At 67.4% G+C, this 41,604-nt stretch carries 40 protein-coding genes (1 of these 40 running past the window's edge); 16 read left to right on the forward strand and 24 right to left on the reverse strand.

Going from position 1 to position 41,604, the window contains the following annotated elements; translation table 11 throughout:
* The 3 genes in view from ACWIGM_RS13925 to ACWIGM_RS13935 are tightly spaced (at most 10 nt apart) and all read left to right on the forward strand, a layout consistent with a single transcriptional unit that may run on beyond the window.
* On the forward strand, positions 1 to 216 hold the final stretch of the coding sequence (locus ACWIGM_RS13925; protein ID WP_454026514.1) for a circularly permuted type 2 ATP-grasp protein. The gene continues 2,307 nt to the left of window position 1, outside the view; 216 of the gene's 2,523 nt are visible here — the last part of the coding sequence; the start codon falls outside the window, past its left edge; the stop codon is at positions 214 to 216.
* Positions 217 to 226: 10 nt separating this feature from the next.
* Positions 227 to 1,108, forward strand: coding sequence for a transglutaminase family protein (locus ACWIGM_RS13930; RefSeq protein ID WP_454026515.1), 882 nt, complete (start codon positions 227 to 229; stop codon positions 1,106 to 1,108).
* Positions 1,105 to 1,812: an HAD family hydrolase gene (locus ACWIGM_RS13935; protein ID WP_454026516.1), complete on the forward strand. Its 708-nt coding sequence runs from the start codon at positions 1,105 to 1,107 to the stop codon at positions 1,810 to 1,812. Before ACWIGM_RS13930 ends, ACWIGM_RS13935 begins: the two co-directional genes overlap by 4 nt.
* 73 nt (positions 1,813 to 1,885) lie before the next feature.
* Here ACWIGM_RS13935 and ACWIGM_RS13940 read toward each other — a convergent pair whose 3' ends face one another.
* The gene (locus tag ACWIGM_RS13940; protein ID WP_454026517.1) at positions 1,886 to 3,331 is read right to left on the reverse strand and encodes an aldehyde dehydrogenase family protein; all 1,446 of its coding nucleotides are present in this window, start codon (positions 3,329 to 3,331) and stop codon (positions 1,886 to 1,888) included.
* Positions 3,332 to 3,571: 240 nt separating this feature from the next.
* Between ACWIGM_RS13940 and ACWIGM_RS13945 the strand changes: the two genes are divergently transcribed.
* Positions 3,572 to 4,378 carry a GAF domain-containing protein gene (locus ACWIGM_RS13945; RefSeq protein ID WP_454026518.1) on the forward strand — a complete coding sequence of 269 codons (807 nt, stop codon included), beginning with the start codon at positions 3,572 to 3,574 and terminating at the stop codon, positions 4,376 to 4,378.
* Between the two features lie 128 nt (positions 4,379 to 4,506).
* Positions 4,507 to 5,967 carry a GGDEF domain-containing protein gene (locus ACWIGM_RS13950; protein WP_454026519.1) on the forward strand — a complete coding sequence of 487 codons (1,461 nt, stop codon included), beginning with the start codon at positions 4,507 to 4,509 and terminating at the stop codon, positions 5,965 to 5,967.
* Between the two features lie 14 nt (positions 5,968 to 5,981).
* Here the strand turns inward: ACWIGM_RS13950 and ACWIGM_RS13955 are convergent, their stop codons facing one another.
* The 4 genes from ACWIGM_RS13955 to ACWIGM_RS13970 form a co-directional block, all read right to left on the reverse strand.
* Complete coding sequence (locus tag ACWIGM_RS13955; RefSeq protein WP_454026520.1) at positions 5,982 to 6,671, reverse strand: phosphatase PAP2 family protein; 690 nt, start codon at positions 6,669 to 6,671, stop codon at positions 5,982 to 5,984.
* 8 nt (positions 6,672 to 6,679) lie between these two features.
* Positions 6,680 to 7,675 carry a diacylglycerol/lipid kinase family protein gene (locus tag ACWIGM_RS13960; protein ID WP_454026521.1) on the reverse strand — a complete coding sequence of 332 codons (996 nt, stop codon included), beginning with the start codon at positions 7,673 to 7,675 and terminating at the stop codon, positions 6,680 to 6,682.
* Between the two features lies 1 nt (position 7,676).
* On the reverse strand, positions 7,677 to 8,573 hold the full coding sequence (locus ACWIGM_RS13965) for a transglutaminase-like domain-containing protein (protein ID WP_454026522.1): 897 nt from the start codon (positions 8,571 to 8,573) through the stop codon (positions 7,677 to 7,679).
* Positions 8,574 to 8,803: 230 nt separating this feature from the next.
* Entirely contained in the window at positions 8,804 to 9,175 is a 372-nt protein-coding gene (locus tag ACWIGM_RS13970) for a PRC-barrel domain-containing protein (RefSeq protein WP_454026523.1), read from the reverse strand.
* 370 nt (positions 9,176 to 9,545) lie between these two features.
* Here ACWIGM_RS13970 and ACWIGM_RS13975 point away from each other — a divergent pair, with 370 nt between their 5' ends.
* Positions 9,546 to 9,812, forward strand: a complete 267-nt coding sequence (locus ACWIGM_RS13975) for a glycine zipper domain-containing protein (RefSeq protein WP_454026524.1) — start codon at positions 9,546 to 9,548, stop codon at positions 9,810 to 9,812.
* A 77-nt stretch (positions 9,813 to 9,889) separates the two neighbouring features.
* Here ACWIGM_RS13975 and hutC read toward each other — a convergent pair whose 3' ends face one another.
* Together hutC and ACWIGM_RS13985 are read right to left on the reverse strand one after the other, a co-directional pair.
* Positions 9,890 to 10,639 (reverse strand): histidine utilization repressor, encoded by a 750-nt coding sequence (gene hutC, locus ACWIGM_RS13980; protein WP_454026525.1) that lies wholly within the window; start codon positions 10,637 to 10,639, stop codon positions 9,890 to 9,892.
* A 12-nt stretch (positions 10,640 to 10,651) separates the two neighbouring features.
* The gene (locus ACWIGM_RS13985) at positions 10,652 to 12,043 is read right to left on the reverse strand and encodes a formimidoylglutamate deiminase (protein WP_454026526.1); all 1,392 of its coding nucleotides are present in this window, start codon (positions 12,041 to 12,043) and stop codon (positions 10,652 to 10,654) included.
* 134 nt (positions 12,044 to 12,177) lie between these two features.
* Between ACWIGM_RS13985 and hutI the strand changes: the two genes are divergently transcribed.
* From hutI to ACWIGM_RS14010, 5 genes are all read left to right on the forward strand, one after another.
* A complete protein-coding gene (gene hutI / locus ACWIGM_RS13990) occupies positions 12,178 to 13,344 on the forward strand; it encodes an imidazolonepropionase (RefSeq protein ID WP_454026527.1) in 1,167 nt (388 codons plus the stop codon).
* Positions 13,341 to 14,867, forward strand: a complete 1,527-nt coding sequence (hutH, locus tag ACWIGM_RS13995) for a histidine ammonia-lyase (protein WP_454026528.1) — start codon at positions 13,341 to 13,343, stop codon at positions 14,865 to 14,867. Before hutI ends, hutH begins: the two co-directional genes overlap by 4 nt.
* Positions 14,864 to 15,673, forward strand: coding sequence for an N-formylglutamate deformylase (gene hutG / locus ACWIGM_RS14000; RefSeq protein ID WP_454026529.1), 810 nt, complete (start codon positions 14,864 to 14,866; stop codon positions 15,671 to 15,673). Before hutH ends, hutG begins: the two co-directional genes overlap by 4 nt.
* The gene (gene hutU / locus ACWIGM_RS14005; protein ID WP_454026530.1) at positions 15,670 to 17,337 is read left to right on the forward strand and encodes a urocanate hydratase; all 1,668 of its coding nucleotides are present in this window, start codon (positions 15,670 to 15,672) and stop codon (positions 17,335 to 17,337) included. Before hutG ends, hutU begins: the two co-directional genes overlap by 4 nt.
* A 163-nt stretch (positions 17,338 to 17,500) precedes the next feature.
* Positions 17,501 to 18,079 carry a HutD/Ves family protein gene (locus ACWIGM_RS14010; RefSeq protein WP_454026531.1) on the forward strand — a complete coding sequence of 193 codons (579 nt, stop codon included), beginning with the start codon at positions 17,501 to 17,503 and terminating at the stop codon, positions 18,077 to 18,079.
* 142 nt (positions 18,080 to 18,221) lie between these two features.
* Here the strand turns inward: ACWIGM_RS14010 and ACWIGM_RS14015 are convergent, their stop codons facing one another.
* Complete coding sequence (locus ACWIGM_RS14015) at positions 18,222 to 19,298, reverse strand: citrate synthase/methylcitrate synthase (RefSeq protein WP_454026532.1); 1,077 nt, start codon at positions 19,296 to 19,298, stop codon at positions 18,222 to 18,224.
* Between the two features lie 97 nt (positions 19,299 to 19,395).
* Here ACWIGM_RS14015 and ACWIGM_RS14020 point away from each other — a divergent pair, with 97 nt between their 5' ends.
* Positions 19,396 to 20,535, forward strand: a complete 1,140-nt coding sequence (locus ACWIGM_RS14020) for a citrate/2-methylcitrate synthase (protein WP_454026533.1) — start codon at positions 19,396 to 19,398, stop codon at positions 20,533 to 20,535.
* A gap of 27 nt (positions 20,536 to 20,562) precedes the next feature.
* On the opposite strand, the gene ACWIGM_RS14025 is transcribed toward ACWIGM_RS14020, so the two are convergent.
* The 6 genes from ACWIGM_RS14025 to ACWIGM_RS14050 all read right to left on the reverse strand — a co-directional run bounded on the left by ACWIGM_RS14025 (position 20,563) and on the right by ACWIGM_RS14050 (position 27,584).
* Positions 20,563 to 22,026 (reverse strand): argininosuccinate lyase, encoded by a 1,464-nt coding sequence (locus tag ACWIGM_RS14025; RefSeq protein WP_454026534.1) that lies wholly within the window; start codon positions 22,024 to 22,026, stop codon positions 20,563 to 20,565.
* A gap of 110 nt (positions 22,027 to 22,136) precedes the next feature.
* A complete protein-coding gene (locus ACWIGM_RS14030) occupies positions 22,137 to 23,360 on the reverse strand; it encodes a class I SAM-dependent methyltransferase (RefSeq protein WP_454026535.1) in 1,224 nt (407 codons plus the stop codon).
* Between the two features lie 274 nt (positions 23,361 to 23,634).
* The gene (locus tag ACWIGM_RS14035) at positions 23,635 to 25,041 is read right to left on the reverse strand and encodes a TRAP transporter large permease (protein ID WP_454026536.1); all 1,407 of its coding nucleotides are present in this window, start codon (positions 25,039 to 25,041) and stop codon (positions 23,635 to 23,637) included.
* Positions 25,042 to 25,044: 3 nt separating this feature from the next.
* Entirely contained in the window at positions 25,045 to 25,623 is a 579-nt protein-coding gene (locus ACWIGM_RS14040; RefSeq protein ID WP_454026537.1) for a TRAP transporter small permease, read from the reverse strand.
* Between the two features lie 193 nt (positions 25,624 to 25,816).
* Positions 25,817 to 26,788, reverse strand: coding sequence for a sialic acid TRAP transporter substrate-binding protein SiaP (locus ACWIGM_RS14045; protein ID WP_454026538.1), 972 nt, complete (start codon positions 26,786 to 26,788; stop codon positions 25,817 to 25,819).
* Positions 26,789 to 26,831: 43 nt separating this feature from the next.
* Positions 26,832 to 27,584 (reverse strand): FadR/GntR family transcriptional regulator, encoded by a 753-nt coding sequence (locus ACWIGM_RS14050; protein WP_454026539.1) that lies wholly within the window; start codon positions 27,582 to 27,584, stop codon positions 26,832 to 26,834.
* Positions 27,585 to 27,896: 312 nt separating this feature from the next.
* On the opposite strand from ACWIGM_RS14050, the gene mntP reads away from it, so the two are divergent.
* Complete coding sequence (mntP, locus tag ACWIGM_RS14055; protein WP_454026540.1) at positions 27,897 to 28,469, forward strand: manganese efflux pump MntP; 573 nt, start codon at positions 27,897 to 27,899, stop codon at positions 28,467 to 28,469.
* 24 nt (positions 28,470 to 28,493) lie between these two features.
* Here mntP and ACWIGM_RS14060 read toward each other — a convergent pair whose 3' ends face one another.
* From ACWIGM_RS14060 to ACWIGM_RS14075, 4 genes are read right to left on the reverse strand one after another with little or no spacing between them, the layout of a single operon-like run.
* On the reverse strand, positions 28,494 to 29,279 hold the full coding sequence (locus ACWIGM_RS14060) for an ABC transporter ATP-binding protein (protein ID WP_454026541.1): 786 nt from the start codon (positions 29,277 to 29,279) through the stop codon (positions 28,494 to 28,496).
* Positions 29,276 to 30,049: an ABC transporter permease gene (locus ACWIGM_RS14065; protein ID WP_454026542.1), complete on the reverse strand. Its 774-nt coding sequence runs from the start codon at positions 30,047 to 30,049 to the stop codon at positions 29,276 to 29,278. The genes ACWIGM_RS14060 and ACWIGM_RS14065 overlap by 4 nt, the downstream gene beginning before the upstream one ends.
* Entirely contained in the window at positions 30,046 to 30,567 is a 522-nt protein-coding gene (locus tag ACWIGM_RS14070) for a mismatch-specific DNA-glycosylase (protein ID WP_454026543.1), read from the reverse strand. Before ACWIGM_RS14070 ends, ACWIGM_RS14065 begins: the two co-directional genes overlap by 4 nt.
* Positions 30,564 to 31,502: an ABC transporter substrate-binding protein gene (locus ACWIGM_RS14075; RefSeq protein ID WP_454026997.1), complete on the reverse strand. Its 939-nt coding sequence runs from the start codon at positions 31,500 to 31,502 to the stop codon at positions 30,564 to 30,566. The genes ACWIGM_RS14070 and ACWIGM_RS14075 overlap by 4 nt, the downstream gene beginning before the upstream one ends.
* 266 nt (positions 31,503 to 31,768) lie before the next feature.
* Here ACWIGM_RS14075 and ACWIGM_RS14080 point away from each other — a divergent pair, with 266 nt between their 5' ends.
* Together ACWIGM_RS14080 and msrA are read left to right on the forward strand one after the other, a co-directional pair.
* On the forward strand, positions 31,769 to 33,325 hold the full coding sequence (locus ACWIGM_RS14080; protein ID WP_454026544.1) for an acetolactate synthase large subunit: 1,557 nt from the start codon (positions 31,769 to 31,771) through the stop codon (positions 33,323 to 33,325).
* A 76-nt stretch (positions 33,326 to 33,401) separates the two neighbouring features.
* The gene (msrA, locus tag ACWIGM_RS14085) at positions 33,402 to 33,908 is read left to right on the forward strand and encodes a peptide-methionine (S)-S-oxide reductase MsrA (protein WP_454026545.1); all 507 of its coding nucleotides are present in this window, start codon (positions 33,402 to 33,404) and stop codon (positions 33,906 to 33,908) included.
* Positions 33,909 to 33,962: 54 nt separating this feature from the next.
* On the opposite strand, the gene ACWIGM_RS14090 is transcribed toward msrA, so the two are convergent.
* The 6 genes from ACWIGM_RS14090 to ACWIGM_RS14115 all read right to left on the reverse strand — a co-directional run bounded on the left by ACWIGM_RS14090 (position 33,963) and on the right by ACWIGM_RS14115 (position 40,042).
* Positions 33,963 to 34,355, reverse strand: coding sequence for a VOC family protein (locus ACWIGM_RS14090; protein WP_454026546.1), 393 nt, complete (start codon positions 34,353 to 34,355; stop codon positions 33,963 to 33,965).
* A 5-nt stretch (positions 34,356 to 34,360) separates the two neighbouring features.
* Positions 34,361 to 35,404, reverse strand: a complete 1,044-nt coding sequence (locus tag ACWIGM_RS14095) for a histone deacetylase family protein (protein ID WP_454026547.1) — start codon at positions 35,402 to 35,404, stop codon at positions 34,361 to 34,363.
* Positions 35,405 to 35,469: 65 nt separating this feature from the next.
* Positions 35,470 to 37,788: a putative bifunctional diguanylate cyclase/phosphodiesterase gene (locus tag ACWIGM_RS14100; RefSeq protein ID WP_454026548.1), complete on the reverse strand. Its 2,319-nt coding sequence runs from the start codon at positions 37,786 to 37,788 to the stop codon at positions 35,470 to 35,472.
* Between the two features lie 48 nt (positions 37,789 to 37,836).
* Complete coding sequence (locus tag ACWIGM_RS14105) at positions 37,837 to 38,457, reverse strand: TetR/AcrR family transcriptional regulator (RefSeq protein ID WP_454026549.1); 621 nt, start codon at positions 38,455 to 38,457, stop codon at positions 37,837 to 37,839.
* A complete protein-coding gene (locus tag ACWIGM_RS14110; RefSeq protein ID WP_454026550.1) occupies positions 38,454 to 39,629 on the reverse strand; it encodes an acyl-CoA dehydrogenase family protein in 1,176 nt (391 codons plus the stop codon). The genes ACWIGM_RS14105 and ACWIGM_RS14110 overlap by 4 nt, the downstream gene beginning before the upstream one ends.
* 149 nt (positions 39,630 to 39,778) lie before the next feature.
* Positions 39,779 to 40,042 (reverse strand): hypothetical protein, encoded by a 264-nt coding sequence (locus ACWIGM_RS14115; protein ID WP_454026551.1) that lies wholly within the window; start codon positions 40,040 to 40,042, stop codon positions 39,779 to 39,781.
* 256 nt (positions 40,043 to 40,298) lie between these two features.
* Here ACWIGM_RS14115 and ACWIGM_RS14120 point away from each other — a divergent pair, with 256 nt between their 5' ends.
* The gene (locus tag ACWIGM_RS14120) at positions 40,299 to 41,474 is read left to right on the forward strand and encodes a hypothetical protein (protein WP_454026552.1); all 1,176 of its coding nucleotides are present in this window, start codon (positions 40,299 to 40,301) and stop codon (positions 41,472 to 41,474) included.
* The last annotated feature ends 130 nt before the right edge of the window (positions 41,475 to 41,604 follow it).

Below are 41,604 nucleotides of genomic sequence, written 5' to 3' on the forward strand. Positions count from 1 at the left end.
TTGCCCGCGCTCAACGATGACGGCATGCTGGAGGAGCCGCGCCGGCTCGCGCTCAAGCTCGCCGCCGAAAGCCGCACCGCCGAGGCCGGCCGGCTCGACCGCACCGGCATCCTGTTCTTCGAGCAATTGCTGATGGGGCTCTCCAACGCAGTGGCCGAGCGCTATTTCCTGCAGAACTCCAGGCCGGAAGGTTCGCGGATGACGCGACTCGCGTAAGGGAGTCCGCGTGATCTACGCCATTCGCCATCTCACGGCTTACGCCTATAGCCGCCCGGTGCCGTTCGCACGCTGCATCCTGCGCGTGCTGCCGCGCGACGGGGTGGGCCAGCGCGTGCTGACGAGCGCGCTGGCCGTGACGCCGCGCGGCGCGGAGCGGCGGGACGGGATCTGCTTCTTCGGCAACCGCACGACCGCGCTGACCATCGCCAAGCCGCACCGCGAACTCAGAATCGAGATGACCTCGCGGGTCGAGGTGGTGCGGGCTGCCGCCCCTTTCCCTGCGATCACCCGAAACTGGGAACAGGTCGCCGAGCTCGCGCTTGCGGCGCAGAGCCTGTCTGCGGATTCCCCGGCGCAATATCTCTATCCCAGTCGGCTGGCGCCGACCGTGGCAGAGATCACCGACTATGCCCGCAGGAGCTTTCCGGCGAAACGGCCGGTCTTCGAGGCCGCCTGCGAGCTGATGGGCCGCATCCGTAAGGAGTTTCGCTACGACCCGGAAGCGACCGAGGTCGCGACGCCGATCCGCGAGGCTTTCGCCGCCCGGCACGGCGTCTGCCAGGACTTCGCCCACATCATGATCGCCGGCCTCAGGGGCCTCGGCCTACCGGCCGCCTATGTCAGCGGCTATCTGCGCACCATTCCGCCGCCGGGCCAGGCGAGGCTCGAAGGTGCGGACGCGACCCATGCCTGGGTGATGCTCTGGTGCGGGCCGGAGACCGGCTGGATCGGCCTCGACCCGACCAATGACCTGATCGTCGCCGACGACCACATCATCACCGCCAGGGGGCGCGATTATGCCGACGTCTCGCCGCTCGACGGCGTGCTGGTCGGGCCCGGCAGCCAGAAGCTGGACGTCAAGGTCGACGTCATCCCGGTGACCTCGTGACCCGACCCGCAATAAGCGGCATCCTGTTCGACAAGGACGGCACGCTGATCGACTACCAGGCGAGCTGGGCCCCGACCAATCTCAGCGCCGGTCGGCTCGCGGCCAGGGGCGACGCCGATCTGGCGGCGCGGCTTTTGACCGTGGCCGGCGTCGATCCGGCGACCGGCTATGCAACCTCCGACGGACTGCTCGCCTCCGGCAATACCGAGGATGTGGCGCAGGCCTGGATCGAAGTCGGCAGCCCGTTCGGCATGGCCGAATTGACCGACCGGCTGGATACCCTCTTTCGGTCCGCCGTCGTCGCGGCCGTGCCGGTCTGCGATCTGTCCGCCCTGTTCGCCAGCCTCACCGGCCGCGGGCTCGTCCTCGGCATCGCCTCCAGCGACAGCGAAGCGGCGGTGGCGGCGACGGCAGAACGCTTCGGCCTCGAACCACATCTGGCTTTCCTGTGCGGCTATGATTCCGGCCATGGCGCCAAGCCCGGGCGTGGCATGGTCGACGGCTTCTGCGCCGCGACCGACCTGCCGACGGACGCCGTCGCCGTCGTCGGCGACTCCACCCATGACATGCACATGGCCGCGGCAGCAGGCGCAGGCTATCGCATCGCCGTGCTAACCGGCGCCGGCAGCGCCGAAACTCTGCGCCCGCTCAGCCATCTCCTGCTGCCGAGCATCGCGACGCTGGAGCAGGCGCTGTTCGCCTGAGCGGGATAGCCAAGCAGATGTGAAAAGGGCCGCGCTTGCGGCGCGGCCCTCACTGTCTGCCTGAAGGCTCGTCTCAGGCGAGCGTGTAGGCGGTCTTCACCGTGGTGTAGAACTCGCGGGCATAGGCGCCCTGCTCGCGCGGGCCGTAGCTCGAGCCCTTACGGCCACCGAAGGGCACATGGTAGTCGACGCCCGCCGTGGCGAGGTTGACCATCACCATGCCGGCCTCGGCATTGCGCTTGAAGTGCGTCGCATGCTTCAGCGAGGTCGTGCAGATGCCAGAGGACAGGCCGAACTCGGTGTCGTTGGCGACGGCGAGCGCCTCCTCGTAATCCTTGACGCGGACGACGTTGGCGACCGGGCCGAAGACCTCTTCGCGCGAGATGCGCATGGCATTGGTGGTCTCGGTGAACAGCGCCGGCTGCAAATAGAAGCCGGGGGTCTCGCGGTTGAGCAGTTCGCCGCCCCAGGCGAGCTTGCCGCCCTCGTCACGGGCGATCTGGATGTATTTCAGGTTCTGGTCGAGCTGGCTCTGGTCGACGACCGGGCCGATCGTGGTGCCGGCCTTGAGCGCGTCGTCGACGGTGACGCCCTTCAGCCGCTCGATCGCCGCCTCGACGAAGCGGTCATGGATGCCGGCCTGGACGATCAGGCGCGAGGAGGCCGTGCAACGCTGGCCGGTCGAGAAGAACGCTCCCTGGACCGCAGCCTCGACCGCGGTCTTGAGGTCGGCGTCATCGAGCACGACGAGCGGGTTCTTGCCGCCCATCTCGAGCTGGACCTTCTTCATAGGGTTGCCGGCGATGCAGGCGGCGGCGACCTTGCGGCCGGTCGAGACCGAGCCGGTGAAGCTGATCGCGTGCACATCCTTGTGCTCGAGCAGGGCCTGGCCGACGACCGAGCCGCGGCCCATCACTAGGTTGAGCACGCCCTTGGGCAGGCCGGCGCGCTGGATGATGTCGACCAGCGCCCAGGCTGAGCCGGGGACGAGATCGGCCGGCTTGATCACGACGCAATTGCCGTAGGCCAAAGCAGGAGCGATCTTCCAGGCCGGGATCGCGATCGGAAAGTTCCAGGGCGTGATCATGCCGATGATGCCGACCGGCTCGCGCGTGACCTCGACGCCGACGCCGGGGCGCACGGAGGGAATGCTCTCGCCGCCCAGGCGCAGGCACTCACCGGCGAAGAAGGCGAAGATCTGGCCGGCTCTTGTCGCCTCGCCGATGCCCTCCGGCAGGGTCTTGCCCTCTTCACGCGAGAGCAGGCGGCCGAGCTCGTCCTTGCGGGCGAGGATCTCGTCGGAAGCCTTCTTCAGGACCTCGTAGCGCTCCTGCGGGGTGGTGCGGCTCCAGGCCGGGAAGGCGGCCTTGGCGGCGGCGACGGCGTTGTTCAGATCCTCGACCGAGCCTTGCGAATACTCGCCGACGACGTCGTTGGTGTTGGAGGGGTTGATGTTGCGCGAAGCGTTCTGCGAGCCGGCCCATTCGCCGGCGATCAGGTTCTTGAAGGGAGCATTCATCGCAAAGCCTCTTGCTTGACCAAACTTGCCTAACCGAAAGAGGAGCCGGTCTTAACCGGTTTAGGTCGCCAAGGCCATGCGGCCGGCCCGGTGAGGGCTATGCGCGCCCCGCCTTGGGCGCATGCGCCGCGCTGGAAGGCCACATGCCGATCCGCCGCAGCAACGCGGGACGATCGCAAAGAGCGGGTTTGATCCGAGCGCTTTTGCCGAATTGTAAGCTTTGCTGTGTGAAATGCCCGCGTGCAGACACCGCCGCCTTATCGCTCTCCGGGCTTCGATACGATGCGCGAACAGGCGCGTCTCGATGCGCTCGCGCGCTATGACGTGCTCGACACGCCGCCGGATGAGACCTTCGATCGCCTGACCCGACTGGCCAAGCACATTTTCGGCGTGTCGATGTCGACCATCACCTTCATCGACGGCCACCGCCAATGGTTCAAGTCACAGCAGGGGATGGCGACCTGCGAAACCGACCGGGCGCCGGCATTCTGCAACGTCGCCATCGAGCAGCCCATGCCGCTGGTCGTGTCCGACGCAACCGCGGACGAGCGTTTTCTCGATAATCCTTTCGTCGTCGGCGAGCCTCATGTTCGCTTCTACGCAGGCATGCCGTTGCGCGCGCCCGGCGGTCACGCGATCGGCACCTTGTGCGTCATAGATCCGAGGCCGCGGGACTTCAGCCCGCAGGACCAGGAAATCCTGACCGACCTCGGCGCCCTGGCAATGGAAGTCCTGGAATTCAGGCGTCGTTCGCTTTCACCGGGGAACGGAGACGCGGCGGGCGAAGCCGGCCAACCGGGCTTGGCAAGGGAGTTCGCCAATGGCCGGAGCGTGCTGAAGGCCGGGCGCATCGTCTTCAACAACAGCCGCGCGATCGTCAAATGCACGGTGCGGCAACTCTCGCCGGACACTGCAGTGGTGCACGTCATCAGCACGGCGAAGATCCCGGACAGGATCGCGCTGATGATCGACGCGGATGCGAGCTCCAGGCTCTGCTCGGTGAGCTCCCGGGCAGAGCAGCATCTCGCGCTCGCCTTCGAGAGCTGAGGCTTGGCCAGCGACCGGGTGCACCCTGCGGCAGGAAGCCGGCAGCGGGCCTTGGAGAGGCGGTTCAGCGCAGTTTATCGCCGCTATTTCAGCTTGCTTTCACCTTTGTCTGGTTTGGTCGAGCGGCAATGAAGCTTGCTCGCAACGTGTTCTCCAAGAATAGCCGCAACCAGGAGCAGGCAACCTCCGCCCGTCCGCTCCCCTGGCGCGCAGCGATGCTGGTCGCGGGCATCGTGTTCGCTGCCGCGCTGTTCGGCCACCTCACCCGGCCGCTCGGCTTTCTCTCCACTTTCTGGCCGGCCAATGCCCTGTTGATGGGCGTGATGGTGCGCAATCCCGGCTGGGCCGGACCACTCGGCTGGACAGGCGCTGCGATAGGGTATCTCGCCGCCGATTTCGCCATGGGCGGCGCCCCCGGCATCACGCTCTGGCTGACAGCGGGCAACCTGACCACCGCCAGCGTCGGATATCTGCTGTTCCAGCGCGTCGCCGGAACGGATCGCCGGCTCGAACGGCCGCAATCCCTGCTGTTCCTGCTGCTGGTCGCCCTTGCCGCCGCAGCTTCAGCCGCCATCGTCGGCAGCGGCTGCCTCGTCGTCTATTTCGGCCAGCCGCCGATGCAGGCCTTCGAGTTCTTCCTGACCAGCGAGTTCTCCAGCAATCTCGTCGTCCTGCCGATGGTCCTGACGGCGCCGCCACTTGCCGAACTGGCACGACGGCTGCGTACGCACGCAGCGCCAGGCAGATGGCGGCCGAAGGCGGTCCTTCCCAGTGTCGCCTTGCTGGCTTCGATGTTCGTCGCCACCACGATCGGCGGCTCCAGCGCGATCGCGATCCCGGTCCCTGCGATCCTCTGGTGCGCGCTGAGCTACGGCGTCTTCCCGACCGCGGTGCTGACCTTCGGGCTCGGGCTCTGGCAATGCACGGTGCTGCTCGCCAGGCTGACGCCGGGCACCGCCGAATATGCGGCCGCCCTCACCTCGCATCGCTTCGGCGTCGCCCTGTTCTCGCTCGGGCCGATCATGGTGGCGACGATCAACGCCGCCCGCTCGCGCCTGCTGAGCGAACTCGACCTTGCCGCCAACCAGGACGTCCTGACCCGGACCCTGTCGCGCCGCGCCTTCCTGGCGCGCAGCGAGGCCGTGCTGGCGGCGAGCTTTGCCACGAACCAGCCGGTGGCCTTGCTGATGCTCGATGTCGACCGGTTCAAGCTGATCAACGACAAATACGGCCACGCGATCGGAGACGAAGTGCTCATCGCCCTGGCGGAGAGCGTCTCGAACATGCTGCGGCGAACCGACCTGTTCGGGCGGATCGGCGGCGAGGAGTTCGCCATCCTCCTGCCAGGATTGACGCAGCCCGAGGTGGTCACGCTGGCCGAACGGATGCGCGATGGCTGCGCCCGGCTGCGCATCCCGGTCGACGGCGGCGCGCCGCTCGCGCTCACGGTCAGCATCGGGCTCGTCTGGGGGACGATGGGGCCGGACTGCTCACTGCAGAAGCTGCTGAAGCAGGCGGACGATGCCCTCTACCGGGCCAAGCGGACGGGCCGCGATCGCGTCATCGAGATGATGCTGCGCGCGGCCTGAGCAGGCGGCCGGGCTCAGCCGGGCGTTGCCGAGCCGGTGATCCGCTCCTGCCGCACCTCCGTCCTGGCTGCGAGCCGGCCGATCAGGAAGGTCGCGAGGCTCGACCAGGCGACTCCGAGGCACCAGCCGCCGAGCACGTCGCTCGGCCAGTGCACGCCGAGATAGATCCGGCTGAGGCCGATCGCGATCATCAGGATCCAGGCGACCCACAGGCAGAGCCGGGCGATGTCGGCACGGCGCGAGGCGATGCCGACGAAGCTGGCGATGTTGAGCAACACTACCGCCGCCAGGAAGGCGTGACCGCTCGGGAAGCTCGCGGTGAAGGTCAGCGCGGCATGCTCGACGATATCGGGCCGCTCGCGGCCGAAGGCGAGCTTCAGCAGCGTGCTCGCCGCAGTCGCGGCCAGGACGCTGGCCAGCAGGCCGACCGCCAGCGGACGGTGGCCGCAGAGCCGCAAGGTCAGGGCCGCGATCACGGTCGCGATCCCCAATCCGATGAAGCTGCCCAGCGCGGTCAGGTCGCGCATCATCTCGCGGAACCAGGCCGGGCCGAGCGGAACGGAGGGGTTTGCCGGGTCGCGAAACAGCATCACCAGGGCGCTGTCGATCGCGGAACTGCCGTCGGAGACGACATAAAAGGCCAGGCCCAGAAACGCGAAGATCGCCGCGACAGGCAGGAGAAAGCGCGGCTGGAGGAGGAACATCGAACGCCTCATGAAGGGAACTGGTACTCGGCTGGATAAGGCAGGGGTTCGATCTGGAGCTCGGCTGGCCGGGCGGCGATCACGCGCAGCGCGCCCGGGAGCAGACGGTAGGTGAACGGGCTGGCGCGGCGCTCGACCTCGCCATCGAAGGTGACATGGCCGCGGCGCTTGTCGCGGCGGATGATCGTCACGGCCGTGCCGGTCAGCGAAACGAGGTTGTGCGAGTTGCGCCAGCCGCCAGTCAGCATCGAGAAGGCGGCCTTGCAGCGCGACAGCAGGCCACCGGTGTCGAGGATGTGGACCTCGAACTCGCCGCCGTCGAGACGGCTGCGGCGCCATTCGGCTCCGTCAAACTGGTTGACGGTGACGAGGACCGCATCGGCCTCGACCTGGCGGCGCTCGCCGGCGATCTCCATCTCGATCCTGATCGAGCGGGTGAACAGGATCGCGCGGGTCGCGGCGAAGAGAAAGGCGATCAGCCTGCTGAAGGGAAAGCGCCGGCGCGCATATTCGCGCTGGCGCGCCATCAGGCTGAAGAAGCCCATGCCCGAGATCGAATGGAACAGCCGGCCGTTGACGCTGCCGATATCCATCGCCACCGGTTCGCCCTCGCAGATCGCCGCGATCTGCTGCTCCGGTGTGCCGATGAGACCGAGGTCACGGCCGAGCACGTTGACCGTGCCGAGCGGCAGCACGGCGACGGTGCGCTTGCACTCCACCAGGATCGGCAGGGCTCCGTTGATGCTGCCGTCGCCGCCGGCGATGACCGGAATCGTCGCTTCGTCGGCCACCGCGATTCGCAGGCGCTCCTGCAATCGGCGCGGCGGCACGAGTTCGACCTCGGCCCGGCAGCCAGCGGCCTCGAATGCCGCTGCGATGCGCCGCGAGAAGGCGCCGGCTCCCGCCTCCAGCACGGCGCCGGCCCGCGCATTGGCGATGACGCGGAAGCAGCGCGGCTGCGTGTCCGCCTCGAGCTCGGGCAACGGGTCCGACAAGTTCGCCATGTCAGGCGGCGATATGGGCGTCCCTCTTGTCGGGAACAAGGCGGGTCGTGGCCGGCGCGAATTGAGCCTGCTCGTCCTCGACCTCTTCGGTGATGACGTCGAAACGCTGCAGCCAGTGCGGGCCGAAGGAGGTCAGCATAGGCACATCGGCGGCGTCCCGGCCACGGGCGATGACGATGCGGCCGATGCGGCGCCGGTTGTGGCGAGCGTCGAATGCGTGCCAGCGCCCGCCGAGCCAGACTTCGAACCAGGCATTGAAATCCATCGGCGCCGGATCGGGCGGGACGCCGATGTCGCCGAGATAGCCGTTGCAGTACCGCGCCGGAATGTTGAGGCAGCGGCAGAGAGCGATCGCGAGATGGGCGAAGTCCCGGCAGACGCCGATGCGTTCGTTGAAGGTCTCCGCAGCGGTTCGCGTGTTGCGCGCGAAGGCGTAGCCGAAACTGACGTGATTGTGGACGAACTGGGTCACGGCCTGAACGCGGGCCCAGCCCGGCCTGACCTGGCCGAACAGGCTCCAGGCATTGTCCGCCAGCCGATCGGTCTCGCAATAGCGGCTGCCGAGCAGATAGGGCAGCACCGCATCCGGCAACTCCGCCGGCATGTCTTCGCTGGCCGAGAAATCGGCGCCGTCGGGCTCGCCATCATCAAGGATGAGCCCCTCGCAAGCGAGCGTGACGCCACCCGCGGGCGCAGTGAAGCGGCGGCAGATATTGCCGAACGCATCGAGATGCTGGCTCAGCGCGATCGGCCTGCCAGAGCCGCGCAACGGAGACACACGCATCTCGTCCGGGCGGATCAGATCGTGCCGGCGCGACGGGTGGACGTCGAGCAGCGTGAGCAAGGCGGTCGGCTGCTCGCAAACGAGCTCGATCCGGTAGCCATAGCGGATATGCATGATGACCTCGACGCTGCGCTATGGGAGCTGGCCCGCCGCGGCGGACGCCCCCGGCCGGCATTCAACGACGCACGGCATCGGCCGAAGTTCCCTGCCCGCCGCGTGCTTTCACACATAAAAAAGGTGCGGGCCTTTCGGCCCGCACCACGCAATCACGACGATCCGGCTGGGGGGATAGCGACCGTCGCGAGTTGCGCCTTTGTGTGGAACGCCGGCCCTGCGGCGCGCTCTCACATCATCCAGTACGGCATCGTGCCGTAGTAATCGTGGACGCGCTTGCCGTACTCCTTGTCGTGCCAGTCCGGCTCGCCATCGGCGCCGTACATCGGGGCCGCCTCCAGCTTCTCGCGGGTCAGGGGCACCACATAGCCGCCCTTCTCGACATCATAGTCGAGCATGCTCCACGGGATCGGATGATATTTCTCGCCCAAACCGAGAAAGCCGCCGAAGGACATGATCGCGTAGGCGACCTTGCCGGTCGCCTTGTCGAGCATCACGTCGTAGATCGAGCCGAGATGCTCGCCGGTGGTGTTGTAGACCTCGGTACCGGCGACGCGCGCTCCGGCGATCAACGGATTGGCAGCGTGAGAGGCTGCGGTCATCGTAGCGCTCATCGGTCCCTCCATGAATAGTCATCGGGCCGACATGCCAGCCGGCTCGTCCCATCAACCCGACGGATGCATCCGGGTTCCCTGCGCGACAGACAAAAAATGCATTGCCGGGAAAGGTCCGCGGAAGGCTTCCCCGAGCGTCCGGAGGCGTGACAGGAAGCCCGGCCGGCCGGGCTGCGGAACAAATGCCGGCCAGCCCGGTTTGAGGGTGGATCGAGCGTGCGGCTCCAGCCGGCGCGATCCGGGCGGCGAGCGAGCGTCAATCAGGCGCTGCCGGGCATCATACCCGCGGCACACCAGGACATCGCGCTTTGCATGTCTCGTCGCACAGCCGTCGGCCCTCAAGGGAAGGAAACGTCCGATGCTCAGGAAGCTTCTATTGGTAACCGCCGCAGTGGCCGCGCTCGGCGCCTGTACCCCCCGCGAGGAACGGACCGCGACCGGTGCGTTGATCGGCGCCGGTGCGGGCGCCCTGATCGGCGGCGCCGCGACGGGTCGTGCCGGCGGAGCCCTGGCGGGCGCCGCGATCGGCGGAGCCGGCGGCGCGATCATCGGCAATGCGACCTCGCCGGATCAGATCTGCTACGGCCGTGACGAGTGGGGCCGGCGCGTTCGCTACGCCTGCTGAGAGCCCGGCACCGAGACGAAGCAAGCCAGGGAGTTCCCTGGCTTGCTTTGCTGCGTTCGCAATGACGGTCGCAGCGCTCAGACCGCCCCGTAGGGCCCGAACCTGCCGACGAAGCGGTGGCGCCCTCCCGGGTAGAGCAGCCGCACCGCCGTGATCGGCTCGGCCTGGTTCCAGGTCCGGCGCTCGACCAGCAGGCAAGGCTCGCCCGCATCGATCTTCAAAAGTTCCGCCTCCTGCGGCTCGGCCGCCACGGCGCTGATCGCGTGTTCGGCCTGCGTCCACAGGCTGTTCTGCAGCAGCCAGTCACCCGGCGGCGTCTCGGCGAAGCTTTCGTCGGCGACCTGCGGGATGGTCGCGATATGGATCACCCGGTCTTCCAGCACATGCGGCGCACCATCGGCGAAATGCAGCAAGGTGAGATGCGCGACATTGGCCGAGCGGCCGAGTTCGAAGCGGGCGGCGAGCTCGCGCGGCGCCTTGCCGTCGCTCCGTTGCAGGATGCGATAGCTGTAGGCCTGCCCGAGTTCGCGCACCTCCTGCGGGATCGAGAGAATGTCGAGCATGGCATGGCTCGCCGGCGGGCTCGCCACGATCGTGCCAGAGCGACGTCGGCGCGTGATCAGCCCTTCGCGGGCAAGCTGCGCCAGCGCCCGGTGGACGGTCATGCGCGAGGCGCCGAGCCGCTCCATCAAGGCATGCTCGGCCGGCACTGCCGTCCCCGGCGGCCAGGTGCCTGCCAGGATCAGATCGCGGATGGCGCGACGGATCTGGTCGTAGAGCGGCCCGGCTCCGTCCAGCGTCACGGCGTCGATCTGAGTGGCTGACATGGCTCCCTGTCTTCAGGCGAGGAGGTTGCGGATCACCTGGCCATAGCGGGCAGCGATGCGGGCGCGGTCAATGTGCCGGCCGCCGCTGACCACAGGCTTTCCACCGACGATCACCTCCCCGACCGGCAAGGCCGGCGCCGCGAAGATCGCGCTGTCGAGCGCGAAGTCGCCGCCCTTGCCGACGATCGCGGGATGCTCGGCATCGAGGGTGACGAAGTCGGCGCGGCGGCCGACGGCGATCGCGCCGATGTCGCGACCACAGGCCTGTGCACCGCCGGCGCAGGCATCCTGCCAGAGCCGTAAACCAGCAGAGACGCCGGGCTGCGCCCAGAGCGCGCGGCGCCGATCACGCAGGCGCTGCGAATATTCGAGCAGGCGCAGTTCGCCGCCGGCGCCGATCTCGACATTGGAATCGCTGCCGACGCCGATGCGCCCGCCCTTTTCGCGATAGCGCACGCCATCGAAGATGCCGTCGCCGAGATTGGCCTCGGTGATCGGGCAGAGACCCGCGACCGCACCGGAGAGCGCCATCGCATCGCGCTCGGCGTCGCTGAGATGGGTGGCGTGTATCAGGCACCAGCGCTCGTTCACCGCGGTGTTCTGCATCAGGAGCTCGACCGGGCGGCGGCCGGTGATGGCGAGGCTGTCCTCGACCTCGCGGGTCTGCTCAGCGACATGGATGTGCAAGGGCACGCGCGGCCGAAGCTCCGCGACCCAGTCGAGGTCTTCGAGCGCCACCGCGCGTAGCGAATGCGGCGCCATGCCGACGCGGGCATCGGGAAGGCCGGCGACCGCGTTCTCGCTGCCTTCGATCAGGAGCGCATAGGCATCACGATCGTTCAGGAAGCGGCGCTGGCCGGGTGCGGCCGGCGCCTTGCCGAAATTGCCATAGCGATAGAGCACCGGCAGCAGGGTCAGCCCGATGCCGGTCTCGTCAGCCGCCGCCGCGATCGCCCCGCCCATGGCGGCGATGTCGGCATAGGCGCGGCCGTCCTTGTCGTGATGGAGATAGTGGAACTCGGCGAGCGCCGTGAAGCCGCCCTCCAGCATCTCGACCATGGCCTGCGCCGCGATCGCCTGGACGTCGTCGGGGCTGAGCCGGTCGAGGAAGCGATACATCACCTCGCGCCAGGTCCAGAAGGAATCCTCGGAGGCGCCGCGGCGCTCGGCCAGGCCCGCCATGCCGCGCTGGAAGGTGTGGCTGTGCAGATTGGGCAGGCCGGGGAGCGCCAACCCTGCGAGCTTCGTCGCGCCGGCGGGCGCCGCCTGCCCCACCGCGACCGACATGATCGTTCCATGATCGAGCGTCAGCGTGACGTTCTCGGCGAAGCCGTCGGGCAGCAGCGCCTGGGCGAGATGGAGTGTCGTGTGTCCGGTCACGCGGTCGTCCCTTTTTATTTGCATATGCAAATCGAGCTTGCTATTTGCATATGCAATTGTCTACCATAATCGGAAAGCAAACGAAGTCGAGAGGAGGCGACGTGGCGGCGACCCCTTCCCCCAGCCACCGAGTGTGGACCAATGCCCGGCTCGCGACCATGGCTGCCGATACGGGCACGCCCTATGGCGCGATCGAGGACGGCGTCGTCGTCGCCCGCAACGGCCGCATCGTCTTCGCCGGCCCGAGCAGCGAAGTCTCCAGCGTCGGCCAGGCCGAGGTGATCGATTGCGAGGGCCGCTGGATCACGCCCGGGCTGGTCGATTGCCATACCCATCTCGTCTATGGCGGCGACCGCGCCCATGAGTTCGAATTGCGCCTGAAGGGCGCGAGCTATGAGGAGATCGCCCGCGCCGGCGGCGGCATCGTCTCATCAGTCAAGGCGACGCGCGCGGCGAGCGAGGACGAGCTTTTCGCCAGCGCCGACAAGCGCTTGGCCGCACTGATCGCCGAGGGGGTGACCACCGTCGAGATCAAGTCGGGCTATGGGCTCGACGTCGACAGCGAGACCAAGGTTCTGGCCGTCGCCCGCCGGCTCGGCCGCGAGCGCCCGGTCGGTGTGCAGACCAGCTTCCTCGGTGCCCATGCCGTGCCGGCCGAGTTCAAGGGCCGGCAGAGCGACTATGTCGATCTCGTCTGCGGCCCGATGCTCGATGCCATCGCCGAGCAGAAGCTGGCAGACGCCGTCGACGTGTTCTGCGAGGGCATCGCCTTCTCGCCCGACGAGACCGCCCGCGTCTTCACCGCGGCCAAGGCGAAGGGCCTGGCCGTCAAGATCCATGCCGAGCAGCTCTCCAATCTCGGCGGCGCGGCGCTGGCGGCCGGCTTCGGCGCGCTCTCGGCCGACCATCTCGAACATCTCGACGAGGCTGGCGTGATCGCCATGGCCAGGGCCGGCACGGTCGCCGTCGTCCTGCCCGGTGCCTTCTACTTCCTGCGCGAGACAGTGAAGCCGCCGATCGAGCTGCTGCGCCAGCATGGCGTGCCGATCGCGCTCGCCACCGACGCCAATCCCGGCACCTCGCCGCTGACCTCGCCGCTTTTGACCATGAACATGGGCTGCACCCTGTTCCGGCTGACGCCGGAGGAGGCGCTGGCCGGAATGACCCGCAACGCGGCGCTCGCCCTCGGACTTCAGGACGAGGTCGGCACGCTGGAGGCCGGCAAGGCCTGCGATCTCGCGATCTGGGAGATCGAGCGCCCGGCCGAGCTCGCCTACCGCATCGGCTTCAACCCGCTTCACACCCGCATCCGGAACGGACAATGACCACGCTCTCGCTCACCCCCGGCAAGGCCCGCCTCGCCGACTGGCGCCATGTCATCGACGGCGCCACCGTCGCCCTCGCTGATACCGGCGCGATCGCCGGTGCCCAGGCGATCGTCGACGAGATCGTCGCCGCCGGCACCGTGACCTATGGCGTCAATACCGGCTTCGGCAAGCTCGCCAGCGTCCGCATCGCCGACAACGATCTCGCCACCCTCCAGCGCAACCTCATCCTCTCGCATGCGGTCGGCACCGGCCCGGCTTTGCCGGACGAAGTCGTCGCGCTGATCCTCGCGATGAAGGCGGCGAGCCTGGCGCGCGGCGCCTCGGGCGTGCGCCCGGTCGTCGTCGAGGCGCTGGTCGGCGCGCTCAAGGCCGGCGCCCTGCCGGTCGTCCCGGCCAAGGGCTCGGTCGGTGCGTCCGGCGACCTTGCTCCGCTTGCCCACCTGACCGCCGCGTTGATGGGCGTCGGCGAAATCAGGCTGAAAGGCGAAGTGCTGCCGGCCGCCGAGGCGCTGAAGCGCATCGGCCAGGCGCCGCTGGCGCTCGGCGCCAAGGAAGGCCTCGCGCTGATCAATGGCACGCAGGTCTCGGCCTCGCTGGCGCTAGCCGGCCTCGCCAGCGTCGCCCGTGTCTTCGATGCGGCGCTGATCGCCGGTGCGCTCTCGGTCGATGCGCTGAAGGGCTCCGATACGCCGTTCGATCCGCGCATCCAGCAGCTGCGCGGCCAGCCCGGCCAGATCAAGGTCGCGGCCCTGCTGCTCGATCTCATCGCCAAGAGTGAGATCCGCGAGAGCCACCGCTTCGGTGACAGCAAGGTCCAGGATCCCTATTCGCTGCGCTGCCAGCCGCAGGTGATGGGCGCGGTGCGCGACCTTCTCGGCAACGCCGCCGCGACGCTCGCGATCGAGGCCAATGCCGTCACCGACAACCCGCTGGTGCTCGGCCCCGGCGAGATCGTCTCGGGCGGCAATTTCCACGCCGAGCCGGTCGCCTTCGCCGCCGACATGCTGGCGATGGCCACCTGCGAGATCGGCAACCTTTCCGAGCGCCGGATCGCGCTGCTGGTCGATCCGGTGATGAGCGGCCTGCCGCCCTTCCTCGCCCGCGATGCCGGCCTCAACTCCGGCTTCATGATCGCGCAGGTGACCGCCGCTGCGCTGGCCTCCGAGAACAAGCAGCGGGCCTATCCCGCTTCGGTCGACACCATCCCGACCTCGGCCAACCAGGAAGACCATGTCTCGATGGCGACGCATGGCGCCTTCCGCCTGATCGAGATGGCCAAGAACGCGGCGAGCATCATCGCGGTCGAACTGATGGCCGCGGCCGAGGCGATCGAGCATCACCGCCCGCTCAAGACCTCGCCGCGGTTGGAGCCGGTGCTGGCGCTGATCCGCGAGAGGATCGCGCCGTTGACCGAGGACCGCTATCTCGCGCCGGACCTCGCCGCCGCGACGGAACTCGTGCTCTCGGGCGCGCTCGGCCAGGCGGCTGGCGTCGACAGCTTCGCGGAACTCTCGGCATGAGCGCCGACGTCGTCTCCGTCACGCGCGGCTCCTCGCCGTTGGTCCTGTCGATGCCGCATCCCGGCACCCGCCTGCCGGCCGAGGTCGCGGCGCAGCTCAATGCGCGCGGCAAGCTGGTCGAGGACACCGACTGGCATATGCGCCAGCTCTACGGCTTCGCCGAGCGCTTCCAGCCGACCATCGTCGAGGCCGGGCTCTCGCGCTTCGTCATCGACCTCAACCGCGACCCGGCCGGCGTCTCACTTTATCCGGGCCAGGCGACGACCGAGCTGGTGCCGACGACCACCTTCGACGGCGCGCCGATCTGGAATACGCCCCCCGACGAGGCCGAGATCACCCACCGGCGCGAGGCTTACTTCCAGCCCTATCACGCAGCGCTCGCCGCCGAGATCGCACATGCCAAGGCGCAGCACGGCTTCTGCCTGCTCTGGGACTGCCACTCGATCAAGTCGGTGATCCCGCGCCTCTTCCCGGGCACCCTGCCGACGCTGAACCTCGGCACGAATTCCGGCGCCAGCGCCGCGCCCGCTGTCGAAGCCGCAGCGACCGCCGCAATGGCCGGCAGCGCCTTCACCCAGGTGGTCAACGGCCGCTTCAAGGGCGGCTGGATCACCCGCCACTACGGCCAACCGGCCGACCATGTGCACGCGCTCCAGATGGAGATCGCGCTCTCCGCCTATCTCGACGACGAGGCCGCGCCCTGGACTTTCGCTCCGGGCAAGGCCGCCAGCCTGCAAGCCACCCTCTCCGCCATGATCGAGGCCGCGCTCGCCGCCGCCACCCAGCTTGAACGGACGAAGCCATGACCCGCCTGGACAACACCCGCGTCATCCGCCCCGCCACCGGCACCGAGCTCAGCGCCAAGAGCTGGCTGACCGAAGCGCCGCTGCGCATGCTGATGAACAACCTGCACCCGGACGTCGCCGAGAACCCGCAGGAGCTCGTGGTCTATGGCGGCATCGGTCGCGCCGCCCGCTCCTGGGAGGATTTCGACCGCATCGTCGCGGCCCTGCGCCAGCTCGAGGCCGACGAGACCCTGCTCGTCCAGTCCGGCAAGCCGGTCGGCGTGTTCCGCACGCACAAGGATGCGCCGCGCGTCCTGATCGCCAATTCCAACCTCGTGCCGCACTGGGCGAACTGGGACCATTTCAACGAGCTCGATAAGAAGGGGCTCGCCATGTACGGCCAGATGACGGCCGGCTCCTGGATCTATATCGGCACGCAAGGCATCGTGCAGGGCACCTACGAGACCTTCGTCGAAGCCGGGCGCCAGCACTATGGCGGCAGCCTCAAGGGCAAATGGGTGTTGACCGGCGGCCTCGGCGGCATGGGCGGCGCCCAGCCTCTCGCCGCGGTGATGGCCGGCGCCTCCTGCCTCGCCGTCGAGTGCAACCCGGACTCGATCGATTTCCGCCTGCGCACCCGCTATCTCGACGAGAAGGCCGAGACGCTCGACGAGGCGCTGGCGATGATCGAGCGCTGGACGAAGAACGGCGAGGCGAAGTCGGTCGGCCTGCTCGGCAACTGCGCCGAGATCCTGCCCGAGATGGTCCGCCGCGGCATCCGCCCCGACATGGTCACCGACCAGACCTCGGCGCATGACCCGGTCAACGGCTACCTGCCGAAGGGCTGGACCATGGGCCAGTGGCGGCAGGCGCGCGAAGCCAATCCGAAGTCCGTCGAGAAGGCCGCCCGCGCCTCGATGCGCGAGCATGTCGAGGCGATGATCGCCTTCCAGGACATGGGCATCCCGACCTTCGACTACGGCAACAACATCCGCCAGATCGCCAAGGACGAGGGGTTGGAGAACGCCTTCGCCTTCCCGGGCTTCGTGCCGGCCTATATCCGCCCGCTGTTCTGCCGCGGCATCGGCCCGTTCCGCTGGGCCGCCCTCTCGGGCGACCCGGAGGACATCTACAAGACCGACGCCAAGGTGAAGGAGCTGCTGCCCGACAACAAGCACCTGCACAACTGGCTCGACATGGCGCGCGAGCGCATCGCGTTCCAGGGCGTGCCGGCGCGGATCTGCTGGGTCGGCCTCGGCGACCGCCACCGGCTCGGCCTCGCCTTCAACGAGATGGTCAGGAACGGCGAGCTCAAGGCGCCGGTCGTGATCGGCCGCGACCATCTCGATTCCGGCTCGGTCGCCTCGCCGAACCGCGAGACGGAAGCCATGAAGGACGGCTCTGACGCGGTCTCCGACTGGCCGCTGCTCAACGCCCTGCTCAACACCGCGTCCGGCGCGACCTGGGTCTCGCTGCATCATGGCGGCGGCGTCGGCATGGGCTTCTCGCAGCATTCGGGCGTGGTGATCTGCGCCGACGGCACCGATGACGCCGCCGCCCGCCTGTCGCGCGTGCTCTGGAACGACCCCGCCACCGGCGTGATGCGCCATGCCGATGCCGGCTACGACATCGCGCTCGACTGCGCCCGGGAGAAGGGGCTCAACCTGCCCGGCATCCTGGGCTAACCCCACATGTCATTCCGGGGCTCCGCGTGAGCGGAGAACCCGGAACCCACGACTGGGCGAACATTGCCCAGACACGGCGTCGTACCCCGTCGTGGGTTCCGGGTTCGCCCTTCGGGCGCCCCGGAATGACAAGGGTGGCCGCTTGAATTCGAAGGACCGTTCCATGCGCATCATCCGCGCCGCCGACTGCCTGGTCATGCCGTGGAAGAACGGCGGCGGGACGACGACCGAGATCGCGGTGGCGCCCGAAGGCGCCTCGCTGAACGATTTCGACTGGCGGATCAGCATGGCCCATGTCGGGCAAGACGGGCCGTTCTCGTCCTTCCCCGGCATCGACCGGACGCTGTCGGTGCTGACCGGGGCCGGGATCACGCTGGCCTTCGGCGATGGCGAGCGGGTCAAGCTCGATCGCACCAGCGCCCCCTACCCCTTCGCCGCCGACCGGGCGGTCGATGGCCTGCTGACCAGCGGGCCGATCGACGATCTCAACGTGATGAGCCGGCGCGGCCGCTGGCAGCACCGGGTCAAGCGCCTCTCCGGCGCGGGCCCGCTCAGTGCGAACGAAGGCCTGCTGGTGCTGGTCGCCCGCAGGGGCCACTGGCTAGTGAACGGCACAGCACTTCCCGCCGGTGACAGCGCGATCCTCGACGCGCCGGGGCATGTCGAGCTTACGGTGAACGGTGATGCGGCCGAACTTTATGCGGTTTGGTTGACGATGGAGCCGCGGGGAACCCTCTCCTGAAAGGAGAGGGTAGGGTGAGGTGTTCGGGAGAGATATCGCGAGCCTCAACCCAACCGCGGCCAACGCTCGTACAACTGGTCGAGCCGCCTACACCTCACCCCTACCCCTCTCCTTACAGGAGAGGGGATCCCGCGCGTGACACTCAAGCCGCCTGCCGCGGCTGCGGGCCGACATAGACCGATTGCGGCCGGATCAGGCGGCCGGTCTCGATCTGCTCGCGGGCATGGGCGAGCCAGCCGGTGGTGCGGCCTAGCGCGAAGACGCAGGTGAAGGCCTCGGGCGGGAAGCCGAGTGCCTCCAGCAGCAGCGCCGTATAGAACTCGACATTGGTCTCGAGCGAACGGCCAGGCTTGCGCTCGCGCAGGATGGCGAGCGCCGCCTGCTCGACCGCCTCGGCATGGCGCAGGCGCCCGGCATCAGCGCCGAGCTTGGCGATCGCCTGCTTCAGCGCATCGGCGCGCGGATCGCGGACGCGATAGATGCGATGGCCGAAGCCCATCAGCCGCTCGCCGCGATCCAGCGCATCTTCGAGCCAGGCGCGGGCATTGGCCGGCTCGCCGATCGCATCGAGCATCTCGATCACCGGCCCGGGCGCACCGCCATGAAGCGGCCCCTTGAGCGCGCTGATCCCGGCAAGCACGGCCGAGACCAGCCCGGCCCGGGTCGAGGCGACGACGCGCGCGGCGAAGGTCGAGGCATTGAGGCCGTGATCGGCGACGGTGACGAGATAGGTGTCGAGCGCCGCGGCCTGGGCCGCGCTCGGCGCTTCGCCGCGCAGCATGCGCAGCGTGTCGGCCGCCTGCGACAGCGCCGGATCGGGCGCGATCGGGGCAAGGCCACGCCCCTTGCGGACGGCGGCGGCAGTGAAGACAGCCGGCGCGGCGAGCAGGTGCAGCGCGGTCTCGGATCCCTCGCCATCGGCGATTTGTCCTGTCCAGGCGCGAATGGCCTCGACCGGTCCGAGATCGGCCGAAAGCGCGGTGCGCTCGACGATGCCGAAGAGATTGGCGCGGGCCTTGCCAAGCGCCACTGAGAGCTCGCGGCCCTGCGGCAGGCCGGGCAGCAAGCCGTCGAACATCAACCCCGCCATCTCCTCGAAGCTGGTGCGGCCGGCGAGTTCGGCGAGGCTGTGGCCGCGGATCACCAGGCGACCGGCAGCGCCGTCGACCTCGGAGAGCACGGTATGGGCGGCGACGACGTCATCGAGACCATCGGACATGACATGAACTCCTCAAAAGCAGTCATCCCGAAAATCGGCTTGTGCGTTGCAACAATCAATCTTGAACAATATAATCAATATATCGAGCGGAGGGGCGATGCAGGACTGGCTGACGGCACAGGAGGCGATGGCGCGTCTCGGCCTGAAACCTCAGACGCTCTACGCCTATGTCAGCCGCGGGCTGATCGAAGCGCGCGGCGACGAGGGCGATTCGCGCCGCAGCCTCTACCGGGCCGAGGACGTCGCTCGGCTGGAGCATCGCAAGGCGCGCGGCCGGCGGCCGGCAGCGATCGCCGAGGACGCGATCGCCTATGGCGAGCCGGTGCTCGCCTCCGCCATTACCACGATCGAGCGCGGCGGCCTCTGGTATCGCGGGCAAGACGCGGCGCGTCTCGCCGAGGGCGCCAAGCTGGAGGACGTGGCGCGCCTGCTCTGGGATTGCGGCACGCAACGCTTCCCGCCTTTGGCGACCGTGGTCCCCACCGGCGAGCCGCTGGCGCGCATCTTCGCGGTGATCGCGGCCCGTACCGCGACCGACCGGCCGATGGCGGGACGGGCCAAGAAGGCGCTCTATCTGGAAGCCGCCGCCGTGCTCGACACGCTGGTCGACGCCATCGCCGGCGGACCGGGCGAAGGGCCGATCCATGCCCGGCTGGCGCGGGCCTGGGGCTGCGAGGCTGAAGGCGCCGAGCCGGTCCGGCGGGCGCTCGTCCTGCTCGCCGACCATGAGCTCAACGCCTCGACCTTCGCGGCACGCGTCACCGCCTCGACCGGCGCCTCGCTCGCGGCCTGCGCCCTGGCCGGGCTCGCCGCCCTCTCCGGCCCCTCCCATGGCGGCGTCGCGCCGCGCGTGCTCGCGTTGATGCGGGACACCGCGCGCGACGGGCTGGAGACCACGATCACCGCGAGACTGGAGGCCGGCACCAAGCTGCCGGGCTTCGGCCATCCGATCTATCCCGATGGCGATCCGCGGGCGCGAGCGCTGTTCGCGGCGTTCGAGCCGCCGCCGGCCTATGCGCAGGCGCAGGCCGCGATCGCGGCATTGACGGGCGAGGAGCCGAACATCGACTTCGCACTCTCGGCGCTAGCGGCGAAATTGGAGCTGCCGGAGACGGCGCCATTCCAGATCTTCGCCGCAGCGCGCTGCACCGGCTGGCTCGCCCACGCGCTGGAGCAGAACGAGACCGGCCGTTTGATCCGCCCGCGCGCCCGCTATGTCGGACAACGTCCCGCCTGAAACCGATGCGCCGGCGGAACGAGCGCGCTATTGCGCCTGCGCGCGCAGTGTCTCGAAATCCTTGTCGAGCCGGGCGAGCGAGGCTGTAATCCATTCGCGCCGCTCCTTGATCCAGGCGCCCTGCTCCGCGATCTTGCCCTTGGCCGCCGCCAGCATCCGCTCCATCTCGGCTGGCTGCGGCCCGCCGACGGTCGCGCGGCTGCGCACGATCGCGACGGGATCGAGCGCCGCGCGGAACTCGGCCTCGGCGATCGGCAGCTCGGCCGGATAGTCCGTGCCCTTGACCGCTGCAGCATAGATCCGCTTCGCCTCGGCATAGGGGAAATCGAGCGGCCTGATGTCGTGATCCTTGGCGTGGGTGACGACCTCGGAGGCAAAGTGATGGCCGACGCGGAAGGGCAGCCTGTATTTGCGCATCAAGAGGTCGGCGAGCTCCTGCGACGCCGTCCAGTCGCTGTTCAGCTCCTCCAGCGCCCTCTCGGGGCTGATCACCAGTCCCTTCAGGATGCGATCCCAGTTGGCGAGCACGGTGACCGCGCTCTTCACCATCGTGCTGTTGGGCCTGACATCCTTGGGATCGCTCATGCCCGGCGTGATGTTGTGGGCCTGGATCGCGGCGCCCATCGCGAGCGAGAGCGCGGTCGAGGCCTGCTGGCGCGTGGTGTTGAGCAGGCCGGGATTGCGCTTCTGCGGCATGGCGCTGGAGACATAGGTGTTGCCGTCGCCTTCCTGCAGCAGCATCCAGGGCCGCGCGAAGGCGTATTGCGTCATGACGTCCTCGACGAAGGCCCCGGCATGGAGCGCGATGCTGGTGACGATCGCGCCGGCCTCGACCGGGTGTTCGGCCGAAGAGATCTGGCCGGCGTCATAAGCGTTGTCGACGATCGCGGCGAAACCGAGATAGTCGGCCATGCGCTTGCGGTTGAGCGGCCAGCTGGTGCCGTTGAGGACGGTCGTGCCCATCGCCGAACGGTCGATCCGGGCATAGGCCTCACGGATGCGCTGGGCATCGCGTTCGAGGCCGGCGGCATGGCCGAGCAAGGTATGGCCGAGGCTGTTGGGCTGAGCCGCGACGCCGTTGGTGTAGTTCGGCACGATGGTCGCCGCATGCTTTTCCGCCAGAGCGACCAGCGTCGCCGTGGTGCGGTTGAGCTGGTCGGCGAGCGCCAGCATGTCGTCGCGCAGGATCGCGGCACGATAGGTCGCGTGCATGTCCTGGCTCGAGCGGCCGGCATGCAGCAGCGTGACCTCCTGCCCGCCAGCCGCGATCAGCAGAGGCTCGAAGCTGATCACGGTCGAGGGGCGCTTGGCTCCCGGCTTGGCGCCCTCCTGCAGTACCTTGACGAGGCCGGCGGCGATGCGCGGGGCCAGCGCCTTGTCGAGCAGGCCCTCATCCGTGTTGATCACGGCCGTGGCCTTGTTGATCTCGCCGAGCCAGAAGAACTCGTCGCGTGACTGGCGCTCCTGAGCGAGGGCTGGAAGAGCTGACATCTGCGCCGCCACCGCGAGCGCAATCATCGATGATCGCACGATCGAACCTCCCTGATGCTCCCCGCCGGGCCGGAGCCTAGCGGGGGCATGGCAGAGGCTCAATCGCGCTATCAGGCCGCCCGGTCGACCGTCTCGGCCACGCGTGCCTTCTCGCTCATATAGTCGCGCGTCATCGGCAAGGTGCCGAGCCGCTTGGCGAGCTGGAGCTGGAAGACGACGAGGCCATCATGGCGGAAGCTCGCCTCGGACGCGGCGAGATAGAACTCCCACATCCGCGCGAAGCGCTCGTCATACATCGCGACCGCCTCCTGGCGATGGGCGAGGAAGCGCTCGCGCCAGGCCTTCAGCGTCTCGGCATAATGCAAGCGCAGCACCTCGACATCGGTGACGATCAACCCCTCCTGCTCCACCGCCGCGGTGATCTCCGACAAAGCGGGGATATAGCCGCCGGGGAAGATGTATTTGGCGATGAAGGGATTGGTCGCGCCCGGCGGCGAGCTGCGGCCGATCGTGTGGATCAGCGCGACACCGTCATCCTCGAGCAGCTCGCGGACCTTGCGGAAGTAGTCGCGATAATAGCCGACACCGACATGCTCGAACATGCCGACCGAGACGACGCGGTCAAAGCGTTCGGGCACCGCCCGGTAGTCCTGCAGGCGGAACTCGACCGGCAGTCCGGATTCCTCGGCCCGCTTGCTCGAAGCGGCCAGTTGCTCCTCGGAGAGGGTGATGCCGGTGACGTTCGCCCCGGTCTCGCGTGCAATCGAGAGACCGAGCCCACCCCAGCCCGAGCCGATGTCGAGCACGCGCTGGCCCGGCTTCAACGCCAGCTTCGCCGCGATGCGGCGCTTCTTGGCGGCCTGCGCCTCTTCCAGCGTCGCGCCCGGATGCTCGAAGAAAGCACAGGAATACTGCTGGTCGGCGTCGAGGAAGAGCCGGAAGAACTCGCTTTTCAGGTCATAGTGATGACTGACATTGCGCTTCGCCCAGCCCGGAGTGTTGTGCTGCTTCAGTCGCCGCACTGCCGTGCGCAACCGGCTCAGCCCTCCCGCCCAGGCCGAAGGCGGCTGTCGCGACAGGCCTCGCACCAGGGTGTCGAGCAACTGGTAGATCGTACCGCGCTCGACGATGACGCGGCCGTCCATCACCGCCTCGCCCAGAGCGAGCTCGGGATCGAGCGCCAATCTCAACTCGGTCTCACGGTCGGCAATACGCAGCTTGATTGCGGGCGCCGATCCTCGCCCGGCCGAATGGAGGGTTCCATCGGCGAACACGACATCAACCCGCGGCTCGCAAATGAGCCGGGACAACATATTCATGATCAGAGTGCGCATGGCGCCACCTCACGGCGGTGCCCCTTCGCCATCAGAGATGGCGATCGCCCGCGGCAGCGTAACAGTGGGTTCGGCGCAGGGCCGATCCACGCCCGCCGCATACGGCTGTCAGCCTCCTGACAGGAAAAATGGGGGCGGCGACCCGCTTTTGCCAGCCTGCCGCTAGATCACCATGCGTCCTACCGGACGCGAAGTGGCAATCTAGCTCTTCGTTTCAGCATCGGATTTCTCCGAAAAGTGGAGTCCACTTTTCGGTCCGATGCCCCAGCGCGCCCTATCTGATCATGCCCATGGTGCGCGGCAGCCAGAGCGTCAGCTCGGGGATGAAGGTGATCGCGATCAGCGCTGCGAAGAGCGGGATCAGCCAGGGCAGGATCGCCATGGTGGTGCGCTCGACCGAAAGCTTGGCGACGCGCGAGAGCACGAACAGCACCATGCCGAGCGGCGGATGCAGCAGCCCGATCATCAGGTTCAACGTCAGGATCAGCCCGAAATGGATCGGGTCGATGCCGAGCTTGAGCGCGATCGGCAAGAGGATCGGCACGACGATGGTGATCGCCGCGATGGTGTCGAGGAAGCAGCCAATGAAGAGCAGCAGCAGGTTGACCAGGATCAGGAACACCCATTTGTTCTGGGTGAAGCCGAGGATCAGGTCGGAGAGCAGCTGGGCCGTCTGCGAGACCGTCAGCAGCCAGGCGAAGATCGAGGCGGCCGTGACGATGAACAGCACCGAGGCCGTGGTCTCGATCGTGTCGAAGGTCGCCTTGGTCAGGCTGCGCATGGTCATCGAGCGATAGCGCACGAGGCCGAGGAACAGCGACCAGATCACCGCAGCGGCGGCGGCCTCCGTCGGCGTGAACCAGCCCATGGTCATGCCGCCGATCAGGATGACCGGCGTCATCAGCGCCATCACCGCCGAGAAGTTGAAATAGTAGTCCAGGGCCAGCAGCACGGCGAGCGCGATACCGATGGCGAGGTTGGGATCGAGCCCGGCAAAGACAAGTGCATAGGCCAGGGCCGGGAAGCCCATGACGACCAGCACCTCGATGCCGGCCGAGCCGAGCTCGCGCAGCGAGAACTTGGTGTCCGCACCCCATTTGTAGATGCGGGCGAAGATCGCGACGGTCAGCATCATGAACAGGGTCATGACCACGCCGGGGATGACGCCGCCGAGGAAGAGCGCGCCGATCGAGGTGTTCGCCATCATGCCGTAGATGACGAAGGGCAGGGATGGAGGGATGATCGGCCCGAGCGTCGCCGAGGCGGCGGTGACGCCGACCGCGACCTCGGTCGAGTAGCCGTGGTCCTTCATCGCCTTGATCTCGATGGTGCCGATGCCGGCGGCGTCGGCGATCGCGGTACCGGACATGCCGGAGAAGATCACCGAGCCGATGATGTTGACCTGGGCGAGACCGCCGCGCATCCAGCCGACGAGGGCGACGGCGAAAGAGTAGATGCGGCCGGTGACGCCGGCGATATTCATCAGGTTGCCGGCGAGGATGAAGAACGGCACCGCCAGCAGCGGGAAGCTCTCGACGCCGGCGATCATGCGCTGGGCCATGATCACGTCCGGCACGGTGCCGGTGACGATGATGAAGGCGAGCGAGGCGACGGCCATCGAGATGGCGACGGGCACGCCGAGCACCATCAGGCCGAGGAAAGTTCCGAGCAGGATCAGCATGGGTCAGGCCTCCGAGCCGTCGAAGGCCGAGGGACGCTCGAGCACGGAGTAGCCGCGGCGCCAGTTCTGCCAGGCGACCTGGATCGAGCGCAGCGTCATCAGCGCGAAGGCGATCACGACGGCATAGAACACCGGCGATTTCGGGAACTGGATCGTCGTCATCATCTCGTCGGGGATGAGCTCGGCATAGCGGTGAACCAGCACCGTGCCATAGGCGAAGAAGGCAATGCGGATGATGTCCACCGCGGTCGAGAGCGCCCGGCCGGCGCCGTGCGAGAGGTAGCGGTAGAGGAAGTCCACCTGGATGTGCCTGGAGGCGCGCACGCAGAGCGAGGAGCCCAGGAAGACCACGACGATCAGCGCGTAGATCGCAATCTCCTCGGTCCAGGCGAAGCTGTCGTTGAGGACATAGCGGGTGAAGAACTGCGCCACGACGCAGGCGACCATCAGCCAGAAGGCGGCGAGCGTCGCCCAGTCCTCGAGGCCATAGCCGGAGAGATCGGCCGGCGGCGGCGCCTCGTCGAAGACGTGGGCGATCTCCTCGCTGGTGACTTGGGTGTGGACTTCCGGCGTCGTGGTCATCGCTCACTCTTCGCTTCGACATCGCTCCGGCCGTCATGCTCGCCCTTGTGGCGAGCATCCACGTCTTGACCACCGCATGCGATCGGCGACGCGAAGACGTGGATGGTCGGGACAAGCCCGACCATGACGGAAAGGGCGACGTTCAACAGTTCCGAAACAGGCTGACTGGCCTGCTTCGGAAGGACGGATCAGCTCACTTGATCGCCTGGATCCTCTCCCAGTCGGCCTTGCGATAGCCGTACTGCTCGAAGGTCACGTTCTTCTGCACGGCGGCGAGGAAGTCGGCCTTGTCGATCTCGGTGACCGAGAGGCCCTTGTCCTTGAAGACCTGGACCAGCTTCACCTCATCAGCCTGGATCTTCTTGGTGGCGCGCTCGGCCGCTTCCTGGGCGACGTCGGTGAAGATCTTCTTGTCCTCAGGCGGGAGCTTGGCCCAGAGCTGCTTCGAGACGACCGTGTTGAGGTGATCGACGATGTGGCCGGTCAGCACGATGTGCTTCTGGACCTCGTAGAACTTCTTGGCGTCGATGGTGTTGAGCGGGTTCTCCTGCGCCTCGACCGTGCCATTCTGCAGCGCGAGATAGACCTCGGCGAAAGCGATCGGCGTGGTGTTGGCGCCGCAGGCGCGCGGCATGGCGAGATAGGCCGGCACGTCGGGCACGCGGATCTTCAGGCCCTTCATGTCGGCACAGGTCTTGATCGGCTTGTTCGAGGTGGTGTGGCGCGTGCCGTAATAGGTCACGGCCAGGATCTGGTGGCCGCTCTTCTCCTCATAGCCCTTGGCCATCTCCTTGAAGACGTCGCTCTTCACATAGGCGAGGAGATGGTCGGGGCCGCGGAAGATGAAGGGGTAGTAGGTCACGCCGATCGGTGGATAGGCGCGGGCGGCGAAGCTCGAGCCGGAGATGATCATGTCGACAGTGCCGAGCGTCAGGCCCTGGTTGATGTCGGTCTCCTTGCCGAGCTGCGAGGCCGGATAGACCGTGATCTCGTATTTGCCATTGCTGCGCTTCTTGATCTCCTCGGCGGCCCAGACCGACTCGGTGTGGAAGGGCTCGGAGGTCTCGTAGACATGGGCCCATTTCAGCTTGGTCTGGGCCTGCGCCGGGGCGCCGGCGAAGAGAGCGCCGGCGGCGAGCGCGGCGAGGGCATAGTGCAATTTCATCGTCTGTCCTCCCTGAAGGTCACGAATGAGGTCTGGCCTTGCGTCATTTGATCGGCCGCGGCCGGCGTTGACGCTCGCCTGCCCGCTTGAGGTCGGTGTCGCCGAAGCTCTGCGAAAAGCGCTCCTGCGAGGCCTGGAGATGGGCGTACATCGCCGCGCGCGCCGCATCGCGATCGCCGTTAGCGAGTGCCGCATGGATGGCGCGGTGCTCGCGCGCCGCCGAACGCCACGAGTCCTCGTTCTCGAAATACTGCGCGAGCTGGCGGAAATATGGGCTCATGCGCTGGTCGAAGAGCTCGCCGACGCAGCGCACCAGCACGGTGTTCCCGAGCATCGCGGCGATCTCGACATGGAAGGCCCGGTCGAGCGCGATCAGCTGCTCGGCCGGCAATCCGGGCTGCTCCATCTGCTCGAGAATGCCGGCGAGCCCAGCCAATTGCGCCGGCGTCGCCTGCCCTGCCGCCTCGGCCGCGACCGCGCCCTCGACCAGCCGGCGCGCCGCCAGCACCTCGAACGGCCCCTCGACCGGAAAGCCGGCCCCGGCGAGTTGCGCCGCAGCCTGGGCGGGATCGACGACATAGACGCCCGAGCCCATGCGGATGCGCACGCGCCCCTCGACCTCAAGCGCGATCAGCGCCTCGCGGACCGAGGGGCGGGAGACGCCGAGCTTTTCCGCGAGCTCGCGCTCGGGCGGCAGGCGGCTGCCGACCGGGAATTCGTGCTGGTCGATGAGATGGCGCAGCTGATCGGCGATCTGCCGATATAGACGCGGCGACTCGACGACTGCGAGCGGCATCAGCTCCCGGACCCTTCCCTGCACCGCTCATTTTTGCGCGGCATCGATTTGGCCATGTGGTCAGGCCAATTTCATCGCCATCAACCACCATACCGGTCTGGTGTCAACGGGCTGGAACGAGTCAAAGCAGGTGGCGGCCGACCATATTCGGCACCGCTACTTTACTCTCGCTAATGCTTCTCATTTATAAGATATTGAAATTAAATAGCTTTATTGACTTATTGATTGTCAATAAGCTAGGAACCGCCTCGCGAGGCGGGCTGCGGTCGCGCCCCTCCGAGCGCCCCGAGAGTCCCAAACCCGGATAACGTCATGTCACCTGCTTCCATCGCGGTTCTCGCCGTCGGCATGTCGATCGACGCCTTCGTCGCCTCGGTCGGGCGCGGCGCCAGGCTGCGTCAGGCACGCCTCGCGGAAGCCCTGCGCACCGGGCTGATCTTCGGCGCGATCGAGACGCTGACGCCGGTGATCGGCTGGACATTGGGATTGGCGGCGAGCCGCTATGTCGCGGCGGTCGACCATTGGATCGCCTTCCTGCTGCTCGCCTTCGTCGGCGGCCGGATGGTCGTCCACGCGATCCGGGCGTCGGACACAGAGACGGACGCGGAAGCGGGCCCCGAGCGCGGCCTCGCGACGCTGCTCGCCACCGCGATCGGCACCAGCATCGATGCGATGGCGGTCGGCGTCTCGCTCGCCTTCCTCGATGTGAACATCGCCATCGTCGCGGCCGCGATCGGGCTCGCGACCTTCCTGATGTCGACGGGCGGCATGCTGATGGGCCGCTTCGTCGGCGCGCGCTTCGGCGCTTACGCCGAGATCGCTGGCGGCCTCGCCCTGATCGGGCTCGGCCTCTCGATCCTGCACGCGCACATCACCGGAAGCTGAGAGCCCGCGATCAGGTGTTCGGGGTCAGTGCCCCTCGGCCGCCAGCACGGCCTCGACGCGGATCTCCTCGACCAGCCGCTCCTTGAGCGCGACGAATTCCGGCGAGGTCTTGATCGTATAGGGCCTGGGATGTGGCAGCTCGACTTGGATATCGGCCTTGATCCGCCCGGGCCGTGCGCTCATCACCACGACGCGCGAGCCGACGAAGATCGCCTCCTCGATGTCGTGGGTGACGAAGAGCACGGTCTTCTGCTCGCGCTCCCAGATGCCGAGCAGCATTTCCTGCATCAGCGCGCGGGTCTGGTTGTCGAGCGCGCCGAAGGGCTCGTCGAGCAAGAGGATTTTTGGATCATTGGCGAGCGCACGGGCGATCGCGGTGCGCTGCTGCATGCCGCCGGAGAGCTGCTTGGGGAAATGGTCGACGAAGCCGGCGAGCCCGACGCGCTCGGCCCATTTGCGGGCGATGTCGAGGCGCTCGCGTTCCGGCACGCCCTTCTCGCGCAGGCCGAAGGCGATGTTCTGCACCACGGTCAGCCAGGGGAAGAGCGTATAGCTCTGGAAGACGAAGCCGCGATCGGCGCCGGGCCCGGTGACCGGCGCTCCGTCGAGCAGGATCTTGCCCTCGCTCGCCGTCTCCAGCCCGCCAATGATGCGCAGCAGCGTCGACTTTCCGCAGCCGGAGGGGCCGAGGATGGTGATGAAGTCGTTGTCGGCGACATTGAGCGAGGTCGGCATCAGAGCGCGTGTCGCCTGGCCCTTGCCGCGGGCCGGAAAGACCTTGCCGACCTGGTCGATCAGAAGCTTGCTCATGCCTGCGCCCACGGAAACAGGCGCTGGTTGATCGCCTTGAAGAGGAAATCGGAGATCAGGCCGATCAGGCCGATGACGATGATGCCGAAGATGATCTGTCCCGTGTTCAGCAGCGCCTGGCTGTCGGTGATCATGTGGCCGATGCCGGAGGACGAGCCGATCAGCTCGGCGACGATGACGTAGGTCCAGGCCCAGCCGAGGACGAGGCGGAAGATCTCGGCGATCTCCGGCGCGGCATTGGGCAGAAGCACCCGGCGCACCACCGAGGAATCGCTGGCGCCCAGCGTATAGGCGGCGTCGACCAGATCGCGCCTGATGCCGCCGACCGCGACCGCGATCATCAGCACGAGCTGGAAGAACGAGCCGATGAAGATGACGAGCAGCTTCTGCGTCTCGCCGATGCCGGCCCAGAGGATCAGCAGCGGGATGAAGGCCGAGGCCGGCAGATAGCGCGCGAAGGAAACGAAGGGCTCGAGGAAGGCTTCGACCGGCTTGTAGGCGCCCATGAGGATCCCGAGCGGCAGAGCGAAGACCACAGCGAGGACGAAGCCGCCCAGCACGCGCCAGATCGTCATGCCGATATCGACGATGAAGCCGTGGTTGACGAGCAGGTTCCAGCCTTCGCCGACCATGGTCAGCGGATCGGCGAGGAAGAGCTTCTGGACATAGCCGCCGAAGGTCGCGACCGACCAGACCACGACGAAGAGCGCGAAGAAGGCGATGCCATAGCCGATACGGGCAGTGGCGGAGACCGGCTGGAGGGGTTTCATCGTCTAAGACTTGTTTCCTTCACGAGAGCGGCGAGTTCATGCCAGGGCTCGATGGACCAGTAGCCGGATGCCGCCCCGGAGGTGGAGGGCAGGATGAAGACGCGGCTTCCTACGAGGAGGGACGGCTGGAGGCCATAGGCGAGCTTTAGCCCCCTCTCCTCTCCCAAGGCAGCCTGGGCAGCCCGCTTGCCGTTGAACGCGACGATCGCCGGAGCGTGCTGATGAAGCTTGGTCAGGAAGCCGGCGATATCGAAATGCTGCCGCATCAGCGCCGTGTCGGGGCCGGATGTCCCCTTCGCGACGTCGGTGAAGCCAATGCCGTAACGCGGCAACTCCCGGAAATCCGCGGAGCCGAGCGGCTCAGGAATCAGCCCGGTCTCGAACAGGGTCTTCCAGAACTTGTTGCCGGGGCCGGCATAGTAGGCGCCCCGCCGGGCGGAGACCGCTCCGGCCTGCGTGCCGCAGAAGACGACATGCAGGCCGGTGGTCAGCACATCCGGCAGGACGTCATCGCTCACTTGCCGGCGACGTACTTCGTCTCGACCAGCGTGGCGATGTCGGGCTTGGCCTTGATCAGGCCGATCTCGAGCAGCAGCTCGGCCGCCTTGGTGGTGAAGGCCTGCCATTCACCGGCGAAGAACGCCTTGTTGCCGGCGGCATCCGACCAGCGCAGATAGCCAGCCGACTTGCCGAACTGCTCGCCGGTCTGCTTCACATCGGCGCCCATGATGCCATAGGCCTTGGCCTGATCGGCCTTGATCAGCTCCAGCGCCTCGAAATAGCTCTTGGTCAGCGCCACGGCAGCGGCGTCGTTCTCGGCGAGGAATTTCGGCGTGCAGCCGAAGGTGTCCATCACCATCGGATAGTCGAGCGTGGTGGCGATGATCTTACCGGCCTCGGGCTTCTCGCGCACCGCCGAGAGATAGGGCTCATAGGTCATGGCGGCGTCGTTCTGGCCGGCGATGAAGGCCTGCGCGGCCGGGCCGGGCTCCATGTTGACGACGCTGACATCCTTCACCGACATGCCGTTCTCCTTGAGGATCCAGGCGAGGGCGAAATAGGGCGAGGTGCCGGGCGCCGAGGCTGCCACCGTCTTACCCTTCAGGTCCTTGATCGAGGCGGTCGAACCGCGCACGGCCATGCCGTCGGCGCCATAGCTCTTGTCGAGCTGGAAGATCTGCTTGGTCTTGATGCCGGCGGCGTCCCAGACGATCCAGGTCTCGACCGTGGTCGCGGCGCACTGGATGTCGCCCGAGGCGATGGCGAGGTGGCGGTCCTTCTGCGGGATCTTCTTGATCGAGACGTCGAGGCCGTTCTTGGCGAAGATGCCGGCTTCCTTGGCGAGCACCAGCGGCGCGAAGCCGGTCCAGCCGGAGATGCCGACATTGACCTTGGTCTGCGCCTGCGCGCCACCGGCGGCGATGAGAGCCGCAAGGCCGATCCCGGCCAACATCCCGATACGCTTGATACCCGTCATGACGAACCCTTTCCCCTCTTGTTTCCGCCTGCAGCGGACACCCCGGCCAACGCAGCCCGATGGCGCCCGATAAAGCAAGCTTCGTTCCAGATCACGTTAAATGCATATGCAAACCGGTCAAGGCAGCATCACCCGGACTTGGGAAAGCAATGACATTCTCTTGTTTGACACTCCGGCGACGATCCCTTCCCCTCGGCATGACAGGCGCGGTGCGCCTTTGGCTATGAAAGAGGTCTTCCCGGATGAATGGCGCCGACCGCCTGTGCGACACGCTGCTGGTCAACGATGTCGATGTCTGCTTCGCCAATCCCGGCACCTCGGAAATGCACTTCGTCGCGGCGCTCGACCGCAAGCCGCAGATGCGCTGCGTGCTCGGCCTGTTCGAGGGCGTGGTCACCGGCGCGGCCGACGGCTATGCCCGCATGGCCGACAAGCCGGCGGCGACGCTGCTGCATTGCGGGCCCGGCATGGCGAATGCGCTCGCCAACATGCACAATGCGAAGCGCGCCAATACGCCGATGATCAACGTGGTCGGCGACCACGCGACCTACCATTTGCGACACGATGCGCCGCTGACCAGCGACGTCGAGGGCCTGGCCTGGCCGATGTCGCAATTCGTGCGCCGCATCGCCTCGCCTGAGGATGTCGGCCCGGCGATCGGCGAGGCCTATGCCGCCTCGCTGTCGCTGCCCGGCGTCACCACCGTGATCCTGCCGGCCGATTGCGCCTGGGGCAGCGTCGAGCCGGCGGAGCTGAAGCGCACGCCGGTACCGGCGCCCAAACAGGTCGATGCGGCCCGAATCCGCGAGGTCGCCGGCCTGCTGCGCAAGCACGGCTCGCGCGCCGCGATCATGCTGACCGGCTCCGCCCTGCGCGAGGGGCCGATGAACATGGCAGCCCGCGTCTGCGCCGCGACCGGTGCGCAGATCTTTTCGCAGATGTCGAACGGCCGGATCGAGCGCGGCGCCGGCCGTGTCGCCATCCCGAAGGTGTTCTATCCGATCGACATGGCGCTGCAGCAGCTCAAGGACATCGACCTGCTCGTGCTGGTCGGCGCCAAGGTGCCGGTCGGCTTCTTCGCCTATCCCGGCAAGCCGGGCCGGCTGGTGCACGAAAACTGCCAGGTCGAGCAATTGGCCGTGCAGGGCGACGATCTGCCAGGCGCGATCGCGGCGCTGGCCGACGAGCTCTCGGCCAGGGCGACGCCGCCGGCCTTCATCGCCGCGCCGCAAAAGGCGGACAGCGCGCTGCCGACCGGCACGCTCGACGCCGACAAGGTCTGCACCATCGTCGCGCGGCTCCTGCCGGAGAACGCGATCATCTGCGACGAGTCCGTCTCGTCGGGCCGCAGCTTCTATTACGATTGCCATGGCGCGCCGCAGCACGACTACATCCAGCTCACTGGCGGCGCGATCGGCGAAGGCATTCCGCTCTGCGTCGGCGCGGCGGTCGCCTGCCCGGACCGCAAGGTCATCGGCATGCAGGCCGACGGTTCCGGCATGTACACGGTGCAGGGCCTGTGGACGCAGGCGCGCGAGAATCTCGACGTCGTCACCGTGGTCTTCGCCAACCGGACCTATGCGATCCTGCACGGCGAGATGCGCAATGTCGGCGTCAACGATTTCGGCCGCAACGCCAAGCTGATGCTCAATCTCGACGAGCCGGCGCTGGACTGGGTCTCGATGGCGAAGGGCATGGGCGTCGAAGCCGGCCGCGCCACCACGGCCGAGGAGTTCACCCGGCTGTTCCGGGGGGCGCTCGGCCGGAAAGGGCCGTTCCTGATCGAGGCGGTGATCTGAAAACTTGTAACCTGACGCCCTGACATGGCGAACTCAGGCTTCGATGCTTATCTCGGCGGCAGCAAGGAGGTTTGACATGACGGAACGTGCTGTACTGGCAGGCGGTTGCTTCTGGGGCATGCAGGACCTGATCCGCAAGCTCCCCGGCGTCGAGACGACCCGGGTCGGCTATACCGGCGGCGACGTGAAGAACGCGACCTATCGCAATCACGGGACCCATGCCGAGGGTATCGAGATCAGCTTCGATCCCGCCAAGATCGGCTACCGCCAGCTGGTCGAGTTCTTCTTCCAGATCCATGACCCGACCACGCTGAATCGGCAGGGCAACGACCTCGGCACCAGCTATCGCTCCGGCATCTACTATGTCGACGAGACCCAGAGGAAGATCGCCGAGGAGGTGATCGCCGAGGTGAATGCGTCGGGCCGCTGGCCGGGCAAGGTGGTCACCGAGGTGAAGCCCGAGGGCGACTTCTGGGAGGCCGAGCCGGAGCACCAGGATTATCTGGAGCGCTATCCGGCCGGCTATACCTGCCACTGGGTCCGCCCGGACTGGGTGCTGCCACGTCGCGAAGCGGCGGAGTAGCGGCCGGGACCAAAGCCAGAGGGGGCATACGCCCCTTCTGGATAAGGCGTGGCTCTAGCGCGCCGGCTCGATCAGGTCCCAGCGATTACCGTAGAGATCCTCGAAGACCGCGACGGTGCCATAGCCTTCCAGGCGCGGCGCCTCCAGGAAGCTGACGCCGCGCGTCAGCATGAGCGCGTAGTCCCGCGCGAAATCGTCGGTCTCGAGAAACAGGAGGACACGTCCGCCTGCCTGATTTCCGATCTGCGCCCGCTGCTCGGCACTTGCGGCCCGCGCGAGCAGGAGGGTAGCCCCCTTGCCGCCGGCCGGCGCCACTCGGACCCAGCGCTTCTCCCGGCCGAGCGGCGTGTCCTCGAGGAGCTCGAAGCCGAGCTTCCCGACGAAGAAGGCGATCGCCTCGTCATAGTCCCGCACGAGCAGGGCAAGATGAGCGATCGCCTGCGGCACCGCCCCTAGTCCTTGAACCCACCCAAAAACGCATCGAGGCAATCGCCGATCGCCTCGATCGCGTAACCGCCCTCCTGCACCACCAGCGTCGGCAGGCCGAGCGCCTTCACTCGCTCGCCGATCGTGGCGAAATCGGCGGCGTCGAGCTTGAGCACGCCGATCGGATCGTCCTTGTGGGCGTCGTAGCCGAGCGCGATCACCAGGACCTCGGCACCGAACTCGCGGATGGCGCGGCCGGCGCGGTCGACCGCCGCCTCCATCTCGGCGCCGCCGGCGCCGGGAGCGAGCGGCAGATTGAGGTTGAAGCCCTCCCCTGCCCCATTGCCGCGCTCATCCTCATAGCCGGTGAAGAAGGGATAATAGTTCACCGGGTCGGCATGGACCGAGATCGTCAGCACATCGTTCCGGCGATAGAAGATCTGCTGGGTGCCGTCGCCATGATGGGCGTCGACATCGAGGGTCGCGACCTTGCCGAATTTGCTGCGCAGGCGCTGCGCCGCGATCGCGGTGTTGTTGAGATAGCAGAAGCCGGAGGCGCGGTCGGCGCGGGCATGATGGCCCGAAGGCCGGCAGAGCGAATAGACGGCGCGCTCGCCAGCGAGGATCGCCTCGGCGCCCGAGACCGCCGTCTCGGCCGAGCGCAGGGTCGAGAGCCAGCAATGCTCGCCGACCGGCACCGACATGTCGCCGAGATACCAGCCCATCTGGCCGACGATGCCGGTCGGCCGGCAAGGCGGGCGGACAGCCTCGTCGGTGCGGCCGCTCCAATAGGGGAAGGTGTTGGGCCAGGCCTCGGGCCCGCGCTCGGGCAGAGCGAGCCAGCGCTGCCACAGCCCCTCGAGGAAGCGGACGAAGCCTTCGTCATGGACTGCGAGGATCGGGTCGATGCCGTGCGCGGCCGGATGCTCGGGCGCGATGCCATGCTTGGCGAGCGCGCCGAGCAGCCGCTCGGTCCGCTCCGGCAGGTCCTTCGGCGCGACGATCTGGCCGAAGCGCATATATTGCTGCGGATCGTGCTTGGACTGGTCGGGATGATAGAAGGCGCGCATGCAAGGCTCCGGTCTTTGACCCCGGCATAGCGCCATGAAAACCGTGTCGCGACCAGTGCGCCTGATCAGGCGGCGGCACTATCCCCGTGCATGGCGTCGCCCTTGGGCAGGAGATCGGGCAGCTGCAGCAGCCAGGGCACGCGATTGGCGGGCGCCGGCCTGGCGTAACGATAGCCTTGCGCGAAGCGGCAGCCCTGCTCCTTCAGGAAGGCCTCCTGCTCGGCGGTCTCGACGCCCTCGGCGATGACGTCGAGGCGCAGATCGGCGGCAAGCTGGAGCAGTGCCCGCACGATCGCCGCATCGCCGCCATTCTCGGTGACATGGCTGACGAAGCCGCGGTCGATCTTGAGTGCATCGACCGGGAAGCGCTTGAGATGGGTCAGCGAGGCGTAGCCGGTGCCGAAATCGTCGAGCGCAACGCGCAGTCCCGCGGCGCGCAGCGTCTTCAGCGTGCGCTCGGCCTCGTCGGCATTGCGGGTGAGCAGCACGGTCTCGGTGACCTCGACGCCGAAATGGCTGGCCGGGACGCCGGCCGCAGCCAGTTGCCCGAGCAGGCGCTCCGGCAGCGCCGGGTCGCGGAAGACGCTGGCCGCGAGATTGACGCAGACATGGCCGACATCGAGGCCGGCATCGAGCCAGCGCCGCAGGTCGTTGACCACGGCAGTGATGATCGCATCGCTGATCCCGGCGGCGATCTCGGGATCCTGGAAGCCTTCCTGGAAGGCGGCGGCCGGGATGATGCCGCGCTCGGAATGACGCCAGCGCGCCAGCGCCTCGAAGCCGGCGATCCGGCCGGTGCCGACCGCGACCTGTGGCTGATAGTAGGGCAGGATGCGCTCGTCCTTCAGCGCGCCGGCCAGCCCCTGGCAGACCGCGACGCGGCGCGCCATCGCCGCCCGCATCGCCGGCTCGTAGACGATCGCCATGTTGCGGCCGTTGGCCTTGGCCCGGTAGAGCGCGAGATCGGCGTCCTTCATCAATTCGACGCCGTCGCGATCATGCTCGGGCGCCAGCGCGATGCCGAGGCTCGCCCGCGTCGCGATCGTCTGACCGGCATGCTCGCAAGGCTGGCGCAGCACCTCGATCAATGCCTCGCCCCTGACCAGCGCCTGCAACCCCGTCAGCCGCTGCGTCGAAAGCACGACGAATTCGTCGCCGCCCAGCCGGGCGACCAACTCGTCCGGGCCGATCGCGGCGGCGAGCCGCGCCGCCACCTGGATCAGCAGCGCATCACCGGCATCATGGCCGAGGGTGTCGTTGATCGACTTGAAGTCGTCGAGATCGATCAGGAAGAGGCCGACAGCCCCGCCCTTGCTCGCCATCCGCGCCAGCGCCTGCTGCATCCGCTCGCCGAACTGCAAACGGTTCGGCAGGCCGGTCAGCGCGTCATGCGTCGCCTGCCGGCGCGTGCGGGCCTCGGCCGCCTTGCGGTCGGTGATGTCGACGATGCCGGCAACGACAGCCGGCGTTTCACCGATCGGCAGCGTCGTCGCGGTGATCAGCACGTCGCGGATGGCGCCGCTGCCGTCGCGCACCTGCGCCTCATGGCCCTCGATCTGGTCGTGGTCGTTGAGCAGGCGGGCGATGACGCGGCGATTGCCCCCGTCGAGCAGCACGTCCTGGACCTGCGCCTGCGTGACCTCGTCGCCGAAATAGCGCTTCGCCGCATCGTTGCCGCGCAGGAAGCGGCCCTCGCCGCGCGAGGTGACGATCAACGGGATCGGCACCGCCATGAAGACGCGCTCGATCATCGCCTGGCTGGTGCCGAGCTCGTCCTTGGCCTGGCGCTCGGCCTGGGTCGCCGCCCATTCGAGCCGGCGCAGGCGGTTGCCATGGACGACCACCAGCCCGAGCGCGAAGTTGAGCATGACGAGGACGAGGATCAGGCCGGGCAAGGTCGACGGCAGCGTGCCGAAGCCGAGATAGCCGGCGAGCATCAGCGCGCTGCAGCCGAGGCCCAATGTTATCGTCCAGCGGAAAGCGGTCGGCGCCACCAGATAGAAGATCGACGGCAGCATCAGCACGACGAAGAGCGCGAGATCGCTGCGCGAGGAAACCAGCAGCGCGACCATCAGCCCGGTCGAGACCTCCCAGCCGATCAGCACGGCTTGCGCCTGCGAGAAGCGCGTCGCCCTGCGCACCAATGCGAAGCACAGCAGCGAGGCGAAAACGACCATCAGGCGCGCCGGCACGGCGACGAAGAAATGCGGCGTGCCGTGGAAGCGCCAGTCGCTGGCGAGGAAAAGCGTGTTGAGGACCGCCGAGATCAGGAAGATCAATCGGCACTGCCGCAGCGTCTCGCCGAAGCGGGCATCACGGAACGCCGCCTCGCGGACGGAATCCCGGAACTCGCCACCAAATCGAAACAGGCCGTCACGCGTCATGCCCCAGCCTTGCCCGGCACGAGTCAAAGGCAGGTTAAGGCGGAGCGGCTAGCTCTCTCGGCCGGGATCGGCCGGCGCGACCAGCGCCGCGAGCTCGCCGGCGAGCTGCGCGATGTCGAAGCGGCCCTCGCGATACCAGTCGACCGAGCCGTTCATGGCGCCGAGCAGGAAGAGCCGCAGCCGCTCCGGTACGACGCCGGGCGCGAGCACGCCGGCGGCGGCGAGCTCCTCGATCAGCGCCCGCCAGAGATCATCATAGGCGCGCCGCGTGCGGCGCACGCTCTCGGGCGTCGGATTCTCGCCGAAGCTGAAGACCTTGATGCTGGCGCAGGTATAGTCGGAATGGCCGTGCAGAGCGGACAGATGCGCCGCGATCGCGGCCTCGAGCCGGCGGCGCGCCGTCGCTTCGCCCGCGGCGCCCAACGCTGCCAGGACAGCGTCATGGACAAAGCGGACGCCGTCATTGACGACCGCCTCGACGATCTCCTCCTTGGAGCCGAAGTGGTGATAGAGGCTGGCCTTGCGGATGCCGACCGCCTCGGCGATCTCGCGCAGGCTGGTCTGGTGGTAGCCATTGCTGCGCAGCAAACGCGCAGCATGGTCGAGGATCAGGCGGCGCGCGCCGCCCTCCAGTTCCGCCCGTTCGGCCCGCCCCGACACCACCGTCACAGCCGCTTCGCCACCTCTTCGAGCATGACCTCGGTGGCGCCGCCGCCGATCGCCTGGACGCGGGCATCGCGGGCCATGCGCTCGATCGCGCTCTCGCGCATGAAGCCCATGCCGCCATGGAACTGAACGCAGGCGTACATGACTTCGTTGACCAGCTCGCCGCAATAGGCCTTGACCATAGAGACCTCGCGCGTCGCATCGAAGCCCCTGGCGTCGAGCCAGGCGGCATGGTGGACGAGCTGGCGCCCGGCCTCGACCTTGCCTGCGAGCATGGCGAGCTTCTGGCGGATCGCCTGCTTGTCCCAGAGTGGGGCGCCGAAGGCGGTGCGCGTGCGGACATAGTCGACCGTCAGTTCGATCGCGGCCTGCGCCTCGCCCATCGCCATGGCGCCGATCACGGTGCGCTCGTTCTGGAAATTGCGCATGATCGCGTAGAAGCCGCGGCCCTCGCCGCCCAGCAGGTTCTCGGCCGGGATCCGGCACTCCTCGAAGACCAGTTCGGCCGTGTCGGAGGAGCGCCAGCCATGCTTGTCGAGGGCGCGGCTGACGCGAAAGCCCGGCGTGCCCTTCTCGACCAGGAACATCGAGACCGACTGCGAGGGCTTGGCCGAAGGATCGGTCTTGGCGGCGACGCAGTAGAGATCGGCATGGACGCCGTTGGTGATGAACATCTTGGCGCCGTTCAGCACGTAGAAGTAGCCGTCGCGCCGCGCCGTGGTGCGGATGCCCTTCACATCGGAGCCGGCGTCAGGCTCGGTGACGGCGATGGCGCAGATCACCTTGCCGGCGACAATGTCGGGCATCCAGCGGTCGCGCTGCGCCTTGCTGCCGGCATTGAAGAGATGGACCGAGGCCATGTCGGTATGGACCAGCGCGGTGATGGCGAAGCCCGAGAAGGTCGAGCGGCCGAGCTCCTCGGCCAGCACCACCGTCGCGAGCGTGTCGAGCTCGGAGCCGCCGTATTCGGCGGGGTAGCGGATGCCGAGGAAACCGAGTTCGCCCATGCGGGCCAGCACCTGCCGCGGCACCATTCCGGCCTCTTCCCAGGCCAGCCCATGCGGCTTGACCTCGTTCGTGACGAAGCGGCGCAGCTGGTCGCGCAGCGCCTCGTGCTCCTCGCCGAAATAGGGCGAGCGCAGCGTCCCGCCGCCGACCGCATCGAAACTGTTCATCGCCGCCATCATGCTCCGCTGCCTCCCCGGGAGCTTAACCTACCGGTCGGAAGGTAGGCAATCTTGATATTGCACAGGACGAGAGGGGCGATAGGCACCCCTCTCAGCCGGGTCGACATGTGTGGTTTCGGCCAGGCTTTCGTCAGGGATCAGTTGCAGCCGCAGCCATGGCCGCCATTGCCGATCCCGATGCCGCCGCGACCGACGCTGACCTTGTTGCCGTTCAGGATGCCGTTGCCGCTCAGCACCGAGACGTTGTTGAGCACCTTGACGTTCGAGACCGCGGTCGTGACCGAGGCCACCGTGGTGACCACGCCGCCGAGAAGGCCGCCGCCGCGGCCACCTTTGCTGCCGGCGAAGGCGGGGGTGACGGAAAAGGCAGCGATCGAGGCAAGAACAATTGCGTACTTCATCTTTCTCTCCCTGCTCTCGCTCCGGGCATCGAAGCGATATACACGTTATGGTTGTGTTTTAATTTGACTGCAATCTGAACGCATTGTTAACCATACTTGCTAGCCTTAACCAGAGAGCGCTTGAATACAGAATCAAGTACTTCAGCGCTTGGAATAATTTTCGTGGAGCCTATTCTTAAAAGCGCGGGCGCTTTCTTGACTGTATTAACTGAGTATTAGGCATGATCATCTATCTTTACCTGAGAGGGGTGATGTCATGCGTCCTGTCCGTACGGCATTCGTGCTTTGCTGCGCCTTGCTCTGCACCCTGCCGGCGACAGCCGGAGAGAAAGCGGAGGAGACTCTGATCTCGACGGCCGTGGTCGGCCTGCGCGGCGGCTTCGACTCGAGTCCGACCAACAGCAAGGGCGAGAAGGGCAGCCCGACACTGACCAGCTTCGCGAGCTGGAACTATCTGCGCGGTACGCTGCAGGACGGCTACGGGCTCGACCTCCTGCTGGTCGACACCCAGTACGATCCGCGCCAGCTCGCCGCCAGCCGGCAGCACACGCTGACGCTGAAGCACATGACCGGGATCGGCGAGAACCTCTCGCTGCAATCCTCGCTCGCCATCGAGAACGAGCAGACCTGGTCACGCCGCCGCAGCAGCCTGAGCTGGCGCGAGCGGCTCAACCTCAGCCTTGGTTCCTTTCGGCTCTTCGCCAATGCCGAGGCGCGGCTTGCCGCGCTGAACGAGCGCAACGTCTTCGTCGACGGCGACTTCCTGCCGCAGGACGAAAACCTCGCCACGCTCGGCATCACGCCCGGCATCGCCTGGCGTCAGGGCGAGACCGAAATCGGCGTCTCCTTCATGGCGTCACGGACGCGCTTCACCAACGGCACCGACTATCTCGGCATGCGCCGCGACAACTACCGGTTGCAGCCGAACCTGTTTGTCTCGACCGCACTGGCGGGGGCGAGCTTCGAGGCCTCGCTCTCGCCGCTGCAGATCATCTTCCCGGACAGGGAGTTCGAGAACGAGAAGAAGCTGCTCTATACCGCCAAGCTCCGTGTCCCCTACCAGATGCTGACGCTCGACCTGTCCTCGGGCCGCACCGCCGAGGACACCACCCTGCCCTTCGCCGTGGTCAACCTCGTGACCCAGCACGAGGGCAAGCTGACGGCGCGCTTCAACGATACCAACGCGCTCTCCCTCACGGTCCGGCAGAAGCTCGAGGACTATCTCGGCCTCGACGCCACGACGCGGACCTCCAGCATCGGCTTCGACTATGCCCTCGGCCTCGGCAACGGCATGACCGCGACCGCCTCCGCCGCCTGGCGCAAGACCAAGGATACCGGGCTGGAGGCGGTACCGGCCTTCGTGGTCCAGCTCGGCCTGCAGAAGCAGCTCGATTTCAGCGAGCCGGGCAAGGGCGCGAAGAAGGGCGTGTGAAACAGTTGCGGGGGGGCCCGCGGGGGGGGCCCCCACCCCCAAAGGGACCCGGGCAGGGGGGGGGTTTAAACAACAGAAGCGGGCGCCCACCCCCCAAGTGTTTTTGTGGGGGGGGGGGGGTGAATAAAAA

Source organism: Allobosea sp. NPDC055332, from assembly GCF_053645455.1.

Excerpts from the sequence above, each read along its gene's own strand:
- ACWIGM_RS14040 (WP_454026537.1), bottom strand. The coding sequence starts at position 25,623 with ATGACCACGACGCCGGAAGTCCACACCCAAGTCACCAGCGAGGAGATC.
- hutH (WP_454026528.1), top strand. The coding sequence starts at position 13,341 with ATGACCACGCTCTCGCTCACCCCCGGCAAGGCCCGCCTCGCCGACTGG.
- ACWIGM_RS14115 (WP_454026551.1), bottom strand. The coding sequence starts at position 40,042 with ATGAAGTACGCAATTGTTCTTGCCTCGATCGCTGCCTTTTCCGTCACC.
- ACWIGM_RS13985 (WP_454026526.1), bottom strand. The coding sequence starts at position 12,043 with ATGCAAATAAAAAGGGACGACCGCGTGACCGGACACACGACACTCCAT.
- hutG (WP_454026529.1), top strand. The coding sequence starts at position 14,864 with ATGAGCGCCGACGTCGTCTCCGTCACGCGCGGCTCCTCGCCGTTGGTC.
- mntP (WP_454026540.1), top strand. The coding sequence starts at position 27,897 with ATGTCACCTGCTTCCATCGCGGTTCTCGCCGTCGGCATGTCGATCGAC.
- ACWIGM_RS14075 (WP_454026997.1), bottom strand. The coding sequence starts at position 31,502 with ATGTTGGCCGGGATCGGCCTTGCGGCTCTCATCGCCGCCGGTGGCGCG.
- ACWIGM_RS14120 (WP_454026552.1), top strand. The coding sequence starts at position 40,299 with ATGCGTCCTGTCCGTACGGCATTCGTGCTTTGCTGCGCCTTGCTCTGC.
- ACWIGM_RS13960 (WP_454026521.1), bottom strand. The coding sequence starts at position 7,675 with ATGGCGAACTTGTCGGACCCGTTGCCCGAGCTCGAGGCGGACACGCAG.
- ACWIGM_RS14030 (WP_454026535.1), bottom strand. The coding sequence starts at position 23,360 with ATGCGCACTCTGATCATGAATATGTTGTCCCGGCTCATTTGCGAGCCG.
- ACWIGM_RS13950 (WP_454026519.1), top strand. The coding sequence starts at position 4,507 with ATGAAGCTTGCTCGCAACGTGTTCTCCAAGAATAGCCGCAACCAGGAG.
- ACWIGM_RS14035 (WP_454026536.1), bottom strand. The coding sequence starts at position 25,041 with ATGCTGATCCTGCTCGGAACTTTCCTCGGCCTGATGGTGCTCGGCGTG.
- ACWIGM_RS14020 (WP_454026533.1), top strand. The coding sequence starts at position 19,396 with ATGCAGGACTGGCTGACGGCACAGGAGGCGATGGCGCGTCTCGGCCTG.
- ACWIGM_RS14045 (WP_454026538.1), bottom strand. The coding sequence starts at position 26,788 with ATGAAATTGCACTATGCCCTCGCCGCGCTCGCCGCCGGCGCTCTCTTC.
- ACWIGM_RS13970 (WP_454026523.1), bottom strand. The coding sequence starts at position 9,175 with ATGACCGCAGCCTCTCACGCTGCCAATCCGTTGATCGCCGGAGCGCGC.
- hutI (WP_454026527.1), top strand. The coding sequence starts at position 12,178 with ATGGCTGCCGATACGGGCACGCCCTATGGCGCGATCGAGGACGGCGTC.
- ACWIGM_RS14025 (WP_454026534.1), bottom strand. The coding sequence starts at position 22,026 with ATGTCAGCTCTTCCAGCCCTCGCTCAGGAGCGCCAGTCACGCGACGAG.
- ACWIGM_RS14080 (WP_454026544.1), top strand. The coding sequence starts at position 31,769 with ATGAATGGCGCCGACCGCCTGTGCGACACGCTGCTGGTCAACGATGTC.
- ACWIGM_RS14100 (WP_454026548.1), bottom strand. The coding sequence starts at position 37,788 with ATGACGCGTGACGGCCTGTTTCGATTTGGTGGCGAGTTCCGGGATTCC.
- ACWIGM_RS13965 (WP_454026522.1), bottom strand. The coding sequence starts at position 8,573 with ATGCATATCCGCTATGGCTACCGGATCGAGCTCGTTTGCGAGCAGCCG.
- ACWIGM_RS14015 (WP_454026532.1), bottom strand. The coding sequence starts at position 19,298 with ATGTCCGATGGTCTCGATGACGTCGTCGCCGCCCATACCGTGCTCTCC.
- hutU (WP_454026530.1), top strand. The coding sequence starts at position 15,670 with ATGACCCGCCTGGACAACACCCGCGTCATCCGCCCCGCCACCGGCACC.
- hutC (WP_454026525.1), bottom strand. The coding sequence starts at position 10,639 with ATGTCAGCCACTCAGATCGACGCCGTGACGCTGGACGGAGCCGGGCCG.
- ACWIGM_RS13975 (WP_454026524.1), top strand. The coding sequence starts at position 9,546 with ATGCTCAGGAAGCTTCTATTGGTAACCGCCGCAGTGGCCGCGCTCGGC.
- ACWIGM_RS14010 (WP_454026531.1), top strand. The coding sequence starts at position 17,501 with ATGCGCATCATCCGCGCCGCCGACTGCCTGGTCATGCCGTGGAAGAAC.
- msrA (WP_454026545.1), top strand. The coding sequence starts at position 33,402 with ATGACGGAACGTGCTGTACTGGCAGGCGGTTGCTTCTGGGGCATGCAG.
- ACWIGM_RS14050 (WP_454026539.1), bottom strand. The coding sequence starts at position 27,584 with ATGCCGCTCGCAGTCGTCGAGTCGCCGCGTCTATATCGGCAGATCGCC.
- ACWIGM_RS14110 (WP_454026550.1), bottom strand. The coding sequence starts at position 39,629 with ATGAACAGTTTCGATGCGGTCGGCGGCGGGACGCTGCGCTCGCCCTAT.
- ACWIGM_RS14065 (WP_454026542.1), bottom strand. The coding sequence starts at position 30,049 with ATGAAACCCCTCCAGCCGGTCTCCGCCACTGCCCGTATCGGCTATGGC.
- ACWIGM_RS14060 (WP_454026541.1), bottom strand. The coding sequence starts at position 29,279 with ATGAGCAAGCTTCTGATCGACCAGGTCGGCAAGGTCTTTCCGGCCCGC.
- ACWIGM_RS14095 (WP_454026547.1), bottom strand. The coding sequence starts at position 35,404 with ATGCGCGCCTTCTATCATCCCGACCAGTCCAAGCACGATCCGCAGCAA.
- ACWIGM_RS13955 (WP_454026520.1), bottom strand. The coding sequence starts at position 6,671 with ATGTTCCTCCTCCAGCCGCGCTTTCTCCTGCCTGTCGCGGCGATCTTC.
- ACWIGM_RS13940 (WP_454026517.1), bottom strand. The coding sequence starts at position 3,331 with ATGAATGCTCCCTTCAAGAACCTGATCGCCGGCGAATGGGCCGGCTCG.